The sequence below is a fragment of the Pseudomonas sp. 1 R 17 genome (genome assembly GCF_900067035.1).
GTDB classification, from domain to species: Bacteria; Pseudomonadota; Gammaproteobacteria; order Pseudomonadales; family Pseudomonadaceae; genus Aquipseudomonas; species Aquipseudomonas marginalis.
In genome coordinates this window covers 57,672-115,342 of record NZ_FKLB01000042.1, presented here as the reverse complement: position 1 = coordinate 115,342, position 57,671 = coordinate 57,672, and the positions used below count along the sequence as shown (strand labels likewise).

Sequence of the window (57,671 nt, the reverse complement as noted above, 5' to 3'; positions counted from 1 at the left end):
CGGGTGCACAGGGTAGAGAAACTGAACCCCAGGGTTGTTCTCGGCAAGGGTGCGCAGCGCTCGGCAGATGTCGAGAAACGGCGCGCCAAAATGCTCCCTGCGATGGGCCGTCACCAGCACCAGGCGCTTGCTCGGATCAAGATCAAGGCCGATCTCCACCTCACTGGCCGCGGTCATGAGCAGGGCATCGATCACCGTGTTGCCCGTGACGAAAATGTCCCCACTGGCTACGCCTTCTTTCAGCAGGTTTTGCCGAGTGCCTTGCGTTGCCGCGAAGTGCCAATGCGCTAATTTACCGGCAATGACCCGGTTGGCTTCCTCGGGGAACGGATGCTGCAGATCCCACGTGCGCAGGCCGGCCTCAATATGCCCCACCGGTATACGCCGATAAAAACAGGCCAGGGCACAGGCCATCACCGTGGTGGTATCGCCTTGCACCAGAACCGCATCGGGCCGTTCTTCGAGCAGGACAACATCCAGCTTGAGCAATAACTGCCCGGTCAGGGTGGCCAAGGTTTGATTGGGTCGCATGACGTCCAAGTCGATATCGGGCTCGATGCCGAAAAACGCCAGGACCTGATCCAGCATGTCGCGATGCTGTGCCGTGGCGACCACACGCACATCGACCCAGCCCTGCTGCTTCAAGGCCAGAATGACCGGGGTCATTTTGATCGCTTCGGGACGCGTTCCGACCACGCAAAGAATTTTTTTTACCGACACATCAAGCCTATTTCCCTATTCGATAAGTGGCTGAATCGCTCAGGCGTTCAAGCTCATGCTCACGCACATTCCGCTGTGCTGTTTTGATGCTGTAATGGTGAAAATCCGGACTGCGGACAGCGAGAGTGCGGCGTCGAGACAGGTTCGTAGCGGGTCTCGACGCCCATACTGCAGCATAGACACAGACTGCAATACCTGCACGGTGGATGGACTAAAGGACGGCCTGGTCCCGACGAATTCCCGCAAATCTACGCCAGGGAATGAGCGCACCGGTTCATGCCTGATGCGGGTGCTCTGGAAATGACGTGACCGACCCGTCGTTCGAGCCTGAAGACCGGCCCGTTACAGTGCATAACAGGCCAAGGCGGCTATCCGTTTTTTTGCAGCGCCTGTGAAAACGCCTGCTCAGGCCTGGCTGATATCCAGCAATCGAGGCATGGCGATCGCCAGATAGTCCTGCGTATCGAGCACCATCGACGCATCCAGCCGCCCCGCGTTGAAGGCTATTTCGGCGTAGCCTGTGGTCAAGGCCGGATCGACGATCAATTGAATCCGCTCATCGAAAACAAAAGGAGGGATGGCGCCGATCCGGCACCCGGTCAGTTCCATGGCGGTTTCGGCCTTCACCAGCTCGGCTTTTTTCCCGCCCAGGGCCGCTCCGACTTTCTTCATGTCCAGCTTCTGGTCGCCTGGCAGTATCACCAGTGCATAGGGGCCGGCCTGACCCTTGAGGGCGCAAAGCATGGCCTTCGCGCCTTGGCCGGGCTCGGTGCCACGGATTTCGGCGACGCGCGCCGACTGGCCCTCGGCATCGTGCATCAACACCCGGTAAGAGGCTGAGCGGGCATCGAGTAATGCCACGAGGCGATCGAACATGGGATGCATGGAGTTTTCCTCTGGTTTACAGGAACAGGTCGTAGGACAGCTTGCTGATCAGAATCACCAGTAACACCAGGAATAGAGCCCGGACAAATGGCACGCCTTTATGAACCGCCAGCCAGGTGCCGGTGAGCGCGCCCAGGATGTTGAATGCCGCCATGGGGATTGCGATCAGGTAGAGCACGTTACCCGTCGGAATGAAGAATATCAGTGCCGCTACGTTGGTCGCGATGTTCACTAGCTTGGCCGATGCCGAGGCATGGAGAAAGTCGAAGGCGAAGCAGCGGATAAACAGGAAGATCAGGAAGCTGCCAGTGCCGGGACCGAACAGACCATCGTAGAAACCGATGGCGCCGCCGATGACGATCGCCAGCAGTTTTTCCTTGGTACCGATGCGCATGGGTTTGTGCAGGGCGCCGAAATCTTTTTTCCAGAAGGTGTAGATCGCCATCAGCACAATCAACACCAGCACCGCCGGCCGGATCATCGACTGGGGTACGAACGACACCGTGGCGGCTCCGAAGAAGGCCATGACAAAGGCCGCGCAGGCGGCGGGGATCACAAGTCCCCAGTCGATCACCACCTTGCGCACGAAGGACCGGGCCGCGAATGCGGTACCGCAGGCGGCCGCGACCTTATTGGTACCCAGCAGCGCCGCCGGTTGAGCGGTGGGTAGCACGTTGAATAGCGCGGGAATCTGGATCAGTCCGCCGCCGCCCACCGCCGCATCGATCAGGCCGGCGGCGAAGGCGAACACGCAAAGGATGACAATATCGACCATGAAATCAGGCTCTGACTATGTAGGGTTGATGAGGGTCCAGCGGCACCACGCGTGCCGGATCATTGACCCCGAAGACACGCAACATCCAGCGATCACGGCCGTCGTAGCGGGGGGTAAAACCATCCCGGGCATGCAGGGTTTGCTGGTTCTTGAAGATCAGCATGTCCCCTGGTTGCAGCATGATGTGGTGCACGACATCGGGATGATTGGCGGCGGCGGCAAACAGCTGGAGGGCAAACTGCGCAGGGGCGCAGGTCGCTTCGACACTCGCTTTGTTATAGCGGCAATACAAGCCATCGGTTGCGCTTCTGTAGAGCAAGGGGACGTTTTCCAGCACATTCCCCTGCTTGCCGAAGGAGGCCGGTCGGCGAACGGTGAAGTTCGGTCGTGACAGTTCTTCTTCGACGTAGGCCGGCAGAATGGCCAGCACCTCGTCAATGGCGACGATGCGCGTCGGCACCTCGAGCTCGCAGCGCAGGCCGGTCAGGGACAGGTACTCCGGACAGGCCGACAACTGCGAGACGGGTTCGCAGGTCAAAGGCAGGTGAGGGTTGTCGACATGCATGTCCAGATCCGCGCGCGAGCCATAGGAGCTCTTTTCGGTCTCTCGCTTGCGCTTGGGCGATACGTGACGGAACACGGTGTCGGTGCTTTCGCCCTCGTACGCCAGCGGACGGGTTTGCAGAGTGTGCAGCACGGACAAAATAGCCCCGGCCAGAATCGACAGGTTCTCGATACCCGGCTCCAGGTCATAGGGCGTGGCAGGCAGTTGCGGGTCCAGCGGCAGCCCCCTGACGATCATCGCCACGTCACGGGCTTGTGGAAAATTGCGCAGCTGTTGGATTTTCTCGGTGCCCAGGACACTTTCCAGCAACCGCCCCAGGACCGGCATGCGGCGGATACCCGAGGCGCTATCGGTCACGTCCAGCGACGCCAGCCCGGCCTGAAGTGTGCGTTGTTCTTCCAGCGACAGATGAATTTGCGGTATCTCCCGTCGGGTCGAAGTCACTGATTTTTTTTCCAGCCTTTCATGAATGACTTCATCAATACACGCTGCGGCTTTCCCGATTACTTCATCCAGCTTCGACACGTCCTTGCGCTCCTGTTTGCACCATCCTTGTGGGTTGAACGGGAAGGTTAACGGAAGGGCCTTTTTTGTGTTGCAATGCCGCGTTGTGAAAAATGCAATGAGGTGGAAAGTGGCATTGAATATGTTGGGGGAACTTGAAGCCTTCGCGACCGTGGCTCGCAAGCGCAGCTTCGTCGCCGCGGCACGGACGCTGGGGCGCTCCCCCAGCGCACTGACCCGTGCCGTTCAAGCCCTGGAGGAAAGTGTGGGGCTCAAGTTGTTCAATCGCTCGTCCAATGCCGTGAGCTTGACCGAAGCGGGCGAATGCTTATTGCCCCACGCGTACAAAATGCTCGATCTGCAACGTGAGGTGGATGAAGACCTGGCCGGTCTCAGCGGCCTGGCCTCCGGCTGGATCCGTTTTTCCGCCCCCGAGGTGCTCGGACACGGGGTATTGCCCCGGTTGATCGCGCAATACTGCGAGCGTTATCCAGACGTTAACATCGATGTGATTTTCACTGATGAGATCATCGACCCGGCCAAGAGCAAGCTGGACTTCTCGATTCGCGGTGCGTTTCCACAATCCAGCGACCTGATCGGCTTTGCGCTCTGGAGTTACTCACGTTACCTGTATGCCAGCCCCGGCTACCTGGAGCGCAACGGCATGCCCGACTCCATCGAGACACTGGAGTCGCATTCGCTGATCCTGCATACGGCGCCGCGGATTCTCAAGGAGTGGAATTTTCGCAGCGAGGAGCAGGCCATCAGCTTTCGGGTTCATCCAAAATTTCGTTTCAGCTCCGGCCTGGCAGTATTCCAGGCAGCCCTGGCGGGCGTCGGGATCGCCCGCCTGGCGGATTGGATGGCGGAACCCGAAGTGGAAACTGGGCGCCTGCTCCGGGTGTGTCCTGAGTACAAGCTCACCTCCAGCAGCGGTGAGAGCCCACAGATGCACGCGGTATACCCGGCCGGAAACTTGCCGCTGCGGGTGAAGGCATTGATGGAGATGATCCGTGGCTTAGGTGAAAGCCTCGAATGTAAACGCGGCTCAGCACCTCTATGAAGACGGCCCTCACGTCGCTGTGAGGGGGATTCATTCAAGCATTCTGAATCGCCCCGGCACCGTAGACATCTCCAGCCTGCCAGGCTACGTTCATTAATGAGGCGTCATGGGAGGAAGATAGAGGGTGTAAGCGCTGACCTTAGATTCCTTGTTCAAACGCTATATTGGGCTCCACTCCAAGTACTCCCGCGGGCAAGCAAAGCGTGTGTTACTCGGCGATTCAGCCATCCAATTTGGTCATGCCAAAATCACAATGGAAGTCACGGAGCAACTGAGTGACTGGCTCTCCCATCAAGCTCACACCAATGCAGTTGCAATCTTTCTGGAACGCCAGGCAAATCCCAGCACCATCAGCAGCCCTAGCCCCGCCACTGCCGCTCCAGCCAGGGAAATCGCCGGATAACCTAGCCCGGCATTGATCACCGCACCGCCCAGTGCCGCACCAATCGCATTGCCGAAGTTAAACGCACCGATGTTCACCGCCGAGGCCAGATTGGGCGCGTCCTTGGCAGCTTCCATGACGCGCATCTGTAGCGGCGGCACCAAGGCGAAACTGGCGATACCCCATATCAGGATGGCAATGGCCGCCGGCAGCGGCCAACGCATCAGTACCGTAAACGCCAGCAACACGAGAATCAGCACGCTCAGCGAAACGATCAGTGTGCGATCTATCGAGCGGTCGGCGGCCTTGCCGCCCCACATGTTGCCCAGTGTCAGGCCCACACCGAACAGAACCAGCATGGCGGTTATGTAGGCGGTGGACGCGTGGGTCTCGCTGCTAAGGATCGGCGCGATGTAGGTGAAGACGGTAAACATTGCGCCCGAGCCGACTACCGTGAGGGCCAACGCGCCCAGCACCGGGCCACGGCCCAGTACGCGAATTTCGGCCATTACACCGACGCCTGGCGGCGCCTTCAGGTTGGGCAGGGCGAACCATAACGCGGCCATGGCGACCACGCCGAGGCCGGTAATGCCCCAGAATGCAGTGCGCCAACCGAACATTTCGCCAAACCAGGCGGCCAGCGGCACACCGCCAATGGTCGCCAGGGTGAGGCCCATAAACATTGCCGCGACCGCTCCGGCACGTTTCTCAGGGGCGACCACGCTGGCAGCAACGATAGAGCCAACGCCAAAGAACGCACCGTGGTTCAGTGAGGTCACCACCCTGGCGATCATGAGGCTGTAGTAATCGGTCGCCAGGGCTGACATCAGATTACCCAGGGTGAAAATCGCCATGAGTCCGATCAGCAGATAGCGCCGGGGGATCCTGCCGGTAGTCAGGGTCATCAGCGGCGCGCCGAGCAGTACACCCAAGGCGTAAGCACTGACCAACAGTCCCGCAGCGGGAATAGAAACGCCGAGATCCGCAGCGATGCCCGGCAACATGCCCATGGGGGCGAACTCGGTAACACCGATGCCAAAGGCACCTATGGCAAGTGCGACAAGTGGTGGATTGATACGCATGGAAGGCTCCTTATCTATGCCGCCAATGCTACGATCCAGCGTTTTAAGGCGGTAGATAGCATTTTTGGCAATCACCTATGCGTAAGGGGCACAAATGGACTTCAACGGCAGATCCGGTGACATGCTCGTGTTCGCCACCGTGGCGCAGGAAGGCAGCCTATCGGCTGCCGCGCGTGCATTAGGGCTCACACCCTCGGCGGTCAGTCGGATCATCGCGCGTACCGAACAGCGCCTTGGCACCCGACTGCTGTTGCGCACCACCCGAGCGATCAGCTTCACTGCCGAGGGCGAGGCTTTCCTGCGCGGCGCCCGGCGTATCCTGGCCGATATGGCCGAGGTGGAAGAAGCCATCGCCGACCAGGGCGTACCCAGGGGCCGATTGCGGGTCAGTGCCGCCCTTGGCCACGGGCGGCTGGCCATCGTTCCCTTGGTGGCGGCATTCAGCGCCCGCCATCCGAACATCTTGGTCGACCTCACCCTCGGCGACGAAGTGGTCGATATTCTCGGCGGCCAGGCCGATGTGGCGGTACGTTTTGGCCATCTGCCCGACAGCCCGCTGACCGCGCGCAGGATCGGCGACACCGGCCAGGTAGTGGTGGCATCGCCCGAGTATCTGCAACGCCACGGCATCCCTCGCGAACCGGAAGACCTGCTACGGCATAACTGCCTGCGCTTCAACTTCCGGCGTGCCGAACCCAACTGGCCGTTCATCCGCGACGCAAGAGAGTTCTCCCTGAAGGTCTGCGGCAACATCGAATGCAGCAGTGGTGAAGCGCTGGCACAACTTGCGCGAGTAGGTGCGGGCATTGCGCGTATCGGCGAGTTCAGCGTGAGCGAGGATCTGCAGCGCGGTGACCTGATACCGCTGCTGGAAGCCTGGAACCCCGGCGACCGGGAACCGATTCATGCGGTGTTCGTAGGCGGCTCGGCAATGCCGGCGCGGGTGCGATTGTTCGTAGACTTCTTGCTGGAGCATCACCGGATGTAAGCGGTGGCGTCAGCTGATTGAACGAATCATTGGAATGGATCAGTGAGAGATTAGGAATGCAGGTGTGCGAAATGACCTGGTCGGCCCGGGCCTCGTTGTTCGCGATCAGTTGATAGGTTCCACCGCGCGCCTCATGCGATAGCGCATAGAACGACGACAGCGACGGCTGATTAACAGTCATTTGCTAGCTGTATTACACGCCTGGCGTGTTCAGCGTCGAACGCCATATTCGTGGCAAATGGGTTTGCGACAACTGCGAAACCTTGATTCAAGAGCCGGTGCCGGCGCAAGTTATCGACAAAGGCATCCCGACTGCCGGGCTGCTGGCTCAGGTGATGATCGTGAAATACGCCGATCATTTGCCGCTGTACCGCCAGGAGCAAATCTTCGGGCGAGCCGGTCTCGCAATTCCTCGATCAACGCTGGCCAGTTGGGTCGGCGCTTGCGGTGTGCAATTGCAGCCACTGGTGGATGCTCTGCGCGACGTCGTGCTTGAGCACAACGTGGTGCATGTCGATGAAACGCCGGTGCAGATGCTCGCACCGGGCGAGAAGAAGACCCATCGTGCTTATGTTTGGGGCTATGCCACGACTGCCTTCGCTGAGATCAGTGCGGTGGTGTACGACTTCAGCCCTGGCCGCTCGGGCGAGTATGCCCGCAACTTCCTCGGCGACTGGAAAGGCAAATTGGTCTGTGATGATTACAGTGGTTACAAAGCCAGTTTTGCACTTGGCGTCACTGAAATCGGTTGCATGACCCACGCCCGCCGAAAGTTTTATGATCTGCACATCACCAATAAAAGCGTGCTCGCCGAGCAAGCGTTGCGGTACATCGCGGCCCTATATGAAATTGAACGCGAAGTCCGCGATTTGGAACCGGATGTCCGGCGACGAATACGTCAGGAAAAAGCAGCGCCCCTGATGGACGCGTTTCATGCCTGGATGACCGCCCAGCGCGAGCTTTTGCATGAAGGTTTGGGGATTACCAAAGCCTTGGATTACAGCCTAAAACGTAGGGCTGCGTTGAGCCGTTATCTGAACGACGGCACGGTGCCCATAGACAACAACCATATCGAGCAGCAAGTTCGACCTTGGGCTCTTGGAAGAAAAAACTGGCTGTTCGCCGCGTCACTACGCAGTGGCCAACGCGCTGCTGCTCTAATGAGTTTGATCCAGTCGGCCAAGCTCAACGGTCACGATGCGTATGCTTATCTGAAGGATGTTCTTACTCGCCTGCCGACGCAGCGGGCGAGTGAGAGTGGGGAGTTGTTGCCGCATCGATGGCAACCGGCTTAGCTGCACAAGACGGCATTTCCGGAAGCTTACAGTGCTTGGGCGTACGCTCAGTGTAAAAATCGAATGGCCTGCATGGGTTCGGGATCTTAGTTTTATGTGGTGCAAACCAAGTTGCCGACTCGTGCAGGCTTCTCCCATAACTCCAACTTCTTAATTTTTCTTAAGAAGAATCGAGGAAGCGGAGGGTCAACCCCTTACTCTGTTCACTCTTCAATCTGATCAAGCAGTACTCCAACCTCACTCATAAAGTCTAAAGCTCGTTCCCTATTAACCCCGATTCGAGTTTCAAACTCAAAAACTTCTATACCATTACATATTTCATTCAGAGCCGCATAAATGAGCAAAAGCTCCTCACGTTCGATACTGATGCTAGTCTGATTAGATACAGATTCAATGATTTTCATTATTCTCACTTCAAATTATCAAAATATGCACGCCCACCGGTAGGACGAAATGCGGTTCCACCATCAACAGCGTTGGGGTTTCTGATAACAACTGTACCACTAGCCTCATCCCAAAAGGCACTTCTTCCTCCACTCAGTTCGCGAGACGACGTAGGCTTGCTAACAACTTCTTTAATATGCTTCGAAAACTCCTCACGTGTAGTTATCCCAAGGTCTTTATATTCTTCTTGATCAACCACATGCTTATCAAATGCATGACCGTCAGCTATTTCTTCAGCAATTTCCTGCGCTCGTTTTCCCGCATTGGCAGCAGCCGTTGCGGAGCTCCCAGTGACTTGGGCATCGGTACCAGCCTCAATAGCTCCGCCTTTCCCGGCGCTTGTGCCCCCTCCAGCTAATGCTTCTCCCTCAGCAGACTCACTGAACATTCCCTTTATTTTTGACAGGAAGCCAACGCTGCCGGCGGCTCCCTCCTCCAAGAAAAACTCTGGGAAGAGGCCAGTCAGTATCAGCAGAGAAATATTTTTCTTGAGCTTGTCAATGTCGGATACCGACTGCTGCATCGACATTCCGTTGTCATCAGACTGATCCGTAGGATCAAGGTGGAACCCTTGGTCATTGTACTTCTCCGCCGTCCCACCAATCAGGCTGCCCGTCGCTGGATTTCCACCCGCCACACCGGCCGCAATCAATCCAATGATCTGCGCTGTGCCGATTTTCAGTTGGCTTCCTGCGGCGCTCAAGTCAGTCGCATCAAAGCGGGAGCTGACGAACTCTGACAGTAGACCATTCGCAATAGGCGTCAGGCCCTCAGCCACACCGCCTGCGATGGCTCCGCTGGCAAAACTATCACCGCGAGCCTTGGCGATCAAACCGCCCAACGCCGCATGCAGGATCAGCTTCTCAGCAATCTTAGGCGCTACTTCCAGGCCCGCCGCCAAATCACCAATTGCCTTGTTACCTAAAGCGGCGCCAAGATCGATGCCCTCACCGATCAACGCATCTCCTAGGTTCGAGCCAAAACTTCCACCATTGATAGCAGTAGACACACCACTATTGATCAGGGCATGAGTGCCGCTGCGCAATAGGGTATCCGCCCAGTTTTCCGGGCTGAGCATACTGGAAGCATAACCTGGGTTCTGCAACGGCCCAGTGCTGATGACTTTCGATCCACCATTCGCCGCTCCGCTAGTGCCGGAAAACCATTTGGTGTCTGCATAATCGATAAGACCTGCCGTAACACCTGCGATAGCAGCATTTTTCAGGCTACTGCCGCTGAAAGTATCCTTGAGCGCGATACCCAGGTTGCCCTTGTTGGAAATCGTACTGTTGATTGCTGTGCTGGATAGACTGACAGCCACTGCTGCCTGCATAGGACTAAGCCCAAGACCTGCTGGCCCCATTACCAGAGATAGAGCGATGGCAAGGATTACCTGAGCACCAGCTCCCAGCCCGGAATGGCTGTACTTGAAGGACTCGTGCACCTCCTTGACCATGCGCCAGTCCACGTCACCGCGCTTCTCTGCCTCCTTCATCCACGCAAGAGCTGGATCGGCCTTGACCATCGCATCAATGGCCTGGCTAACGGTTTCCTGATCGACCTGTTTCACGTCAATGTGTAGGCCTTCAACAGCATTGATCACCAGTTCTCCCTTCGCGGTGATCTGGCTCTGACGCAATGTTTCATCGGTCGCGCTTTTGGTCGACATCGATGTCCAAGCCAGGCTAGTACTGCTCTTCTCGTGGCTCTCCTGATGCAGATCCTTGACTGCCTCGAAGGTCACTGAACCGCCACTGTTGATAATCAGGTCTTCGCCGCTGTTGAGCTTCGCTGCCTGATAGCGCTGGTTTCCACCGCTGGCGAGCACCATGTCGCCGCCAGAGGTGATCTGACTACTGATATTGGTAACTTGCGTGACTTCGTCACGCTTGGTTTTCTTGGCGCCGAAAGAGCCTTTGCTCTTTTCATCGTAAAGGGAGTAATCACTGTTCTGAGCGGCGAAAACTCCAAGTTTGTTACCCGCTGCGAGATACGCTTCCTTGCCAGCAGTAATGCTGCTGGAGATCACCGCCATGTCTTTACCGGCCGTCACGGCCACATTCCCACCAGCGCTTATACTGCTCGCGACCTGCCGGACGTGGTCCTCCTGAATCGTCAGCTTTTTACTTTTGAAGAGAAAATGGTTTTCATCTGCGGCTGAAGCAATAGTTACGTCACCCGCCCCGACCATGGCGATATCCCGCTCAGCATCGATGTCGCCCGCAACAACCGTAACATCGCGGCCAGCCTGAACCGAAACGTCCCTCCCGGCACTGATACTGGCGCTGTACTGAGTAGTGCTGCTGCTGTTGCGGTTGACGCCGCGACCCAGACTATTGGTGGCCTGCGCGGAAGCGATGTTCACGTCCCGACTGGCGCCCAAGATCACGTCACGCCCACTTTGCAGTGCGCCACCGATGTTATTGATATCTCGCCCCGCCGAAATATTCAGGTCGTTGGCCGACTCGACGCGAGCCGCGCTGTCGACGTAATCGTTACGAACCTGATCTTTTCCGTAAGCAATCTGCGACGAAGTCACCGTGCGCTCGTTTGTTACATCGCCTGTAAGCGCCGTTAACGCCACATCCTTACCGGCGATAACGCCGCCCGCCTTGTTGGTGAGGTCCTTGCTGGCCAACAGATCCAATCGACCACCCGCCTGCACCAGCCCGCTGCTGACCATGTCCTGGCCAGCAACGGCAGACAGGTTATTGGTGGCTTTTAATGTACCGGCATTGGTCAGGTTCTTGCCGGCGATCATCGTCACATCGGTGCCTTGAATCAGCGCCCCATTAGGTGCCAGCCGATTATTGGCCTGCGCCATGTACAACACCGGCACCAGCACCTTCTCGCCATTAACCTCATGTTCTTCAAGCCAGACTATGTCGTGAGTCAGCGCCGCGACCTGTTGCGACGTCAGGGTCACACCAACTGCGAGATTGAGTTCATTCTTACTCGCGATCGCGTTGTTCATCAGGTACTTGAACTGATCCTCATTGGAGGTCTGGCCATCGATGAAGGCTTGGCCGGTGCGAGCGACCACAGCTTGCTGTACCAAGCGTTGTTCGTAGAGCCCGTCACCGAGGCGCTTGGCGCTGGTATCGGGGTCGTAGCCAAGGCGTGTGAGCAAGTAGTCCGAACTCATGAATTGCTTGAGGTCGGTGAGTGCGGGGTTGGTTTCGATCAGGTACTTCGGCGGCTTGACCGCCGTCACGCTGTTAGGGAGGCCTTGCACGCCCACGATGTGGCTGACGGCCGCACCCGAGGTGTCTTGGGCGTTTAGTCGGAACAAGCCGTTTTGACCCGTCGGCAGGCTGAAACCCGGCAACGCAGTTGGGTCAACTTGCAGTTGTGCCAGGTCCGGCGGCAACTGGCGGTTGAGCAAGACGGTTGAAGGTTGGGTCACGCTGAAAACGCTGGTGTTCGCTGACCGCTCCTCAACGGCAGTCGTGGTTTTCTGAACCACCAGATTGCTGATGTCGTTACTTGCTGAAACTTTGGAGGCGCCGCCAGCCTGGATGATGGCCGGTGCAGCCGCTTTGCCATCGGCCTGTACCGTCACAGGGTCGTTGATGCCATAAAACAAGGAAGGATCAAACTTCGCGACCAGTTGGCCAAACGCCACGGGATCAAACGGACCCGAACTCGGATGCTGGTTGTTGTAGGTGCGTACATCGCTCATCAACCGGTAAAAGTCACTCCCCGAAACCCAGTTACCGGCGCCCACCTCGTGACCGGATGTGCCCGACGCGGAAAGAGCCGCCTGGTTGGTGATGTTGGTGCTGGTGATGGATAGGTCGTTTGCCGCCGACAGCAGGCTGTATTGGTTGAGGACGCTTGTGCTGTTAACCGTGAGGTTGTGCCCCGACACAAATGTGGCCATGGGTGAGTCAACGCTCACGGTGCTTTCAACTGTTTTGTAAATGAATACCGGGCCACGCACACGTGGGCTTTCAGGGCCGTCACAGTGTTGTACGCAGGACATGGTCATGAAGCCGCCTACGACCACCTGCTCCATGCTGAATTTGTCGCGCTGGTTAGCGAAGTTTGCGGCGTCGACGTTGATGTCGCCGCCGGCCTCGATGCTGCCGGAGCGGTTTTCCAGGCGTTGGGCTGAGCTGCCTGGCGCTCTGCCTGTGACGATAAGATTGCCAATGCTGTAGATGTCGGCGTAGCGGTTTTTGATGCTGTTCGCCTGGAGGCTCATATTCCGACCGCTGAATATGAAGCCGCGGCTGCCGTCTTCGGCCTGATCGTTAAGGAGTGTCTCAGCGTTGATCACCAGGTCTTGCGAGGCCGCCAGGCCCCCGTAGTTGGCGAGGCCCGTGGCGGTCACGGTCATATCGCTGCCAGAGGTCAATCGGCCGTAGTTATTCAACTGGCCGATGACATTGATATCGGTTTTACCGCCGCCCGTGATACTGGCGGTAGCGCCGAGGTCCAGCTGAGAGGCAGCCACTTTCAGCTCGGCCAGGCTGCTCATCCGGCCGCTGCCCGAGTAGCCACCGGTCAACTTCAGGCCCAGCGTCCCGTCGCTGCCGATCACGCCGTCATTGACCCAGGTGTCGCCTGCGCCGAGAAACGCCGTCGACGCCAACAATTGCCCGGTGGCGGTTTGTGTGAAGTTCGTAACATTGACGTTGAGCGTGCCGGCCTGAATGACCCCGCTGTTGGTCCAGCTTTCGGCATCCAGAGTCAGGTCACCGCCCGTGGTGAAGCTGCCGCCGGCGTTCATTACATCGCTGCTGGCCACACCAAAGTTGCCTTTGCCGGCATGCACGATGCTACCGCCAGTGTTCAGCAAACTGCCGGTCGTGAGGTTGATATCGTTGTTTGCCGTCTCCAGCATGCCGCTCTGGTTATTCAGCCGCCCACCAATCTGGAAGCGGGTGATGCCACTGTTGCCGAGTGCGCGCAGTTTGCCGGTCTGGTTGTCGATGCTGGCCGCTGTGATCGTTAGGGTACTGTCGCTTTCGATAATGCCGAGTCGGTTGTTCAAATCACCGTCGAGGGTCAGGTCGATTATCTGGCCGGAGATTTGGCCACCTTTATCGCCGCTGTTGTCGAAGTTGTTGCCGGTGACGATCACGCCCTGCTTTGCATAGAGCCCACCCTTGCGGTTATCGAAGTCAGCAGTTCGGGTGTCGATCAGCGCGTCACCATCTTGTGCAGCGATGCGTCCGCCGTTGCTGTTGATACCTGCCAGCGCGCGCAAATCAAGCGCGCTCGCCTGGACCGTGCCGCCTTTGCCGTCGAGGTCGTAACCGTTCTTGAGTACGCCAACAAGGCGTGCGGTGAAGGCGTTTTTCAGGCTGGACAGCGTGCCGCCACGGTTATCCACGTTGTCGGCGGTAACGCTCAGTTCGCCGTCCTGGGCGATGATTTTGCCGTCGAGGTTGTCGACATCACCTTTGGTTTCAAGCACCAGCGTCGTTTGGCTTTGCAGCGTGCCGTTGCTGTTCTCCACGCTGGCGACATGCAGGTTGAGGTTTGCGTTCTTGCTGTAGATCAGACCGTCGTTGTCATTCTGCACCTTGCCGGTGGCCGTCAACAGAAGCTGACCGTTGGCGGCGACTGTGCCGCCGTTACGGTTGTCCAGGCCACCGATAAGCAGCGTCATCATGCTCTGGCTGGCGAGCTGACCGCCCTGGTTATCGACCTGATCGGCTCGCTTGAGCAGCAGGTCTCCCACACTGGCGACTGTGCCCTTGGTGTTGGTCAGGGTGCCCAGCAGATCAAGGGTGGCCTCTGCGTTGGTCGCGATGCTGCCGGCAGTGTTGTCCACATCGGTACCGGTGACGGTCAGGCCGAGTTGGGAGCTGATGGCGCCGCTGACGTTGCGCAGCGTCATGGCGGCGGCGACCAGCGTCTCTGCGCTGTCCATCTGGCCCTTGTCGCTGTTATCCAACACACCGTTGACGGTGAGCGTCTGTCCTGCTCCGCTGGACAGGCTACCCTGCCGGTTATCGATGTTGTCCGCACTGACCATCAGCGCTTTTTGGCTAACCAGCGCGCCTGCGTTGCTGTTGTCCAGATCGCCGCTGAGCTTGACGCTGACTTCGCCGTTGAGGCTGGAGAGCTTGCCGTGGTTGCTGTTGTCGAGCTTGCCGCCTTTGACTTCAAGGCCCTGCAACCCAGAGATCAGGCCCAGTTGGTTAAGCACCTGATCGGCTTTGATAGTGAGCGTTTGCTCGCCGATCAAGCTGCCGTTGTCGCTGTTGTTGAGTCTGCCGCCAGTCAGCCGGATACTTACCTTGCTGGCGATTGCACCGCCGCGGTTATCCAGGTCTGCGCTGACAATGCGCAAGTCGCCCTGGCTATAAATTTTGCCTTGGGCATTGAGGAGATTATCTGCGTTGATGCGGGCCTTATCAGCGCTGAGCACCTTGCCGCCATTGCGGTTATCCAGCGTACCTGCGGTAATTTTCGCGAGACGTTGCGCGCTGACAATACCGCCGATGTTATCCAGGGCTTGATCCACCGAAACACGCACGTCATGGCTGGCAACCACACTGCCGTTGTTATGCATGTCCTGGGCGCGGATCTTGATATCGCCCGTGGTATTGCGGGTGTTGTCGTCGTTGACGCCCGCTTCGATGATCGCGTTGTTGGTCAACCGCCCCTGGGTACGAAGCACGATCTGGTCACGAGCCGCGATGTTTTGCTGGATACTCAGCGCATCGCGGGCCTGCAAGTTCACGCTACTGCCGTAAACCGTGCCCTGCATATCGGTACTGGCAGCTTTGACGGTCACTGCGTCAGTGGCAGCGAGTTGCGCAACGGTCAGGTCGCCATTGGCGGCGATCTGAATATCGCCCGCGCTGGCGGCCATTTTCCCGTCAAGCTTTACCCCGACCCCAGCTTCACTGCTGACCAGCTTGATCGCCCCGGCATACATCCCACCCAGGGACGAAGAGTCGATCGCCAGTTGCGGTGCAGTCGCCGGGTCGGCGGCACGCGCGGTGGCCTTGAGCGTCTTGGCGTCAACGTCATTAGCGCCGGCAATGATCGTCAGGTTCTTGGCCTGGATCTCCGCATTGAGCTTGGCCGAGCGGGTGATGATTTCGAAGCGATCGATGTTGTTGGCATTAAGGCCCGCACCTTCGATGGCGACGCTGCCTCCGTCGACTTGGTAACGATTGACCTGGCCGTTTTCGATCACTGCTTTACCGGTGGTCAACGTGGCTTGCGGGGTATTGATAAAACCGCAGCCATTGCAGGTGATGCCATACGGGTTGGCCACGATCACGTGGGCCGACTGCCCAGCCACCTCGGTGTACCCGCGCAACTGACTCGGACTGCCGCCGTTGACCTCGTTGAGGATCACGCTGGCTGCTGTGCCGTTGAGGTTCTGGTTGCCGAGGATAATCCCGCCCAACTGGGTCGACTGGGTGCGGCTGGTGGCGTTGTTGAGGATGACGCCCTGCTGGCCGACGTTGTAATCCTGGAACTGGTTATGGGACAACCCGCTGCCATTGGGCGCCGCGATATTGACGATGGGTACGCCATTGCCCGCCTGGCCCAGCGTAGTCCCCGGCGCGCTGACCACAATCCCATCCGCCTGCGCCAGCAACGGCTGCCAGAACATCGCGTTGGCCAGGATCAACGCCAAGCCGCGCTTGGGCAGTCCCAGGAAAGTGGAGCGCGTTTTCAAGGCCGCAGAAGGTTGGCGCGCAAGAAAGGCGAACTGGCGAACGTCCATGTGATGTCTCGATGCCCAAGGGGCGGTAAAAATTTAAAGGAAGAAATCCAGGCGAAAATAGACCGGCGCTTCACGTTCAGTGATCGGCCCCGGGCGTTCCAAAGAGTGTGCAAAGGTCACCGTGGCGGCGACGTTCTGGCCGCGCGCGAACAACTCCACGGAGTTGCTGCTCATGCGTCCGTGCTGTTCGGCGTTGTAGCGGCCATGGCTGATCACGCCTTGGTCATAACCAAGGCTGGTGCCGTATTCATTGAACACCGGCTGCAACCACGCGATGGTCACCGGGCGGCTCCAGCGCAGGTCGTTGCGCCAGTAGCCGCCGCTATCGCCGGCCAGGCTTTGATCCTTGTAACCACGTATCGATGACTGCCCGCCCAGGCTCATGCGCTGGGGGCTGAACAGCACGTCTTCGCTGCGCTGGCCGGTCATCAGGCTGCTGAAACTGAACGACTCGCCCCACAGCTTGAACGGGTACAGGTAGCTCAGGGTCGCGGTGTATTTGCGGTAGCGCGCATCGGCCTGGCCGGGGCGCGGATTGTGGTTGGCCTGGGCGTCGAATGCGCCAATGCCGTCCTGCATGCCCAGGTCGATGTTGAGGAATGAGCCGCCGATACGTCGACCATGGTTGATGCCGAACTGGGTTTCGCTGAGGCGGTTACTGCTCAACGCGAGCTTGCTGTCTTCGATGAAGTTGTTGGTGCGCAGGTACGCCACGCCGGTGCTGAGGGAGGTTTTGCTCAGGGCGTCGCGGTGAATCACCCGTTCCAGGCGCAGTTGATGGTTCTGGCTGTCGCCGGACTGCTTGAAGTTGAAACCGCTGGCCTGGGCCAGCGAGCGGTATTCGGTTTCGCTGTAGCTGTAATTGAGGTTCCACCAGCCAAATGGCAGGTTGTAATTGAGCATCGAATTGCGCGAGGTTTTTTGGTGGTCGCTGACGGCATCGTGGCCGCCACGCAGGGAGAGTTGGTCGGCCAGGCCCAGCGGGTTGTCCCAATCCAGGCTGGCGCCCCACTGCTGTTCGCCGGTGGCGCGCTGGCCACCGTTGTGGCGGGACAGGCCGACGCGCCAAGGTTTTTGCGGGGTGTTTTTGACCAGCACGTCGCTGCCGCCGACTTCCTTGCCGGGGGCCAATTCCATCTGGGCCTGGTTGGAGGGCAGACGGTTCAGTTGGTCGACCATCTGCTCGATTTCGCGCAGGTTGAGCAAATCGCCTGGTTTGCCTGGGAAGCTCATAAACAGCTGGCGGCCGGTGATGCCGCTGCCTTCGGCGCCCTTCAAGCTTTCCAGCCGGCCTTCCACCACTTGTACCTTGAGGTTTCCGCTGGCGAGGTTTTGCTGCGGCAGATAGGCGCGACTGGTGACCAGGCCTTTGGCGAGGTAGTGATCGGTGATGACTTAGAGCAGATCATTGAGCTGCGCCACGCCGAGGCATTGGCCGATATAGGGTTTGATCAGACTGGCGCGCTCGCCATCGGACAAGGCATCGGCGCCGGCAAGTTCGATGGTGTTGATCGCAAAGCAGCGCGTGTCGGCGGGCGCTGTCGGCTTGGTAGGCGTAGCAGCTTTGCCGGGCAGGTCCTTGAGTTCTTCGAGTCGGCGTTGTTGCTCTTCGAGCAGGCGATCCTGGCGGTCACGGATCAGATCAGTAACGCCGGGCGTGTTCTGCGGGGTAGCGCCTTGAGCTGTCCCAGCAAAGCCCAGGCAAAAAAAAGCGGACAGCAGACTGAGCCTGGTCCGGTGTGCCGAACGCCACATTTCTAGATCCCTCTACATGGCTTTGTGCCATCACTTGGCGGCGATCTTATGGTGGCGTTTTAGTGGCGTCAATTAAATGTACAACTTTGTTTCAGTGGTGACACACGATCACTTGTAGTCTGAAAAATTAAGGCCTTTAACATCAATTACTTAACAGAAATCGTGAACATGCAATTCAGGTCCGTACTTGGCAACGCAATTGGGAGGTAAATTCGCGCCTCTGGCTTAGCCGGCAGTTTTTTATGGGAGAAAACCGCTCAATGGTGGTGCTATTGGCTGATTGCCTTTTTTAGAGGAGTGCGGCCAGTGAGGTATACCCCATCATCGGCGCAGAACGCGCCCAGATTGACGCCAACCGCAGTTTTACCCGGCCCGCCTTTGGTTGAAACGACCGCAGTGACTTTCATGATATTGACCTCGGAATCGTAGGATTTGAGATGCATTCATGCGGGTCACGCTGCGCGCTTTGATCGCCCCGGAAAAATCCAAGGCAAAAAAAAGCCTGCATCGCTGCAGGCTTTTCCCTATCTGGCTCCACGACCTGGACTCGAACCAGGGACCCAATGATTAACAGTCATTTGCTAGCTGTTAGTCGCAACGGTGCCACGGAAGAACGTGGTGGATATATAGGGTTACTGCATAGCGTGCGCTGTATGAGCTCAGCACGCCACGAAAGTTAGTCGTGTTGGATTGGGTTGTCAAAGCGTGGCAAAGCAATGACTTGTAGGAAAAGGAGGCGGCAGCAGTCAGCTAACGGGCCGTCTCCAATGCGTGTCTGAGCGGTTCGACTGCCAGATGGCGTTACTCCAAAGTTGTGGCAATTCGTAGCTACAGTACTAAAGGACAGACTATATTTAAAATTACTAAACCACCAAAGAATGGAATCGTGAGCTGACATCGTTTGCTGACGCCCTATCCAGCAGCCTTCACTACCGACAATGACAGAAGAAAGTCCTTCCAACCGCGTAAAGCTCGTTCGAAGTCATCCAAACTTATAGTTATTGAGAAGTCCTCATCATAAAGTGAATAAATTTTAACTCCACTTTTCGAAATATGGGTTGCCCAGGCATCGCGGGCCCATTCAGTGGAGACCTCATCCTCTCGCCTCACTGCTATCAATCTATTCAGGCCCTCGTCTAGCCAAGCAACAGTTTCGAAAAAAGGTATGCCCCCATCGTCGATCAGTAGACAAGCAAGAATATCTATATTATCAGGCCCCACATAATCAGTGCTACACCAAGGTGTCGCTATGCCGGTTGACCCTTCTAAAAAATAACGAATATTTCCCTTACCTCTTACGGGCATACGGTCCACTACGAGATCCCCCCACCTCATCTTGATTTCACTAAAACCGGCTATAACTCAAAAATCCATGATCATTTCCTTGAACTTTAATCACAGTAGGCCGCGTACCAGCTGCACACTGAAAATAAATCTGCTTTCCTTAGCAAGTTTTCAAAGCTCGTACTTACATATCAAATTTTGTAGATCACCAGCGCTTTCAGGATATTTATTCCCAAGAGCAAGCATAGATTCCTTCATGGCCTCCTTAACCGCCTGAACACTATAAACACGAGAATCAGGAAAAATACCGCTCATGTTCTGATCAGCTGAGAAAACATAATGCCCAGAACAGGCACCCGGTTCGTATTCAAACTCCCAACCCGGGTCACCAGAAAGCCCTTCGCAACGTATAAACATCCTCTGCAAAAGCCCTTCTAAGTCACCCTCTGAAAACGCACCGATAGCAAACCAAAGAATCCAATACAACAGATCCTCGCTATCTCCCGGCAACTCACCCCACTTCATTTAACAACTCCAATTGGAAATACAGTTCAAACATATATCCCAACAGCTTTTTATATTAATCGGGGCCTGAAACCTCTACTTACCAGCAACAACTCCCTGCAGTCTCTCACCCGTCGCCTGATACTGAATGAGCGCTCTATGCAAGAAAATAGAGGTCAGACCAACATTCCCATTTTTAAAGAGTAATTCTGCTGGGCTTTATAAAAAAGTGGTCTGACCCCGATTTCTTGAGTTCCATCATCAACGGCTGATGATGCCTCATATATTGCTTCGGTCGCTGCCATAAGCGAATCCTCTCCACCAGCTAAGGACAGCGCCGATACAGCGCGAGCTTGGCTAAACAGCTGAAGGTCTTCTACATTTAAGCTTTGCTCTTCGTCCAGGCTGTCATGCAAGCAAATACTTCTCATCTAACTGTGCAGCTAAAGCATCTAGCCCAAAAACCTGATCAGTCGTGAGTTTATTACCCGATTGTAGCTACCTAAGAGACTCGGCAAAAATAAAACTTCTACTGGGCAGTCCTGAAAGCAAGTTCGCAAGCCAATTTTACAGCACCTCTTCGTTATTCCTCACTGACTACCTTAAGTTTTTCTACAAAGCTTTTCTCAACCATTTCTAAACGCATAATTATTATTTAGTCTCTGGCAGTGGCTTTAATGACGCGGACACATCCTGTGCGCTCTTTAAACTACGACTGCCAAAATGTCAGACAGACGCCATATTCATCGAGAAGATCGTCAGCAATTTCAAACTGAAATACCTTCTCTGGAAAGGCATCGAATAAAGCGCGCTTCCAATATCTAGTGATCTGTTCAGCAAACAAATGACAAAGACGATAATCTTCTTCCGACAGACCCACTTTAAATACGGGTCTGCCCGGTGCATCCTCCCACTTTGAAAAGAACTGATTTATTGAAAAAATATTTCTGTATCGTTCAACGTCTCTACGCGATGTACTTTTTTCCAACACACTAGATTCGGTCTCAACCAGCCCGCTCAAATGAAATTTTTGTGGATCGTATTGCTGAGCGTTAGGCAGCCAGAAAATGTGACCATTGGCCTCAATAAAATCAGGAGAGAGCAAACCCAGAACAGAAATTGCCTGTTCTAATGAAACCAAGTGCCCTACATATGAAAAAAACTCTCCGGAGCCAATATCTGAAACAAACAGACTCAACGACTCTTTAGAAATATTACCCTGATAAACCTTCATCATTTCAACTCCAAGCTATCAAGAACCGACTGAGGAACATTTCCCTCAAAAAATTTTGTGTCACTTCTCTTCTTGGGGAAATATGTTCCATTCGGGGCTTGGTTCCATTCGACCACCTTAATCCGAGAGCTAGACACATCATATAGTGCACGCCCCTCAGGACCGTAGACAACAACATGCCCATTTCCAAGATTCGCATAAGAATCGGAAGTTTGCCCTTGCAACGGATACTGAACACCACCACGCGTTCCCGTGACCGTCACATTCGTTTGCCTGAGCCCCTTGGTATAATCTAAATCAATAGAGGAAAATAGGGCTCAGACCACTATTCTCATTTTTTAAATGAGCAATTTTTATGGCCTTTATAAAAACGTGGCCTGCCCCCGATTTCTGCAAATAAACAACGGTGGGTTTCCCACCAGAACTAGCTAATTCTCCCATCGCTTTTGCACCAACTAATTACGGCGAAATCAAAACCACTGGAAAATTTAAAATTTTTCCTTCAACATAATCCCAAGATAGGGCATGCAACTTCTTTGATACGCGCGAATCTATTGACATAAGTAACATCAAGAAAGTCTCCAGTTCGTCACTATACTCTATTCCTTTTATACCTAAATTATCGTGCAGCCTTCCAGAATACTCACTTTCAACTCCATCATTCGAAAAGACATAAATTATCTCAGAGGTAATATCTGAGTAAACAATTGACTGAACAAAAACCTTACTGTTTATAGACGGAATGACCATTCCACACATCCTTAAACTCTTCAACGCCCATTTTGTACTGCGTACCATTAAAAGGATCTTTAATCAACACCCTGCCAACGTCATCCACTCCATCAACCACGACCCAGTGCCCTACTTTATTTCCAGAATCCCACATCATTGCACTCCAAGAGCCAGTTTTATTGAGTGCATTGAAGCTAGATACATCGACTGCATTCCCAACCCAACCAGAATCAACTGTATTCAATTTTCTCGCCAAGGAGTTCATGGAAGTAAGCTCGGTTCCAAGGTCAACCTGAGAAGTAAGAACACCTCGATCCTTTAACAGCATCTCACCACAGGCAGCACCGCAAGCTGTAGGAGTGGATTGTTTTACCACGTTAGGGCTAGCAATCTCGTCCAAAACATTCCAAGTCCCACCAGCCCCAGCCTGTATTTCTTTTGGACCTAAATTACTGCCGCTGCCTTTCGCAATTGCTGCTGCGTCATCAACAGCGTTACCTGCCCCAGATAAAACTTTCGACCCACCTGTAAGAACGGGGGCCAGTGCGCCTGCTATGGCTCCACCATCACCTACGGCCTCTAAAATTAGCTTACCCCACTGCCCTTGTCGAATATATTGCTCTTTCTGAGCCGTCCATGCCGACTCCCGTAGACACGAGATATCACCGCACTTAAGACCCGCCTGTTTCATGTTGATCAGAGTATAGATGTTACAAAAATCTGTCTGACAATTTTCCAATAGCTTATTGGTAAGGATTTGTTGAGCTTGGTCGTACTGCGCTTGCTCAGCAGGCGTAAAGAGATTTTGCTTGTCTGCCAACGGTTTCCATTCATCAAGCTTTTCAAGAATGCAGGGAACTTTCCCTTTACAGGTCGCATCGATTTGTTTAGCCAAAGCTTCCTGCTGGCTGTGCTCTAAATAATTGTAAACTGTGCCCTGCTGCGCTACCCAGCCTGCAACCTCCTGGTCTTTTGCACTCCCTCCCAAACCTGCCGCAACCGTCATTCCGATCAATTGAGAAGTCATAGCCAAGAGCCGTTCGTGGGCCGCACCTGGGAACAAGTCGTCCCCAAATGCTTGCACCAGCGCTTTGTTAGCGCCTGCTGCAATAGCACCAGAGGCGAAATCTCCACCCGCAGCCTCCGCGATCAGTCCCCCAACGATCGCGTGTACCGCTACTTTAGTGGAAAGCTCTGAACCAACCAGCTTCGCACCCACCTGCTCATAAATCATTCCGGATAGAAGACTCGCACTCAGATCAAGGGCGGCTTGGCCAATATTTTCAGTAAAACTGCCGCCATTCACGACGGTTTTAAGCGCAGAATTGACAGCGAGTTGTCTCCCTAAATCTGCTGCGGTGAATGCTCCAGTCACACCAAAAAGCTTTGCTATAGGGCCACTTAGTCCTGCGATCGCGTAGCCTTTCAGGCTGTCAGAAGAGGTTACATCCTTAGCAATATCTCCCAAGTTTCCTTTGTTATTGATGGCGCTCGTTGCTGTTTTTACAGCAACTCCTGTGTACACAGCGCTCGCAGCGAGGCCTGTAGTGGAAGTAGCTGCAACGCCTACAAGTTCGGCCCCCAATCCCCAAGTAAAATAGGTGACGATGATAGCGATTACTAGGGCTGCACCACCTCCCAAACTTGAGTTGTTGTATTTGAAGCTCTCGTGAATTTCCTGGACCTTGCGCCAGTCCACGTCACCACGCTTCTCGGCTTCTTTTAACCAAGCCAGTTGCGGATCTGCCTTGACCATTGCATCTATAGCTTGGCTGACCGTCTGCTGATTGACGTGTTTTATGTCAATGTTCAGCCCGTCAACGGCCTTAATCACAATGCTGCCTTTGGCAGACATCTGAGTCTGCTTAAAGGTCTCATCGGTGTTACCTGCACCGCTCATCTTGTTCCAGGCGAAACTGCTTTTGCTTTTTTCGTGACTTTCTTGATGAAGATCCTTCATCCCTTCGAAGCTGACACTGCCACCACTGACAATCGTCAAGTCTTCCCCACTTTCCAATCTGGCGACCTGATATGTCTGATCACCCTGACTCTGAATCGTGAGATCGCCCCCGGTCTTGATTTGACTGCCTATATTGCTGACTTTCATCAACTCATCACGCTGAGTTTTCCCTGAGCCGAACCCTCCTCCTCTTTTCATGTCGTACAGCGAATAATCGCGGTCCTCAGCTGAAAGCAGTCCGAGGTTCTTCGCCGCGACGAGGTAGGCTTCATCACCCGCACTGATACGACTGGCAATCAACGCCAGATCTTTACCCGCACTCAACGTCACATCGCGGCCGGCGGTTATGCTCGTAGATATCTGGCTGACGTGGTCTTCTTGGCGCTTGGTGCTGGATGTCTTGGAATAGGAGTGCTGCTCATCAGCGCCTGAGGCCAAATAGATATCGCCGCCCGCGCTCATCGATACGTCGCGCTTGGCCTCAATTTCACTGGCAATCGCAGTGAAGTCACGCCCCGCAGTCACTTTCAGGTCACGCCCGGTCTCAACACTTGAACCACTCTGGGTAATTTCCTCGGAGCGATTACGCTTGCCCCCATTCATCGTGTCGTGCTGTTGCGCAGCAATCAGATTGACGTCGCGCCCTGCAACGATGGCGGTGTCATTGCCGCTTTGCAGTACACCACCTTCACTGGTGACGTCACGGCCGGCACTGAGGCTCAGGTCGTTGGCAGCTTCGATGCGGGCTGCGCTGTCGATGTAATCGGTGTGTTTGGAGAAGCCGATGTTGTAACCCGCCCCGGTCACGGTGCGCTCGTTGATCACGTCGCCGTTGACCGCGGCCATCGATACATCGCGCCCGGCAATAATGCCGCCGGACTTGTTGATGATATTGTTGCCGGCCAGTAGGTCCAGACGATTGCCAGCCTCGATCAAGCCTCTGTTGATCAAGTCGTTGCCCGCAACTGCCGACAGGTTATTGCTTGCGCGCAATGTTCCAGCGTTTTCCAGGTCTTTCCCGGCGATCAAGTTCACATCCTGGCCCGCAATCAGCGCGCCATTGGGCGCCAGGCGACCGTCGGCCTGGGCTAGGTAAAGCACTGGTACCAGCACTTTTTCGCCGTTGACTACGTGTTCTTCAAGCCAAACGATATCGTGGGTCAGCGCGGCGACTTGCTGATTGGTCAGCGACACCCCTACCGACAGATCCAAGCTCTGCTTGCTACGGATGGCGTTGTCCATCAGATAGCGAAACACCGCCTCATCAGAGGTTTGACCATCAATAAAACGCTGGCCGGTGCGTTCAACGATCGCTTGCTGGATCAGGCGCTGTTCATAAAGGCCATCTCCCAAACGCTTGGCGCTTTCGTCCGGGTTATAGCCAAGACCGGCCAGTAGGTAGTCAGAACTCATGAATTGCTTGAGGTCGGTGAGTATCGGGTTGGTTTCGACCAAGTATTTATGTGGCTGGGAGGTCGCCTTGCTTGAAGGTAGGCCTTCCACGCGTGTAACAGTCTGACGACTGACTAACGAAGCTTCCCTGCCAACAGGCTGACCTACCGATGCCACACCCACGACGGTGGCCAGCGGAGTAACACCAGGAATGCTTAGGTCGGGGGCTGTAACATCATGCTGACTATCGTCTACGTGAGTCGTGCGATCTACGTTGATGTTACTCGCCTCGCGGGCGGCGACAGTCACTTGAGGAGTGCTCGCCGTGATGAGGCCTGCATCGTCGAATTGGATCGCACGCCCTTGTTTTTCAGGCATGGCTTGTTGGCGCTGAGCCAAGCCGATGTCAGCTGCGCCCATGGTCCAACTTTGCGCTTCAGGACGAGCCTGCCCCGCCTGCTGGGTGCTCGCGCCCTGCTCGCTCAAGCGGAACAGGCCGTTTTTGCCGCTGGGCAGGCTGAACCCCGGTAGCGTCAATGGGTCGACTTTCTGCTGAGCTAGATCCGGAGGCAGTTGGCGATTGAGGTTGATGATCGTGGAGTTGCCAGTACCTGAAACCTGGGTATTGATGTCGCGAGATGATCCGGCAACGGTTGTACTAAAGGAACGCTCGACACCGTTGGTGATTTTGTTGGCCGCATTGATGGACACATTACCGCCGGCTTGAATAACGGCAGGTACAAAACTGGCCCCTGGAGAAGCAATTATTTTTTCGGCGAACGGTGTGGCGTTGAGGATTTCTGCCGGTGCCTGAACAGTGACGCCTGGTATGAAGTTAGCTTTAGGCACTTGCGCACCCACCCCTCCCTTTGGCCCGAAATTCAATGAATAGGTTGCAATAGCTTGACCACGATCGCTGGGCTGCTTAAGTCCAACGCTGCTTTCCTGTTCTGCCGCGTTCCAGAAATGAATACTCCGGTTATACGTTGGGTCGTTTTTCGCGTTGTAGTTAAATATCCTCGCCCAAAGATCCACGCTGGGGCGCATCGTTATATACTTGAGACTCTGATACCCCCCCAGTGCACTGGCTGTGTTGTTAAAATCATTGACTGCAATATTGATATCGCTGACAGCGGAAACAGTGGAGTTAAAGTTCTCGAACTTGTCGCCCTGCACACTCAGCTTTTTGCCCGACACGAGACTGGCCGCCACCTGCTCACCCGTGGCCTCGACATTAAAGTTTTGCTGCCAGACGAGATGAGAGGTGAAAACACCATTCTGTCCGACATAGCTACAGTCAAGGCACCTCACCCCAATCGAGGCAGACACCGCGTTCGTGGCCTTGACACTGAAACTCTCCATCTTATTCGCCACAACCGCTGCCTTAAGCGACATATCCCCCGTCGACTCAATCCGCCCAGACAGGTTATCCACCCGCGCTGCACGCTCAACACCGTTATATCCACCCACCTCGACCCCGCCGAGGCTGTAAACATCGCTGTAGGTGTTGGTCAACGTCCCCACCTGCAACTTCATGTCGCCACCGCTGAGCAACAGCGAACCCTCATTGGCCCGAATCCGCTCGTTGGTCAGGGTCTGCGCATTGATCAGTAAATTCTGTGCGCTCGCCAAAGTGCCCAAGTTACTGACTCCGCCGGCGTTGATCGTCATGCCACTGTTGGAAGTCAAGCGCCCCCGGTTGGTCAACTGCCTGGCCACCGTCACGTTGGTCAGCCCGCCACCGGCCATGCTTGCCGGCTCGTTAAGAGTCATCTGCGCCGCCAATACGTCCAGCGCCCCAACGCTGCTAACCCGTCCATCCCCCTGGTAATTGCCGGTCAATTGCAACGCCAGGCTGCCGTCACTGGCAATCACCCCGTTGTTCGTCCAGTTCCCGCCCTTGCCTTCCAGGCGCGTAGACGCCAGCAGTTGGCCGGTTTGCGTTTGGGTGAAGTTATTGACGTTAACGTTCAGGCGCCCGGCCTGGATCACGCTGCTGTTGGTCCAGGTGTCGGCGTTAAGTGTCAGGCCACCACGGGTGACGATGCTGCCGCCTGCACCGATGACGTTGGGCAAGGAAATATCAAAGTCACCCTCGCCCACATGCAACAATTGGCCGCCGCTGTTCTGGAAGTTGTTCGCCGCCAGGGTCAGGTCGGTGTTGGCGGTTTCTACCACGCCATTGCGGTTATCAAACAGATTGCCGATCTCGAACAGAGTCTTGCCTTCGCGTCCCAGGGCGCGCAGCTTGCCGCCCTGGTTGTCGACGCTGTCGGCAGCCACGCTCAGTGTTGTATCGCTTTCAATCACACCCGAACGGTTGACCAGTACGCCGCCCACGCCCAGGTCGATCGCGCCGCCGGCCATTTGCCCGGCGCTGTTGTCCAGGTTCAGGCCTGAGAAACGCAACAACCCTGTGGCGAACGCGGCGCCGTTAGCGTTGGCGAAGTAGTCGGCGTTGACCACGGTGTCGCCCGCCAGTGCGGCGATGCGGCCACCCTGATTGTCGAGGCTTGCAGCGGTCAGGTTCAGGCGTTGGCCTTGGGCGATGCCGCCCAGGTTGCTCTGGTCATAGCCGTTACGCAGAACGCCGGTCACTTTGGCATCCAGCAACCCCTTGAGGCTGGCCAAGGTACCGCCACGGTTATCCAGCGTGTTGGCTTTCAGGTAAGTGTCGCCGGTTTGCGCCAGCAGTTTGCCGCCCTGATTGTCGATGTCGCCAGTGATGTCCACATTCAGGCCGTTCTGGCCTTGCACCCTGCCCTTGGCGTTGTTCAGGCTGGAAGCGTTCAACTGCACATCAGCGGTCTGGCTGTAGATCAGCCCATCGGCCTGGTTTTGCAGCACGCCGCTGGTGGTGATTGCCACCCCTTCCTTACCGGCGATGGTGCCGCGCTCGCTGTTGTTCAGCCCGCCGGCAAACAGCGTCAGCAGACCTTGGCTGGCGATCTGACCGTCTGCGTCGTTGTAGACTTGGTTTGCTCGTTGCAGCAGCAACGGACCAACGCTGGCGAGTTTGCCGCCACCGTTGTTGAGGTTGCCAAGCAGGTCAAGGGTCAACCGGCCGTTGCTGACCAGGATGCCGCCGTTGTTGGTCAGGTCCGTGCCGGTGATGGACAGGGCTTGCTGGGCGTTGATCGTGCCGGAGATGTTAGCCAGCGTGGTCGCTTGCACATCCAGGGCGGCGCCGCTGTCAATCAGGCCGCCGTTGGCATTGCTCAGTAGCCCGGAGACAGTCAGGCTCTGCCCCGCTACGCTGGAGAGAACCCCCTTGTCCCGGTTATCCAGGCTGGCCGCACTGACGTCCAGCCGGCCCTGGCTGACCAGTGCGCCCTCCGCGTTGTTGAGCAACGCCCCCGTCAGGCGCACATCCACAGCACCGTTGCGGCTGGACAGCGTTCCATGATTACTGTTGTCGAGGCTCTCACCACCGACTTTCAAGCCTTGCCAGCCGGACATCAAGCCATTCGCTGCGTTAAGCAGGTTACCTGCATTGAGCGTTAGCGCCTGGCTGCTGATCAGCTTGCCGGCGCTGTTGTCCAGGGTGCGCGCCGCCATCGAAAAGCTTTGCTGGCTGGAGATTTCACCGCCCTGGTTGTTGAGGTCACGCAGGTTTTTCAGGGTCAGCGGGCCGTCGGCAAGGAGCAGGCCGTTACGGTTATCCAGGTCGCTGTTGTTAAGGTCAATGGTCACGCCCTGCTCGCCGACAATACGACCGCCCGCCACTGCCAGGGCATTGACGTCGATGCCCAGCGCACCTTTAGCTGAAACCTCACCACCGCTGCCGGTATTGAGGCTGGCAGCGGTCAGGCTCAGGCTGCCTTTGCTGTTGATCAGGCCGCCCACAGTGTTATCCAGGGCCATGGAGTTGAGAGTGACAGCAGCGCCCAGCACGTTGCCATTCTGGTTATTCAAATCAGCACTTTGTACGGTCAGCGTTTGCGCCGCGCTGATCAAACCCTGCTCGGTGTTCATCAGCAGTCCATCACTCGTCAACTGCAGGTCACTGCGGCTACTCAAGGTGCCGCCACGGTTGTCCAAGGCCGCCGCGCGAGCATCAAGGCTGGCTGCGCCGATCAGGCCTTTGATGTTGCTCAGCGCCTGGTTGACGCGCAGGGTCAGCCCTTGGTTGCTGAGCAGTTTGCCGTTGCTGTTATCCAGGCTTTGCGCGGCCAGGGTGAAGGCTTGGCCGCTGGAGATTTCGCCGTGCTGGTTGGTGACGGTGTTGAGGTTGTTGAGCAACAACGGGCCCTTGGCGTTGAGCAAGCCGCCTGTGTTATTCAATACGCCGTTGTTCAGGTCCAGGCTCAAGCCGGCGTTGCTGAACAGCTTGCCCCCTTGCTGGTCCAGCCCGGTGACGCTGGAGGTCACGCCCTGCTCGCCGCCGATGTTGCCGCCGTTGTTCAACTGGCCGGTAGTCAGCGTCAAGGTGTCGCCGCTGTTGAGGCGACCTCCCTGGTTATTCAGCACGCCTGTGGTGACTGAGACCGGGCCCTTGCCGCTGATAGTGCCCTGTTCGTTACCGATGTTGGCACTGCGCAGCGTCAGGTTGCCATCGGTGACTAATTTACCACTGTGGTTATTCAGATTTTCGGTGACGGCGACGTTCAGGCCTTGGGCACTGGAAAGGCTGCCCTCGCTGTTATTGAGGCTGCGCGCCTTGATACTCAGCGTATCTTCACTGCCCAGCACACCTTGGCTGTTGTCCAGGTCGCCTGCCAGTTCCAACATCAACGGTTGTTGGCTGAGCAGCTTGCCACCGTTGTTGTCCAGCGACGTGCCGGTCAGGGTCAGGCGCTGGCCGCTCATTACACCCAGTGTGCGGTTGATGATCTGATCAACCGTAAGGCTCAGGCCGCCTTCCGCATACACCACGCCCTTGTCACTGTTGTTCAATTGCTGGCCGGTGACGGCGACGTCGGCGTTGCCGGTCAGCTCACCGGCGCGGTTGTCGATCATATCTACGTCGAGTTTCAGCGCTTTTGTGGCGCCTACCAGACCATTACGGTTATCCAGGCTGGCGCCGCGCAGGTGCAGGCCTTCGGTGCTGATCAGCTTGCCGTTCTGGTTGTCGATGCTCGCGGTGATAGCCGTAACCTGGGCCTTGCCGGCGATCTCGCCATGACGGTTATCCAGGGCGGCGCCGGTCAGCAGCAGGGCGCCGTCGGCAATCACGCTGCCGCGTTGGTTATCCAACAGTTCGGTGGCGCTGATGGTTACATCACCCCGGCCACTGAGCAGGCCGTCAGTGTTGTTCAAGCGGGTGCTGCGGGCGTCGAGGCCAACGGCGTTGATATGGCCTTTGACGTTGGTCAGCGCCTGGTCAACGCGCAAGGTCAGCGCTTGGTTGCTGATAAGTTTGCCGTGGCTGTTGTCGAGTTTTTTCGCGGCCAAGGTGAAAGCGTTCTGGCTGGAGATTTCGCCGTTCTGGTTATCGATACTGGCAAGGTTTTTCAGCGCCAGAAGGGGAGCGTTGATCACGCCTGCGTTGACCAGTTCGCCGTTGTGCAGGTCGAGAGTCAGTTGCGTGGTGCTCACCAGCTCGGCGCCGCCCCGTTGAGTCAGGCCGGTGAAGTTGGCGTTCAGGCTGCCGACGCTGCCGATATGCCCGCTGTTGGTGACTTGGGTGGCCGTGAGGTCGAGGCTGTCGGCACTGGTGACGCGCGCGCCAAAGCCGTTTGTGAACCCGCCGGTAGTGATGGTTGTGGCGCCCTGGCTTTTGAGCAGACCGTTGGTGTTATCGAGGCTAGCGCTGGTCAGCTTGAGGCCCTGTGCACTCTCGAGGGTCCCGCCTGTATTGAGCACGTCCGTGGCGCTACTGAGGGTCAGCGGGCCGGCTCCGGAGAGGCTGCCGCCAGTGTTATCGAGGCGCTGAACAGTCAGGTCCATCGAACCTTCACTGGTGAGTTTGCCGCGGGTGTTGTCCAGGCCCGCCGACAGTTGCACCGCCAAAGAATGCTTGGCGCCGAAGGTGCCTTCAGTGTTATCCAAGCGAGCGCCAGTGAAGCGGGTGTTCTGGGCGAAGACCAGACCTTTCGCCTGGTTGATCACCTCGTCCATCGCCAGCTCCAACGCAGTCCCGGCCAGCAGCTTGCCGCCACTGTTGTCCAGGCGCTGACCACGGAGGTCAATGTTTTGCTGGCTGGAAATTTCCCCGACGCGGTTGTCGAGGTTGCTGACGTTGAGCTTCAGCGCTTTTGTAGCAGCTACCAGGCCCTTATCGCGGTTATCCAGGGTGTCGGCCTTGAGGTTCAGGTTGCCCTGGGCGACCAACTGGCCGCCCTGCTGGTTCAATACACCTACGGTGGCCTCCAGATCTTCCTGGCTGGCGATGCGGCCCTTGGTATTATTGACGTTGTCCAGGGTCAGGCGAACCGGGCCTATGGCGCTGGCAAGACCGCCCTGGTTACTCAGCGATTGCCCGGCGATTGCCAACGCCTGCTTGCTGTTGAGTACGCCTTCACGGTTGTCTATCTGGCCAATGTGCAGGTCCAGATTCTGATTGGCACGTACCGCACCACCACGGTTATCCAGGCTGGCACTGCGCAGAGTCAGCAGGTTTTGCCCGGACAGGCGGCCTGTGCGGTTGTCCACGCTGCCCGCCTGAATATCCATCACGCCTTTGGCCAGTACTGTACCCTTGGCTTGGTTGTCCAGTAGTCCATTGACCTTCACCGTCAAGCCACCATCGCTCACCAGGCTACCGGACTGGCTGTTATCCAAGCTGGCCGACGTGACGTTCAAACGTTGGCCGCTGCCCAAGGTACCACCCTGGTTGAAGAGTACGCCGGTGGTGGTCAGGTCGAGGCTGATATCCCCCATTACCTTGCCGCCATGGCGGTTACTCAACGTCATTGCGTTGACCACGCTGGCACCGCTACTGGACACTTCACCATCGTCATTGAGCAGGTCGGCACCGAGGGTCAGTGCCAAGTCCTTGGAGCTGCTGAACACGCCGCTGCTGTTATCCAGACGGGCCGCCTGGGTGGTGAGCCCGGCGGCAGAAATAACACCTTTAAGGTTGACCAACGCCAGGTCGATTTTGAGGCTTAACGCTTGATCACTGAGCACCTTGCCGGAGCCGTTGTCGAGGCTGCTGGCAGCCAGGACAAATGATTGCGTACTGGAAATTTCGCCTTGCCGGTTATCAACGGCATTGAGGTTATTCAGAGTCAGTTGACCGCCGGTGTTGATCAAGCCGCTACGGTTGTCGAGGTGGCCATGGTTAAGGTCCAGGGTTAAACCTGTGGTACTGACGAGCTGGCCGCCGTCATGCTGATCAAGGTTGTGCAGGTTGGCCGTGATAGCTTGAGCGCTGGCGATCTGGCCGGTGGCGCTGTTATCCACCCCGCCCGCTTCCAGGTCCAGGTTGCCCTGGCTGGTGAGCGCCCCCCTCTGGCTGTTGTTGAGCGAGCCGGTAGTAACATGAACAGCCTGGCGCCCGGCAATAAGACCACCCTGGTTATTGATCAGGCCCGTGGCATTCAAGCTTAACGACTGCCCCGCCGACACCAGTCCAGCCACGTTATCCAAAGAGGCCAGTTGCAAGGTGACCTGTGCCTGGCTCGACACCTCGCCATTGCGGTTGATCAGTCGCCCGATGCCTGCCGTCAAGTTTCCCGTGCTGGTGACCAGACCGTTTTGGCTGTTGAGCAGTTGATCGGCCTTTATCTCAAGATTGCTCGCGCTGAGGATCCGGCCCTGGTTCTGGTTGTCCACGTTTGTCGCGGTCAGTTGCGCATTGCGTTGGGCACTCAACGTGCCGCCCTGGTTTGTGAGTTCGCCGGTGTTGACGCTGAGGTCACGACTGGCAATTACGGTCTTGCCAGTGTTGTCGATGGCTTGTGCTTTTAAGTGCACATCACCTTGGCTGTTGCGGCTGTTATCCGCGTTGACGCCCGCTTCGATAATCCCGTTGTTGGTCAGCCGGCCACCGGCGTCCAAGATGATGCTGTCCTTGGCAGCGAGGGTTTGTTGGTTGGTCAGTGCGCCTTGGGTTTTCACCGACAGTTCGGTACCGGCGTAGACCGCGCCTTTCGCGTCGACACTCTGAGCTTTCACGTTAACGGCCGCGGCGGCCGAGGTCTGGCCCATGACCACATTGCCTGCGGCATCAATCTGGATGTCACCGCCGGCGACCATGTCCCCGGACAGTTTCACCCCCACACCCGCCTCGGTGCCCACCAGCTTGACCGCACCTACGTACATACCGCCCAGCGCCGACGAATCAATCGCCAGATCCGGCGCCTTGCTGCCGTCCGATGCACGCGCCGTGGCGTTCAAGGTGCGTGCGTCCACATCGTTGCGACCCGCGACAATGGTAAGTTTTTTTGCCTGGATCTGCGCGTTAATGGTGGTGGCGCGGGTGATGATTTCGAACTGGTCGACGTTGCTGGCATTCAGGCCGGTGCCGTCAATGGCGACACTGCCTTGATCGACTTGATAGCGGCTGACCTGGCCGTTCTCGATCACTGCTTTGCCGGTGGTCAACGTGGCTTGCGGGGTATTGATAAAACCGCAGCCATTGCAGGTGATGCCATACGGGTTGGCCACGATCACGTGGGCCGATTGCCCCGCCACTTCGGTGTACCCGCGCAACTGACTCGGACTGCCGCCGTTGACCTCATTGAGGATCACGCTGGCTGCTGTACCGTTGAGGTTCTGGTTACCGAGGATGATCCCGCCCAACTGGGTCGATTGGGTGCGGCTGGTGGCGTTGTTGAGGATGACGCCCTGCTGGCCGACGTTGTAATCCTGGAACTGGTTATGGGACAACCCGCTGCCATTGGGCGCCGCGATATTGACGATGGGTACGCCGTTACCCGCCTGGCCCAGCGTTGTGCCCGGTGCGCTCACCACTATCCCATCCGCCTGCGCCAGCAACGGCTGCCAGAACATCGCGTTGGCCAGAATCAACGCCAAGCCACGCTTGGGCAGTCCCAGGAAAGTGGAGCGCGGTTTCAAGGCCGCAGAAGGTTGGCGCGCAAGAAAGGCGAACTGACGAACGTCCATGTCATGTCTCGATGCCCAGGGGGCGGTAAAGATTTAAAGGAAGAAATCCATACGGAAATAAACCGGCGCTTCACGTTCAGTGATCGGCCCCGGGCGTTCCAAAGAGTGTGCAAAGGTCACCGTGGCGGCGACGTTCTGGCCACGTGCGAACAGCTCCACGGAGTTGCTGCTCATGCGTCCGTGTTGTTCGGCGTTGTAGCGGCCATGGCTGATCACGCCTTGGTCATAACCAAGGCTGGTGCCGTATTCATTGAATACCGGCTGCAACCACGCGATGGTCACCGGGCGACTCCAGCGCAGGTCGTTGCGCCAGTAGCCGCCGCTGTCGCCGGCCAGGCTTTGATCCTTGTAACCGCGAATCGACGACTGCCCGCCCAGGCTCATGCGCTGTGGGCTGAACAGCACGTCTTCGCTGCGCTGGCCGGTCATCAGGCTGCTGAAACTGAACGACTCGCCCCACAGCTTGAACGGGTACAGGTAGCTAAGGGTCGCGGTGTATTTGCGATAGCGCGCATCGGCCTGGCCGGGGCGCGGGTTGTGATTGGCCTGGGCGTCGAACGCGCCAATGCCGTCCTGCATGCCCAGGTCGATGTTGAGGAATGAGCCGCCGATACGTCGTCCATGATTGATGCCGAACTGGGCTTCGCTGAGGCGGTTACTGCTCAACGCGAGCTTGCTGTCTTCGATGAAGTTGTTGGTGCGCAGGTAGGCCACGCCGGTGCTGAGTGAGGTTTTGCTCAGGGCGTCGCGATGGATTACCCGCTCCAGGCGCAGTTGATGGCTCTGACTGTCTCCGGACTGTTTGAAGTTGAAATTATTGGCTTGGGCCAGCGAGCGGTATTCGGTTTCGCTGTAGCTGTAATTGAGGTTCCACCAGCCAAAGGGCAGGCTGTAATTGAGCATCGAATTGCGTGAGGTTTTCTGGTGGTCGCTGACGGCATCATGACCACCGCGCAGCGACAATTGATCCGCCAGGCCCAGCGGATTGTCCCAATCCAGGCTGGCGCCCCATTGCTGTTCACCGGTGCTGCGCTGGCCGCCATTGTGACGAGACAGGCCGACGCGCCAGGGTTTCTGAAGGGTGTTCTTGACCAGCACATCGCTGCCGCCTACTTCTTTGCCAGGGGCCAATTCCATCTGCGCCTGGTTCGATGGCAGACGGTTCAATTGGTCGACCATCTGCTCGATCTCGCGCAGGTTAAGCAACTCGCCCGTCTTGCCCGGAAAGCTCATGGCCAATTGTCGATCGGTAATGCCACTGCCTTCAGCGCCCTTCAAGCTTTCCAGCTTGCCCTCGACGACTTGGATTTTGAGGACGCCGCTGGAGAGGTCTTGTTGTGGCAAATACGCGCGGCTGGTGACCAACCCTTTGGCCAGGTAGCGGTCAGTGATGACCTTGAGCAGTTCATTGAGTTGGGGCACGCCAAGGCATTGGCCAATGTAAGGCTTGATCAGACTGGCGCGCTCGCCTTCGGACAGGGCATCGGCGCCGGCAAGTTCGATGGTTTTGATCGTAAAGCAGCGCGTGTCGGCGGGCGCTGTCGGCTTGGTAGGCGTAGCAGCTTTGCCGGGCAGGTCCTTGAGTTCTTCGAGGCGGCGTTGTTGCTCTTTGAGCAGGCGATCCTGGCGGTCACGGATCAGGTCAGTAACGCCCGGCGTGTTCTGCGGGGTAGCGCCTTGAGCTGTCCCAGCAAAGCCAAGGCAAAAAAAAGCGGACAGCAGACTGAGCCTGGTCCGGTGTGCCGAACGCCACATTTCTAGATCCCTCTACATGGCTTTGTGCCATCAATTGGCGGGGATCTTATGGTGGCGTTTTAGTGGCGTCAATTAAATGTACAACTTTGTTTCAGTGGTGACACACGACAACCTGCAGTCTGAAAAATTAAGTTATTTAACATCAATCACTTAACAGAAATCGCGAATATCTAATCCAGGTCGGTACCTGGCAAAGCAAGTAGGAGGTAAGTTCGCGCCTTTGGCTTAGCCGACAGTTTTTTCATGACAGATAACCGCTCAATCGTGATGCTACTGTCTGATTGGCCTGTTCTTAGAGGAGTGCTGCCAGTGATGTATACCCCTTCAACCGGCGTGATCGTGACCTGTAGCGGCACCTGAACACCTCCACCCGTTAGGGTAGGAGCTTTACCCATCTCCAGCCCAGTCACACACGCTGCCCGTCGATTGACACCGATACGCTGATCACCAAAATTGGTCCCAATAGCGCCCGATCCTCTGGGGCTGGCCAGTCCAGCTTTATGTTTGGGCCTTCTTGGATTGGCGCCAACCGTGGTTACCCTTCCCTTCTTGGGCTGATACGACTGCTGCCACTTTCATGATACTTAGCTCTGATCGAAGGATCAGAGGCCACCTCATGCTGGTCACGCTGTGCGCTTTGATCACCCAGAAAAACTCACCTTGTCAAAGCGCAGCAAACCAATAATCCGCAGGAGAGGGAGACGGTCGCTGGCAGCTATCGCATCACCTCCAATGCCTGCCGCACCTGGTCAACGTCCACGTGGACGTACTTCAAGGTTGTCGCGATGCTTCGATGCCCTAAAAGATCCTTGACGATGTGAAGGTTGCTCCTAGGCTGCTTCATCAAGTCCGTCGCGATTGTGTGCCTGAAACGGTGCGGGCTCACATGCACACCGAGCTTGCGGCTCAGAGCAGTGTAGAACCTGGATAGCTGACTCATATTCATCGTTCTGCACAGGTGACGCTGAGAGAACTTGTTAACGTTGAAGAGTTGCTCATTTTGCTTGATGCCGCGCTTCTTGGCGTTCAAGAGCAGGATCCTCAAGTATTTGGCGAGCTTGCTGTGTATGGGCACATAGTGCTCATCAAAGTTCTTCGAGACTTCGGGATGGATGCAGAACTGCAGTTTCTCCATATCCACATCTTGAGGGCGTAGACACAACAGCTCGTTTGCCCGGATTCCCGTGTAGTAGAACGTCTCAAAAACTGTTCGCCAGAACCATGCGGGATGCAGTGGTGCCATCTCAAACGTCTTCATTTCAGAACGTGCCATACCAAAGAGGATGATCCTTGCATCGCGAATCAACCGTTGCTTAACCGTCTTGGGCGGACGATTTGGGCACCTTACCCCGCAACCCTCAAAGGGGTTGTCGAGTTGACTGGTCAGGTTGTTCTTGATGGCGTAGCCGAAGAGCGCCCGCAGATGCCGCAAGTAGGTATTCCAACTCACCTCTTTGATTTCTTTGCCCAAGACCGACTTTCGCCATTTGAGGACTGTAGCCCGGTTGATTTCGTCAATCAGGCAATCCCCCGCGAATCGAATCAGTGCATTCGTGGCCACTCGATATCCTTGCTCGGACGTCTCTCGCAGGTGCTTTTCGAAAAAATAGATCTCCGGCAATTCCGAGATTAAAAGCATGTGGTTTCTTCCTTGACCATTTGTGACCCCTTCAACGCCAGATACGGGTTGTCATAGGGTTTCTCAGTAAAAATCTGAAGCGGATCCTTGAGCAGGTAGCCTCTGATGTCTCTTGTTTTTCTTGGGCCTCGAACCTCACAGGTCCAAATATTCAACCCTGTCGAGCACTTCTGGTGCAGTCCCAGCTTTTCGAAGCAGCGTTGCACCCAGCGCCAGTCGGTGGTGCCCTGTTCTTTAGCCATCCTCGCAATATGAGGGTGTTCTTGTGCATAACGCTGGAAAATCCCAGGCGTCACGAGTAATGCAGATCCAGCAACGCTGTGCACTTTCGCTTTGGAGTCGTTGACGATGATCTTGTGCGTGACCACGCCTAGTCGAAGCCAGCTTACAAAGGCCTCGCCCAATTCCTTTCGAGTCGTCTCCAGGGATGAGTGGCACAACGGGCCTGGTAGGCAATCTGCAGAAAATGAACACGCGAGGTCCTCACCCACAGGCTCAGCCGGCTCTTTCTCATACCAAGGACGACCATCCTCTTCGACCGTCCGAACTAACGACGCCCCCTCCCAGAGATCGTCTGGATACTGCGTAGCCTCCATGTATGCGAGTGGTATAACTTTGTAACTTGCCTCGGAAGAGATTTCCGTAGGAATAGGCTCCGCTTCGAACGCCAGATTGGGTGTATTGCGTGGGAATCCGCACTCAGTTATGTCACTGATTTCCTCCGAAGGCTTCACGACGGGCGTCAAGGTGACAGTGCCGGCAAAAGACGGTGGCCGCTCTCCCCTCTCCCAGATCAAAGCGGGTGCAACTTTTAGAAATGTCAGGGTCTTTTGCCATTTTCCGCTGTGAACCATGGCGGTCCAAATGGCCTTGCCTTCTGCGTTCACTTGAATGATCGCGTTGTCTTGAAGAACGTTGAACAGCGTTGAATTCGACGTGGGAATGGATTCGGCACCTTGAGCAAGCAAATGCGCCCGCAGTTTGTCCGCGACGGTTTTGCTCACCAGCCACAAGGCATCATCGGTCAACCAACCGTCCGATGCTCGAGGTTGATTCAGCTTAAGTTGCTCCGTCACGAGGAACCGCAGGCCCTCAATCAATTGCCGCTGAAGTGAAAGCTTCGGAGCAGCAAGAGCACGAGAGGGGTTACCACCGAGCTCTTGTGCGACAGAAGCTTGATCAGCCTGGACAACGAGCTCACCGAATGTGCCCGCATGTTCATACTGCCCCGCCAGAACGTAGAGCAGAGCACTCCACGGCTCTGGAAATCCGCTTAGCCAATCCATGATGGGCTGCGTCAACACCTGCGTATAAAGCAAGCCGGCCGCTGCAGCGTGCAGCTTGTACTGACGGTCCTTCAGATACCTGAAACGATACTCACGGGAAATCGGACCTTGCCAGGGATGCCAGAGGGTTCCGTCTGCAAAATAAACCTCCACGTCGACGGCGATCTTACCAATGTCATGCAGCAAAGCAGCATAGGCAATAGCGGCAGTCCAGGCCTCCGTCTGAGTTGCTTGAGCCTCGGGAGTTGCCCCCACTGGCAATAGATAGGACTGCCGAATTTTGAGTGCGAAAGCAATGATCTCCAATCCATGATCAAGCATGCCTCCAGCATGAGCATGGTGGTGATTTTCTGAAGCTGGCAACTCCTGAACCAGCGCGGCGTATCGCTTAATTGGGCAGAGGTAGAGCTCATCAAACTGTGGACGAGAAAGCGAGGTGCGCTGCCAGATATGCTCTATCAGCTTACTTCGGCGTGCAGTGCCCAGGAGTTCAACAGGCGTCTTGGGCGCAAGGTAACCGGAAGACAATTCGGCGGTATGGGAGCGGTCGTCACGGACGGTCTTTTTCAGCTTCAATTGCCAGAACATTCAGCTATTCACCTGCATCAATCATCGTTGGAGAGCCTTTTCGCTTTTCAGCTCATGACAGCCCATTTGCAGGTAGGCCTCTTCCCCTTAGATTCCCTTCCAATGTTCCCTTTCCGTTTCGCCACTCATTTATGGCCTTTTGGCACGAGCGACACGAGAGGAAAACTGGTTTGAATGGGGGCGTGTTTATTTTTTATTCGTCAGCGTTTATACCCTCTTCCACTCCCAGCATTCCGATAGCTGAAAAACAGCAATCGCTGGTGATTGGAACAAGCAAAAACCTTGATTTTACGGGGTCAAGCCGGCGTTTCTACCTCATCATCGCGTATAAAAATACGCGTGTTTTTCTGACTCCCCTCTTAGGAAAAAGATGTGAGTTCGTCCTTTCACACAGTCAGCACTATTCGCCCAAAACGGTAGGCTTTATCCGAAGACACTTTGCGATATTTCCATAGCCCGGGACCGTGAGCATTTTGTTTGATGTTTCTATGCTCGAATTGCGAGCAAAGCGACCTAACGGCATACAGTCAACGCAGGCCGCACCCCACAAAACTTTTACTTCAACATCGCTCGCAGCCGAAAACTGACGGAGGTGTGAATTGAACAGTCCAACCCCAACCCACAAAGCGCAGGAGCCATTGCTGACCACTGCGTCGCCCTTCCATAACTTCCAGTATTTTCCCGAAAGTCGATACCTATTGCAGGTCCTCCCCGAAGCACCAGCGATCGACGCGTTGAATTCATCAAGTTGCTTGTTGGCCGCCGCGACGAGCTTCTGTGATCGCCTGATGGATGAAGACGCACATGCCAATGAAATCTATGGGCTGCGCTTTATCTTGGAGGCCTCAAGGGCACTCGTAATCTCAGCGACAAGGAGTGTTGAGTTCGGCAACCGCCAAGGCGGTACAAAATGATCTGCATGCCGAAAGCAGAGCGGCTGTGGGCCGCGTCACAAGGGCTGTGTGCCCTTACTGATGTCCTGATCACAAGCGTCACCCATGAAGAGACCTCAGCCCTATCCTGCGATATTCAAGGAAAGCATCTGCACGGATATCTACTTGCCATGCAGTATCTGGCCTTAGAGATTGAGTCAGCGACCTACGACGCTTGGGAGAACGCGGACAACCCGACTTACCTCAATGAGGAGGATCAGAAGCAAGCGCGTGAAGAAATGCACGGACTGTCTAACACCGTTTCAGTGCTTACCTGGATTCAAAAACCCGTAACGGTGAAAGGTCACCGAGGAGCAACGCTATGAGCGCTTCACTCAACAAACTCATATCGATCACCGACGAATCCTTGAGTGCCATGGAAGATGCTCATCAAGCACTGAAGTCAGCTGAGGCTGCATTCAAGACCCTGAAGGCTGTCGTCAGTGAACATTCAGATGCATTTCACTTAGCACGGATGGGGGAGCTGTTCTGTATGGATCAGGCAGGAGGACTGGATTGTTCTCACGAGACCTACACGGGTCAATTCGAAGCTCTGCTCTTAGAGACTCGGAATGAGGTGCACCCATGAGCAACGTCGAAACGCTCCCTGATCGTCTGGAATGCCAGTTGCTGACCATCATTGTGCTGTCCAAGGTTTTGACAAACAACGCAGGATATAAAGGCTGTGCTGATCCTCCTCAGATTGATAGTGAGGGCGAAAACGCGATTTACTCGGCCATAACGTTTATCAGTGAAATGGCGCACGGCAGTTTTTGTGATTTGATGAACGCCTCGGAGGTCACTCCATGAATGCACTTTCAATCAATGCGCTTCTTCCCAATATGCTGACGGAGTTCTCAGCACTCGTCGTGAATCCAAAGGCACGACCTACACAGGAGCAAATCGCGAGACTTGAAACACTGAAACAAGGAGCCGCCAACTCAGCGTTCACGGCAGAGCTAGGAGTCAGTGCTGTTGGCGCCGCAATTGGTGTGTGCGTTGGAGAGATCGAGGAAACGCACCTTCGCAATCTTGGTTGGCTGTTAGAGATGCTTGGAGAAATTTCGGGCAGCGCCCGCCACATAGAGCACGAAGCAACGCATTACCTGCGAATGGCTGAACCTAAATGATGACGAGCTAAAAATCGGAGCTCATCCCGCGACGGCAGCTGGCTGGCCGTCGCACTCTCAACGCGCCGATAAAAAGACATCCAAGATCTTTTCCAACGTTGAGCCGTCAATCAAGAAGATCGATTGTTCCTACATTCTCTATCGACATCGCCGTCTAGAAATAATGATCCATCATTCCCATCCTTCCCAAGTGCCTGCTGACGTTGTCAGCAACATGCTCAGGGCAGCTTTGATCTAGAAAGCTGCAACGTACATACCGTACGCCGATCACCACCCAACCGCTAAAGCATTCAATTTGTGGTCACACGTCAGCGTTATCGACGTGGAATGCCTACCACACCACCCAACGGGGAAATCACTTTCCCCAGGGGACGAGTGACTCCTCGTTTTCATTTTGAAACGGAGAAGCTCATGTCCCAATCGTTCACCAACGAAACGAAGTATTTCGATCTGCACACCCGCGGTATTGGCTACCTATGCCGGGCTCGTGAGGTTGCCGTCAGTAGGGCTGAGCCTTATCTGGCGGTCACTGTCGCTGCGCTTCATGGGGCAGCCCATGACGTTGAATACACCTACATCGATTGCCGAGTAACCGGTGCCGAGGCCTACATGTTGATCAGTCACTGTAAAGAGGAGATCAACTCCGGGTCTAAGGTCCTGGTGGGATTCACCATAGGCGATATCTGGATCTCGCCTTTCACGTACCAAAAGGGCGATAAAAAAGGTCAGCCAGGTGCAAGCCTTAAGGGCCGGCTGCTCTATATCTCCATGCTCAGAATCAACGGCGAAACTGTGTTCAGGGCTCCTCCCAAGGAACCCGCACAAAACGCCTCGTCCAACATCATCCCGGACAGTTCAGAACCCGCTAATAGCGATGGTTGATCGGCTAACAAATTAGGCGTCTCTTTAGGCGCCCTCACCCACCTTCGGGGGAACACGATTCCCCACAAGGATCGCGAGCCTCCAGAAATTGATCACGAGGTTTTCGATGAGTTCTTCCAACACCCCAGTCGGGCCCCAACTGTCGATCACATGTCGCAAGGAGGAGGACCTGTTGATCGAAACAGCACTGCAAGTCCTTGATCGCAGGCTATTTTCCCGAGGACCTAAGCTTGAAAAACCTCGAGAGGTCTGCGAGTACCTGAAGCTCCAACTGGCAGAGATGGAGCATGAGGTGTTCGCCGTAATCTACCTGGATACCGTGCATAGACTCATCAAATACGAGGTGCTCTTTCACGGTACCGTCAACGCGGCTATTGTTTATCCGCGACAGGTCGTTAAACGGGCTTTAGCCCACAATGCAGCAGCGATAATAATTGCTCACAACCACCCCTCTGGCTGTACTGATCCTAGCCTCGATGATCGTAGGCTGACCAAACGTTTGAAAGAGTCACTGGAGCTGGTGGATATACGAGTTCTCGATCATTTCATCGTAGGTGAAGGCCTTCCAGTTTCTTTCGCTGAATTAGGCTGGCTTTGATTTCACCCTAGGCGCCCTTTCCGGGCGCCCGCTTCTCTCACCTGGCAATTATTTGCAGACCTCACTCAGGAATTCTCCTTTCGTCTACGGGTGCAGCTTTTAGGCTGGCTCAACGTTCAGGATCAAGAATGAATGAGCTGGCTCTTTTCGCAGGTGCTGGTGGTGGAATACTCGGTGGCCAACTCCTGGGATGGCGCACCGTCTGCGCCGTTGAGTGTGATGCCTACGCCGCACAGGTTCTCGCGCAACGACAAAACGATAGAGCCTTGCCGGCTTTCCCGATTTGGTCTGACGTGCGCAGTTTTGACGGTAAACCGTGGAGAGGCATTGTTGATGTGGTATCTGGCGGCTTTCCGTGCCAGGACATCTCCATTCAAGGACGCGGTGCTGGCATCGAGGGCAAACGATCAGGGCTTTGGAAAGAGATGGCTAGAATCGTCGGCGACGTTCGACCTCACGTTGTCTGGCTGGAAAACTCCCCAATGCTCATCACGCGAGGTCTTGCCTTGGTCCTCGGTGATCTTGCCGAAATGGGGTATGACGCGCAGTGGTGTCGTGTATCAGCGGCTGAGTGCGGTGCGCCCCATAAACGCGACAGGATTTGGTTGTTGGCCTACGCCAACAGCGAGCATGGCCAAAGGTTCATCGCTGAAGTCTCTGACGCGCAAATGTGGACGGGATCGAACAAGAGACCGGCTGGATCATGCGGTAATGGCTTCAGACGGTGGCCATCTGAATCCGGAATGGGTCGAGTGGTTGATGGGCTGGCCCAGAGGGTGGACCGGATTAAAGCCCTTGGAAACGGACAGGTACCGCGAGTGGTGGCGAGAGCATTCAGTGTATTGATCACCCCATAAACGCAAATACGTCACCATACTTTTTCTGACAACAACTGACGGCAATGAACAAAGATCGAGCTGCGAGATGCCGACCTCGTACCATTGTTGACCTCAGCGTTAGGCTAACACCCAAGCTCCGAAAGCCCTGACCTGCGGGAGTGGGCATTCGGGTTAGAGACTCAACAGGGGCAAAGGCTTGTATCTATCGTTGTAATACCGCCCTCCAACGCGCGTAAACGCCGCCTCTCGCCTAACCTCTAACTGCCACTACGGCAAACAGAGGAGGATATTTATGAAATGGTTCATTCCAGCGGCTTTGCTGATGTCGATATTCGCCACGTCGGCTCAAGCAACGCAGAAAACGGCTGTCTCTACCACTCAACTCACTAAAAGCGCTGCGTGTACAGAAGCGCAGTTTGCGGCACAGCATGCAGGGGGCACAAACCTCCAAGAATGTAAGTGCCATGGCGGAGGCAGTGCTTGGGTATGTACTGTGGAATTCACCGTAACTCCGTAGCGTGATTGATAGGAGAAATTTGTTATCTGGAGATGTCCTTCGGTATTCGAGGTAGCTTGCGAAATGTATTTGCCGGAGGTTCCTTCTGAGCGCTGCTAGGGATGCAGTACGTAGTCGAGCATGCCTATCCAGATACGGGCTAACATCGCCTTTTCCGTGCTTTTTGCTTGATAAGTAACACCCATAGTGCAACAGTATTAGTAGAACGCCCTAACTGATACAGTCACCCCTCATGTTCATCCGCGCATACCTCCGAGCTTCCACCGAAGAACAAGACGCCGGCCGCGCCCGTGCCTCGCTCGAGCAATTCGCCAGCGACCACAACAAGGTCATTGCGAGCGTGTACCTGGAGAACGCCAGCGGCGCCACCGCCGACCGGCCTGAGCTGCTGCGCCTGCTTAAGGATGCCCGCAAGGGGGACTTGTTGCTGGTGGAGTCGATAGACCGCCTCTCCCGCCTACCGGTTGAGGACTGGCAAAAGCTCAAGGCCGCGATCGACTCCAAGGGCCTGCGCATCGTCGCGCTCGACCTGCCGACCAGTCACCAGGGAATGCAGGACACCAAGGGCGACGAGTTCACCGGGCGGATGCTGGGGGCGATCAACTCGATGCTGGTGGAAATGATGGCCGCGATCGCGCGCAAGGATTACGAGCAGCGCCGCGAGCGCCAGGCTCAAGGCATCGAAAAGGCCAAGGCTGAGGGCAAGTATCAAGGCCGGCCAATCGACACCGATCTGCATAAGCGGGTGAAGGAACTACTCAAAGCAGGTCTTGGAATTCGCGCTACAGCCCGGCACGCAGACTGCTCGACCACCACCGTGCTGCGAATTCGAGATCAACATTCCAACTAATCATGCAGGAGAGAAAGTGATGAAGGACTATCGTAGCCTTTTGAAACAGGGCAGTAAGATCGGTGGGGCAGCAGCAGGAGGCGCCATAGGCTCACTGACGGGCCCCGCAGGAACAGTTCTCGGCGCGGCGCTGGGCGCGGCTGCAAGTGAGGCCTGCGTAACAGTGTTGAGCGACCTCGCAAACCGGTTTCTGTCACCGAAGGAGGAGCAACGAGTAGCAGGCGTAGCCGCCATGGCTATCGAGGGTATCCGTGAAAAACTTCTTTTTGAGCCCCTAAGAAATGATGACTTCTTTGAGGCTGATGATAGCTCCCCCTCAGCAGCAGAAGAGCTTTTTGAAGGGGTACTATTGAATGCGAAGCAGGAGTACGAACAACTCAAGCTTCATTATTTGGCAAATTTCTATACCAACCTAGCGTTTGAAACCTCCGTCAAACGATCCGAAGCAAACTACTTGCTAGGAGTCGCGAAAACGTTGACCTACACCCAGCTCTGCATGCTGGGACTTCGATCGAAGCTGCAATGCCACGAGTATAAGGTCCGTACGCACAACTGGAATTACGGAGACGTGGTATCGGAAGAAACTCAAAATCTGGCCGAACAGGCTGAATACCTTAAACAAAGGCAGTTGTTCCAGAAGCTTTCTCCATTCCAGGCCGACATAACTTTCAACGAAGCCACAACCCTGCCAAGCGCTACGAACCTTTCTACTACCGGGCAACGCCTTTCAAATTTGATGGAATTGCATCTGATCGAGAGGGACGATTTGGAAGCCCTAGCAAAAAACTGGTAATTCCTTCCCGGCGCCAGATGCACCCACATAGCACCCATGACCTGAAGTTGTTTTGAGCTTGATCGGCTGAAAGTATCAATTTATGTGATGTCCCAGTCTGCCGTCTCACAGGGCGAGGGCGGACCAGTGGACATCGATCTGCACAAGCGCGCACGAGAATTGCTGGCGCCCGGTCTCGGCATCCGCGCCACTGCACGGCACTCCAACTGCTCAACCACCAAGGTGCTCCGGATTAAAGACAGTCTCGCCCACTAACACCCATGCGCGTATGATCGCACTCTGCCACCAACCAACCAGGGATCGATAATGGCTAAGCACGAAATAAACCTCACTTTGCACACCAAGGTAGTGCAGCGAAAGGACGTAGAAATTGAGGTGCGGAAAGACGATGCGAAGCTTGGCGAATTACTGATCAGCCAGGGAACCATTGACTGGAAACCGCGCGGTGCTCAGCACAAGCTGAAACTCAGTTGGACGCAGTTCGCTGAACTGATGGCCCAGCACGGGCGACGAGTCAACGACTAACGCCTGCTACAAGTTACAGAACAAAAAAAGCCCCGCCTGAGCATCGCCCGGCGGGGCTTTTTGTTGGCCTGCTGCTGCCACCCTGCTGTCACGGAAAAAGTGAACCGTCAGTGGATAGGCGGGAGAGGCCCTAATTATATGGTGTCCCAGGGCCGGTTCGAACGGCCAACCTTCCCCTTAGGAGGGCCGGCCACTCAGCACCATATCATGTCACTTCAACATCAGCAGAACGTTTTCTAAATAGCTAAAAAACCGAATCTTACCTACACAATTACAGGAAACGTCTGACTAGATCATCACAACGTTTAAGTCGACTATTTGGTCTGGATCGCTGTCGTCGACAGCACCTACCCAGGTGACCTTGATCTAGAAGGTCACGACGCCATAAGCGCGTTGATCAGATGCAGTTCGCAAAGCATTCGGGAGCGCGAACAGTCGTCGACTTTTCGCCGACCGGATGCACCAACCCTCACTGTGGCGGGAACCTACCGTCAGGTGGGGGCTCTGCGTCACTTGCCAATCGCAGGAGACAAGATGAAACTATCGCTTGCTTTATATGACGCGCTAATATCTATCAGCGTGCCGAATAGCAAAGCTAAAACTGTTGTAGATGCTTGGGAGGACGACGTGAAAAATTTCGCTTCAAAATCTGATTTAGAGCGTACCGAGTCCCATCTCGAGAGTTCAATCACTGCACTACGTACCGATCTTACTGCTCTGATTAAGGAGCAAGGCGCGGATTTGCGGACCCTGGTTGAGCGTCAAGCCAGTCAATTCCAAAGTTCGGTATCAAAACTCGAATCGAATATTACTGTGCTTCGTTGGCAGTTCTGGCTTCTGGTTTTGTGCTTTGGCTTTCCAATCTTGAAGAACCTTTACGAGGTTTACGGAAAAGTCATCACATCTTGATGAACCGCGTCACCCTCAGCCGGCAGTAACCAACCTGCAGCCTATTCGCTCTAAGACGTCGGTTTTGTCCGCGTCCTGATTCACACCTATTCAGCCCATACGGGGAACACTCCCCGTATGGGCGAGGTGTCTCTCCGTTTTGGGTTTTTTCGGAGAGACACATGAAACTCGAAAATCTTACCTCGCTCCAATCTCAACTGCTCAAACTGCCAGTCGTCTTCTCAGAAGACGCCTGGCACGAAGCGGTTTACCTAGAGCAGCCATCGGACCTTGGCGATCTGGGAAACCGTTTGGGAGAGACCCTAGAAGCCGCGTATGCATGCCTCATCTGCAGATCTAACGAAGTAGACGCGGTTGAACCTTTCTACGATTTCGGGTTGTACCGTTTTCTTCCCTGCAGTGATCGAGTCGATCGGCATTGGTTGGAGCTGCGATTGATCATTGAGCATGAGCAGGACAAACCAACAGTGCTACGCATCATGCTTAGGCGTGAAAGCATTTCAAGCGGTCTGAGGCGCACTGACGTCTTTTTCGAGCCAGGCGCACTGATGATGACCGCGGGTGTACACACACTGATTGAAAAGGGACTGCTGAACTTTCACCCTTACCTCAATCGCCACCTCAGTGGTGATTGGGGTGACATATGCGATGAAGACAAGCTGAGCAATGAGCAAGCACTTCAATACGGCGAACGATTGTGCTCAGCCTATGAGATTGATGCAGGGGATCAAAAAAAACTCTGGATCATCACTGAAAGGGACAGGAGCGTCACCACGATGCTTTTGCCCTCCGAGTACTGACTCTCACCTAACCATGCACCAAGCGTGGCTCATGAGCCGTCTAAACGCCCCTCCAGGCGCTTAGACGGCTCGTCTTCGTTTCCCTGCCTTGTGCACCCGGTGAAACTCAAGTGCTGCTGAGAAACCCCCACTGTTGCAGACCACGCCCGCCTTTAAATTAGCTCAGGCATGACACAACATTTCGAATGAACAAACTGATTCGCCAGGAAGCTTTCAGTGCCCACCCTACTCGCCAAATCTCGCATATTTGCTTACTACCGCCAGGAAGGACGCTGCTTCTATTGTGACTATCCGATGTGGGTCAGTTCAGCATTACGGTATGCAAAGCTGTATGGGTGTTCAATCGCACAAGCTCGGCACCTGAAATGCACTGCGGAGCATCTGGTGGCCAAACAAGATGGTGGCAAAGATTACCGCTCGAACATCGCAGCAGCTTGCGACCTGTGCAATCAACGCAGACATCGACGGAATGATGACTTATCTCCTCAAGCATATCGGGAGATAGTGCAACGGAAGCTGAAAAAAGGGCACTGGCATTCATTCAAAATAAGTAGAGTTCAGGTCGAAAAATCACGTCAAACTCTAGGTGGATTGCGCGGCTTCGCCCATCCATGAGCGTTTGCGTGAAGCAGTCATCTGCATAGCGCTTTAGCAGCACGCTCAATTGCCGTGACAAACGGATAACGGTCAAGAGCTGCCGTTGGGCGTCTACGAAGCCAACGGTGACTAACTCTTCTGCACCCTGGTGATGGAGGAGCGAAAATGTTTGCGTTTTCATATCGTGGTCAACGCGCCAGAATGCGTTCAACGCCTACCATCAGATCAGTGAGTGCTGACATTTGTGGGTCTGAGCCAAAATCCAGCAAGGAACGCACATGAATTTCTTCAAGAAGCTTCTCATCTCATTGAAAAGCCCTTCAACCCAAGATGCCCAAACCACACCGCAACCCCTTGAATGCCGAGAGCCGGTCACGCCCAACCACTCGGCTGAGGCTGATGCGGCAAATCAGGCAGCCCGAGAAGCAAGCGCAGCGTGCCTGGATCGTCATTGGGGCTCTGTTGGCACAGTCGAGCGAGATGTCCTTTCCTACATCATTAGTCCGAGCTTTTCGGGTGGCCCTTACTGGCCCTCAACCCGCCAGGCCTACCGGGTGGTTCGTCGTGGCGACACAGTAATCATTGCCACAGAAGGCCTGTCAGACCCCTTCGATGATGCTGAAGGGATGGGCAATGGTTTCGAGATGGAGTTGTTCATAGAAACAGCAGATATACCCGAGCACGCCCGTGGCTCCCTGGGTGAGGTCGATCCTCTCAAACGCAGTTGGGCATTCGAGCTGGTGGAGCACGTTGCCAAAACGGTAGCAGACGCTGGAGGGATCACCCACCAACTCGAACAGCACGGTGCGCTATCTCTTGAGATTCCCGGATTCAGCCGGTCGCACCATATGAGTGATCAGCTACCCAAACTCTTCGTGACCGACGACGATTCTACCGGCGTCTTGCTGGGAGCCCCTGAACCGGATTTCGCTATCCATTTGGATGATATGCCTTTATCCCCGGTCAGATTGGTTCCAGTGGTACTGATCACAGCGTCGGAGCTTGAATACGTTCGTTCTGGTGGGCGAGCAGCACGCGAGGATCTGGTAAGCCGTTTGAAGACTGCTGGGATCGGGCATATGAGCAGCCTCCATCGTGCTAGCGTTGTTTGAGACCGCGCGGCTCTAGGAAACTGGCAGCAGCGAATGACCGTTTTGTAATTCTGATGTGAGCTTTGCTTCGAAAGCTAGCATTTCAAATGCAGCTTGTTTTGGCGGAATTTCACTCTAAAAGACTGCGGACTTTCAACGAACCACCCGCCTCAAAAGGTCATAGGGAATGAGATCGGTAGAGAACAATCCTCCACAGTTCACTCGGATTCCGCTGGCAGCCATCGGCGTCGGGCTGGGCCTTCCGTTGCAGTCTACACAACCGGAAAAGGCCCCTTCTTCCTGGAGAACTTTGCATGCTCTTGGTTACCGCAAGCGGCAGTGCTTTGCATAGCGCTCCTGTGCAAAGCGTCAGGAGAGTCACTGAGGGGAATGGCTACTGCCATGGGGCTTTACTTGTTTCTTTTCGACCTCTGGGTCACAGACTCCATGGGTTGGCTTTTCTATTTATTCAGCTTTCCCGGCATCCTCATCGGGGCATTGCTTGGCGTTTTTTTCAGCCCCTCGCGGAAGGTACTCAAGGCGCTGGTCGCGTTTGCTTGGGTGATTCTCGGTGTAGTGGGAAATTTGGCGGTTCTCGCTATTGCGCTCACATAAGCCTCTCGCAGTCACGGACAATATGATAGGTACTAACAGGCGGCTTGCTGTCATGAGCATCTAATAGAAAACAAAATTCTAGAAGTGAGTCAGTATTTTATGGACGAAGGTTGGCAAAACGACGATTACCTCATCGTTTTTACACAGGATGAAAGCTTCGCTGCGATGAAAGCCTACCGATTTGACCATTACCTGCCGGGTTACACGCTACTGGGCCTAAGGAGCTGGGGCGCCTTTATCGTCATCAACGCTTGCGGAGTAATGTTTACGGTCCCAACGTTGCCGCTCGATTCCTCCTATGTTGCGCCGTTTGGGCTGCCCGATCAGATTTCACTAGAGCCTGACGAGCAGTTCGCAGGGAAGATCAAGTGGCATGTGAAGCCGGTAGTCTGTGGAGGCGATCCAACAGACAAAACGAATGTGTCGTGGATCACTCATGAGCAGCATGCTGAACTTGTCGTCTGGTGGAACGAACAGTACAAGCGAGCCGGAGCGCAGCATTTGATCGACTAATCTTTCAGCCAAAGTCATGTGAGGGGCTGTAGGATTTCGAAATAAGTGCGAGAAAATCGAAATTAATGCGACTACACCGACCGTGAGCAGTAAGGGCCCACCTTCCATCTGACACCTATATTTTCTCGTAAAGCCTCGCCGCCCGTAGTGCCTCGTTAGGGGAGAGCTCGCCAACCCTTCGGAAGCGACTATCCTTATCAGCCGACGTCTCTTTTCGCAGAGGCATGGCGATGGTGCCCTGTAGGGGCGAACTCAAGGAGGGCGGCGAGATGCCAGCCACCGTTCAGCAATTGCTCTATTCAGCAGAAGCAATGTGGGCAGCTTGGAGCCACCCTTACTGGAATCTGATTACCGAAGCCCAGGATATACCACACGACGACAAGGATGAGGTTTACGCCAAGATCGTGAGAGATGTTTACTGCCGCGAGCTGGAGGGGAAGAAGCCATCACTCAATCAAATCATGGGGGACGGCTACGCATGGTCAGCCTCGGGCATGAGTTATCTCCTGCGTAAGGGCGGGCTTACGGAGGAAGAGTTCCCTTTCCAACAGTCACATCATCACTTCATCCGACGTGCAATCGCGGCCCGTAAGGAGAATCATGATTGGGCCTTCTGGGGGTATCGTCACGGAGAGAGTGGCGGCCAACCGCAGGTTGGCGATCTGGTAGCCTATATACGCAACGACGCCATCACTTGGAAGCAGGCAAAGTTGTTCTTTGACGTTGATGATGGCTACAACAGCCATACAGATATCGTCGTCGAGGTGCGACCAGGCGAGATAGATGTGATCGGTGCCAACGTTGCAAACTCAGTGACTAAAAAAACGTTGGCCCTCGATACGGCCGGCCACATCACTAACACAACTACCAAGACCTTTCACTGGTTCGCCACCCTTCGATATATGGGCGGACAAGCGGTGTGAGCATCAGTTAATGAATAGCAGCTCATACCCTGGCGGACAGCAGAGCCTCCACAATTACGTAGTCAGAAAGCTTTGCCAATCGCTGATTTTCATGAGGGCGAATACGTTATCCATCAGCAAAGTTAAAAACACCGTTGCCTCGGAGGCGGTTAGATAGCCAGCACAGATTAACCAGTCCCAGCGTCCGTGCTGAGCTTGGAACGGGCCTCATCCAGCAGACTGAAACTATGCGTCTAGATCAGACGATAGTTTTTTGAGGAAATCTTGGATCTCGTCTTCGTCGATTATAACGTTCAGCTTCTCGCAGAGTTGATCATTGGCTCCGAAGTCATACGCGGGGAAGCCATGACGGACATGGATTGTCACTGTTTTGTCGGGATCGTTACCTTTGGCAGCTTCCGCCGCGATTTCCTTGGTAAACAGTTCGAGGCCTTCCTGGTCAGATTTCGCGGTCGTTTCACCCTGGGATAATGCGGCAAACAGCGACCACACGTACGCGTTGTAGTTTTTGTAGTGGTCGTTGATGAAGATAGCATCTGGGCTATCGCCAGTAAGTGACGGAATCAAATGGCCGATCCACTGGGAGTACGCTTTAGTCGGGGCACCATGCACGTGGGCATAGCTATCACCGAATGCATGAATCAGAAATCCCAGCTGCCAATCGGGCACATCAGAGTTGGGTTGCACCGCGGATATGATCTTCTGCTTCAGTCTATCGCGACGGACTTCAACTTTTTTGGCATCCCCGCCGTGCAGCGAATGCAGTCCGTCGACCACCCGATGCCGAAATGACCAGAAGCCCGGAATTAGGCCATATGCTGCGACAGGAACCGCATTCAACGACCACAGCTCCTTGTCCGGTGTTTGGGTGTAGCAGGAAATGTGTTCCAGCTTGGAGGTGCTGCGGTACCCAGCAAGGTATGCCACGTAGCCCGCAGTGTAGAAATGGCCGTCCTTACCGTAGTACGGGACAAGCACGCCCAAGTTACCCGCCGTCAACTTGCTAACGTCAGGCTGGTTGCCGGGGTCGGCTGATGCCACATTTAGCCTATGAATCTCTGGCGATGCCGAAGAGCAACCGCATTGCAGCACGAAAGCGACTAGCAAAGGGAGATATATTCCCATCGGACGAAGTGAACTCAAGGTAGCGCTTCCTTACGGTGGATGAGGGAAAGCAGGCAAAACAAACATTAGTACAAATCGGCGCCAGAGGGCGCTTTCCTATTGCTCGGACAGCGGTGGCTTTGCGTGTCCACAAAGGGGCTGGTCCGGAAGCAGAGTGACCTGCTGCAACAGCACAGCTCGCATCGCTAACAAGCAGAACTATTACCTGCCTCTTTCTGCGTCGACTCGCGGACTGCGAAAAATATGAGGGAGCTGGCGAGCTTGCACGGATGTCAGTTGACCCAATCATCAACACGAATAATGGAGGCAAGCAGCCATAGAAATTCGTGTAGATAATCCCCGAATATCGACAAGGCGGGTTCTGTTGAAACATATCTATGTTCAGATGGGAATAAAATTTTTCGGTAATGCGTTATAGCTTTTTTTGCCCAAAGTGGATCTTGTGAGCGGCAATAGGCTGGCCACGATAATTGGAACCGTTACGGGCCGGCCATCATTGGAAAATACATCTATTAAATCTAAGCGCTGTGAAGAGCAAAAAATTGGTCAGCATTTCATTACTAAACGGCGGTTATAGACAAGCCCCCCTAGGATTGACTTGCAATGCGATGTCACTTTGCTATCTTCCTTATCATCCAAGATCATGGAGGGAACCTTATGAAGAGCAAAGTATTCGCTAGCATAGCGATCGCCCCCCTCCTGACTTCTTGTGCTTTATTCAACCCCTCCGTTGGCACAGCAAGGATCGAAGAGAATAATCTGGATGCCTCAGGTGCACAGATTTCGCTTAAGCTCAAAATCTCGCTGCAGTCGAAGTCCGAACAACTCGCTTACTGGCAAGCTGGCTCTACTGTGGTGATGGCCGGATTGATCGGGTATGGCGGGTACAACGTCGTCACCAATGGAGGCTCGCACCAGGTAGCTGCGCTCATGGCAGGAGGCGGTGCACTCTATGGCACTAACAGTGTGCTGTATAAGCCCTCGCGTGAGGGCATGTACGCCCGAGCGGTGAGCTCGATCCAGTGCATCGACGGGGCGTTTTCACCCTTCGATACCGCAACTGGGCTACGCCTGAAGAACGCCATCTACGAGCTATCACCTGGTACCTGGAGCACTTTGGAACCCTCCTTCCAATCAGCCTATTTAGTAGCAAAGGCATATGATCTCAAGTACAAGCAGTCGGTCCTTCAGGTTGCTACTGACCTCAACGTGTACCTGGCTGACATGCAACCCACTCCAGAAATCACCTACCGGATACTCACGCGCGCCATCGGGCAACAAATCATTAAGCCCAATATGGACCAAGTGAGCCTAGCCGTTACGACCGGAAGCCAGATAAACACTGGTGGCGCTGCAGACAAAGCGAGTACCAGCACAAAACTAGGCCAATTGAACAACCTGGTCACCAATTTGTACTCGTGGATCGACTCTATCGAAGTAGCGCATCGCTCGTTCAATGTAAACGACGTGGCAGCCTGTAGCGGCCTGAGCATCAACTTCGGTATCGCCGGAGTAACGGAAGGTGGTGTAGTGTCTCTGGGGGCCGGCAGCACAGCGACTTACCAAATCATAGATACGTCAGGAAAACTGGTGACTTATTCCCTACCGATAGATGCATCGGATGCTGGAAAAGTTACTACCGCGATTACCACCAGCGATGGCGTCTTCAATTTGCGGCTCACCGCCACCACCCGGACCACGAAGCCAGTGCGCGTTACAGTGAAAGACAACGGTAAGTTTGGCGCCAGCGTTACCTTTGAAGTGACCATACCCTAAAATTGTGACGAAGCACGCGAACTCCTGCATAGCTTGCCGTGCCGAGGAACTGGTGCGCCACATTTGATTTGTGCAACTTGGCGACAGGTATCTACCTGCCGGCCAGGCAGACATCTAAGGTTTTGGATAGTAGAACTTGCACTCGGCGCCCTTGGGACCGTCTTCAAATGGGAAACCATTGCAGCAGTCAGTCCCGTATGGCCCAACGAAAGTCCCCTCCCGGCAGGCGCCGGGAAGCAGCTTACGCCATCTGTTCCCATGGCTATTGGGGCCGCCGTTGCTCATGAACTCATAGGCGCAATTGTTGGCGCGTTGCTCGGATTTTGGTTTACCTCGGTTGTATTTTTCCTCCCCAACCCGAACGCACTGTTCGTACTTAGACTGATCAAGATCCTGGACGGCCTTGGCGTGAGCGATCATCCCGACGCACTTGGCATGGCCTGGGTTGGTGATGCAGTTCACGCGGCCCTCCAGTGACTGACCGTCCGCCATTAATTCTTTGCACTTGGCATCCAGAGTTGGCTGTGTGGGGGGACTGGCACATGCCTCTCGGAAAAAAGCCGGGGTGAGATCGAAGGTTTTCTTGGTGGGCCCGTTACCACGGTAGGTGACCTCAAGGCACTGCTTTCTACCTGCCTCAATGCAAATTTCGCACTTCTGTCCTTTTATGCACTCACCGTTCTGCGTGCTAGGTAGGTGTGCGAAGTCGGATCGGTTTAGCGAATCGTCAAACACAACGTGCGCATCGCAGTTGCCAGGGCAGGATCGGCCATCATCGTAGACGGTCAAACGGATTGTCTCGGCCTGAACGACGCAGGGAAATAGGGAGAGGATCAGGCATGCAACTAGGGAAAACGCTCGCATAAGTAACCCTATGGTGAATCTGCAGTTGTCCGCGATGAGGCAGAGCGTAGTCACCCAGACGGCCCTTTGCCTGCGATGCGACAAGTGGCATCAGCAATAGGGTTTGGGAATCGATGCTCCACTGAGCGGGATGCCCTCAAGCTGAGACTATTGCAGGCTCAGAACTGCCCGTTGCGGTAGGCAGCTAACGGCCGAGAGCCGCAACCTCAGTGGTCGATCACATGCCATCAATGGGGCGCGGTCGTGATGCCTGAGTATGCGCTACGCCCTTGCGTTTTCCCCCTAAAGCAAAGCTATGACAGAAGATCCCTTAGGGCGCGTCGAAGCCCTTCCTCACTGCGGACTGCAAACGAGGGCAGCTTCCGTGCCTGGGTTGGTACGATTGATGAATCGTCTAAATTGAACAACCAGACTTTCATATGACCAAGTGCTTCCATGCTGAGCGCCAAAGCAAGCTCGTCGTAGCACCATGGGCTTTGAGCGTAGAACCGACTCCAGAGAACTGCAACGATGTCGCTACGGCGGATCGCTTGCTCTAATGTCGGTGGAATCAATTGGTCAGATACAATCTCCCTATCTCCCAATACTGGCTCAATGCCGTAACTTTTAAGCACATGATCTAAAGCCATGCCCATGGCAGCGTCTTGCCGAGCAACGCTGATGAAGATAGTTTTGGGTTGGGTATCGGGTGCTATCGACCGCTTTGCTCGGTCACGTACCAAGTGATTCGAGATTGATACTGTTTTCTCAATGCTTCCCTCACTTTCCAAAATACTTGCGTCGAACCCAGGATTGAGTCGCGCCCAATTACGGCGTCGGTAAATGCGATCTGCCACCCCACCCAAGAACGCAAATGGGATGATTGGCAATCCCTTCGCCTCAGCCAGATGGAGTAGAGTACTTGCGGTCTTCGACACCTTTCCGCCGAGTGCCACGACGACGTCGGCCTTTTCAAGGGCCTGAAGCTGCGCAAGGAGCCAGGCCTGCGACCAAGAACCTTCTTCTTCAGTTTCTGGAGCTGGGTAATTCCAATCCTGAATCGTTAAATTAGCCCCGAAAGTCCGCCGACAAAGCTGCCGTTTTTCCTCGACCTTCGGATGAGTTGGGCTGTGGAAATGAATGGTTCCGCCGCACTTAGCATCGGCATAACCCATTGCTACGTAGTAGTCTGCGGAATCAGGAAATGGACTACAGACATGAAGATGAGCCCCAGCCTGTGCCAGTACGGTACCTAGTTTGAGCGAAGCACGATGTAGTTGAGGCCGTTCAGAATCGACATCGGCAGTCTCTCCCGTCTCACCCCCGATTACGTAGACCGACCTAGCCCACGAATCCAGCGGTTCCGAAGCTGCTGAACCACCGGAGTTAGGCGTATTAAGATTATCGACGTCAAACAAGCCCGCTTCGACAGCATGTTTGAATAGCAAAACAGCGTTCTTGGCAGACAACTCTCGGAACATTCCCTTGGCGACTGTCTCAATCTTCACTTTGCGGGCGTCTGCATAGTCAGAGATGCCGCGAATCGCGATAGTTCTGGGTGTTGGCATATGGATAAGTGCGGCATCATAAACTCCCGCAGTTTCCATCTCCATAGCCGCCGCCTTTCGGTCGACATTTTGTTTGACCCACTCTAGGAAGGCCTTACCCTTACCTACTGCCGGACCGCTGGCGAGATTGAGGTCATCGCCGGCATAAAGCTTGCACTCTCCGCGCATTTCCAAGCCTGCGTTCACAAGCGCTGTTTCGGTCGCAGCCGATATCAATGCAGACCTCAGCTCTCGGGTACTGGTCTGCCACTCCCTATACTTCGACTTGCGGGTCCGGGCAAAAAACTGAAACCGGTTCA

Annotated in this window: 39 protein-coding genes and 3 pseudogenes (2 of these 42 cut by a window edge); 24 read left to right on the top strand and 18 right to left on the bottom strand. The window is 55.2% G+C overall.

All coding sequences use genetic code 11. The annotated features are described in order from the left end of the window. The 4 genes from wecB to BFP99_RS15245 all read right to left on the bottom strand — a co-directional run. Positions 1-720 carry the 5' portion of a non-hydrolyzing UDP-N-acetylglucosamine 2-epimerase gene (gene wecB, locus BFP99_RS15260; protein ID WP_256097648.1) on the bottom strand. It extends 384 nt beyond the left edge of the window, so only the first 720 of its 1,104 coding nucleotides appear in the window; its start codon is at positions 718-720; its stop codon lies beyond the left edge, outside the window. A gap of 405 nt (positions 721-1,125) precedes the next feature. Further along, positions 1,126-1,605, bottom strand: a complete 480-nt coding sequence (locus BFP99_RS15255) for a YbaK/prolyl-tRNA synthetase associated domain-containing protein (protein ID WP_027603983.1) — start codon at positions 1,603-1,605, stop codon at positions 1,126-1,128. Between the two features lie 16 nt (positions 1,606-1,621). Next, complete coding sequence (locus tag BFP99_RS15250; RefSeq protein ID WP_027603982.1) at positions 1,622-2,380, bottom strand: sulfite exporter TauE/SafE family protein; 759 nt, start codon at positions 2,378-2,380, stop codon at positions 1,622-1,624. A gap of 4 nt (positions 2,381-2,384) precedes the next feature. Further along, positions 2,385-3,470, bottom strand: a complete 1,086-nt coding sequence (locus tag BFP99_RS15245; RefSeq protein ID WP_065923906.1) for a TauD/TfdA family dioxygenase — start codon at positions 3,468-3,470, stop codon at positions 2,385-2,387. 109 nt (positions 3,471-3,579) lie between these two features. Here BFP99_RS15245 and BFP99_RS15240 point away from each other — a divergent pair, with 109 nt between their 5' ends. Next, positions 3,580-4,512 carry a LysR family transcriptional regulator gene (locus BFP99_RS15240; RefSeq protein ID WP_065947611.1) on the top strand — a complete coding sequence of 311 codons (933 nt, stop codon included), beginning with the start codon at positions 3,580-3,582 and terminating at the stop codon, positions 4,510-4,512. A 297-nt stretch (positions 4,513-4,809) separates the two neighbouring features. Here the strand turns inward: BFP99_RS15240 and BFP99_RS15235 are convergent, their stop codons facing one another. Beyond that, entirely contained in the window at positions 4,810-5,976 is a 1,167-nt protein-coding gene (locus BFP99_RS15235) for an MFS transporter (RefSeq protein ID WP_065947610.1), read from the bottom strand. A gap of 94 nt (positions 5,977-6,070) precedes the next feature. Between BFP99_RS15235 and BFP99_RS15230 the strand changes: the two genes are divergently transcribed. Next, on the top strand, positions 6,071-6,964 hold the full coding sequence (locus BFP99_RS15230) for a LysR family transcriptional regulator (RefSeq protein WP_027603978.1): 894 nt from the start codon (positions 6,071-6,073) through the stop codon (positions 6,962-6,964). A gap of 188 nt (positions 6,965-7,152) precedes the next feature. Then, a pseudogene (locus BFP99_RS15225) lies at positions 7,153-8,259 on the top strand (IS66 family transposase); the annotation flags it as partial. Between the two features lie 203 nt (positions 8,260-8,462). Here the strand turns inward: BFP99_RS15225 and BFP99_RS15220 are convergent. The 11 genes and pseudogenes from BFP99_RS15220 to mobH form a co-directional block, all read right to left on the bottom strand. After that, positions 8,463-8,663: a hypothetical protein gene (locus BFP99_RS15220; protein ID WP_065923907.1), complete on the bottom strand. Its 201-nt coding sequence runs from the start codon at positions 8,661-8,663 to the stop codon at positions 8,463-8,465. Positions 8,664-8,668: 5 nt separating this feature from the next. Further along, positions 8,669-16,405, bottom strand: coding sequence for a two-partner secretion domain-containing protein (locus tag BFP99_RS15215; RefSeq protein ID WP_141690783.1), 7,737 nt, complete (start codon positions 16,403-16,405; stop codon positions 8,669-8,671). A gap of 33 nt (positions 16,406-16,438) precedes the next feature. Beyond that, positions 16,439-18,160: pseudogene (locus tag BFP99_RS15210) on the bottom strand (ShlB/FhaC/HecB family hemolysin secretion/activation protein). A 1,455-nt stretch (positions 18,161-19,615) separates the two neighbouring features. Continuing rightward, a complete protein-coding gene (locus tag BFP99_RS15200) occupies positions 19,616-19,969 on the bottom strand; it encodes a hypothetical protein (protein ID WP_065947609.1) in 354 nt (117 codons plus the stop codon). Positions 19,970-20,124: 155 nt separating this feature from the next. After that, positions 20,125-20,364 carry a hypothetical protein gene (locus BFP99_RS32850; RefSeq protein WP_141690782.1) on the bottom strand — a complete coding sequence of 80 codons (240 nt, stop codon included), beginning with the start codon at positions 20,362-20,364 and terminating at the stop codon, positions 20,125-20,127. A gap of 293 nt (positions 20,365-20,657) precedes the next feature. Continuing rightward, positions 20,658-21,185, bottom strand: coding sequence for a hypothetical protein (locus BFP99_RS15195; RefSeq protein WP_256098145.1), 528 nt, complete (start codon positions 21,183-21,185; stop codon positions 20,658-20,660). A gap of 456 nt (positions 21,186-21,641) precedes the next feature. Continuing rightward, the gene (locus BFP99_RS32845) at positions 21,642-21,932 is read right to left on the bottom strand and encodes a hypothetical protein (protein ID WP_141690781.1); all 291 of its coding nucleotides are present in this window, start codon (positions 21,930-21,932) and stop codon (positions 21,642-21,644) included. Beyond that, positions 21,907-34,278 (bottom strand): two-partner secretion domain-containing protein, encoded by a 12,372-nt coding sequence (locus BFP99_RS32840; RefSeq protein WP_065947608.1) that lies wholly within the window; start codon positions 34,276-34,278, stop codon positions 21,907-21,909. The genes BFP99_RS32845 and BFP99_RS32840 overlap by 26 nt, the downstream gene beginning before the upstream one ends. A gap of 33 nt (positions 34,279-34,311) precedes the next feature. Next, entirely contained in the window at positions 34,312-36,033 is a 1,722-nt protein-coding gene (locus BFP99_RS15185; RefSeq protein WP_083221194.1) for a ShlB/FhaC/HecB family hemolysin secretion/activation protein, read from the bottom strand. 715 nt (positions 36,034-36,748) lie between these two features. Beyond that, positions 36,749-37,672, bottom strand: a complete 924-nt coding sequence (locus BFP99_RS15180; protein ID WP_065947607.1) for a tyrosine-type recombinase/integrase — start codon at positions 37,670-37,672, stop codon at positions 36,749-36,751. Beyond that, positions 37,663-39,546, bottom strand: coding sequence for a MobH family relaxase (mobH, locus tag BFP99_RS15175; RefSeq protein WP_083221193.1), 1,884 nt, complete (start codon positions 39,544-39,546; stop codon positions 37,663-37,665). The genes BFP99_RS15180 and mobH overlap by 10 nt, the downstream gene beginning before the upstream one ends. Before the next feature lie 599 nt (positions 39,547-40,145). On the opposite strand from mobH, the gene BFP99_RS15170 reads away from it, so the two are divergent. The 19 genes and pseudogenes from BFP99_RS15170 (at position 40,146) to BFP99_RS15085 (ending at position 52,060) form a co-directional block, all read left to right on the top strand. Further along, positions 40,146-40,460 (top strand): hypothetical protein, encoded by a 315-nt coding sequence (locus BFP99_RS15170; RefSeq protein ID WP_141690780.1) that lies wholly within the window; start codon positions 40,146-40,148, stop codon positions 40,458-40,460. After that, the gene (locus tag BFP99_RS15165) at positions 40,457-40,804 is read left to right on the top strand and encodes a hypothetical protein (protein WP_065947605.1); all 348 of its coding nucleotides are present in this window, start codon (positions 40,457-40,459) and stop codon (positions 40,802-40,804) included. Before BFP99_RS15170 ends, BFP99_RS15165 begins: the two co-directional genes overlap by 4 nt. Beyond that, positions 40,801-41,067, top strand: a complete 267-nt coding sequence (locus BFP99_RS15160) for a hypothetical protein (RefSeq protein WP_065947604.1) — start codon at positions 40,801-40,803, stop codon at positions 41,065-41,067. Before BFP99_RS15165 ends, BFP99_RS15160 begins: the two co-directional genes overlap by 4 nt. Beyond that, positions 41,064-41,288 carry a hypothetical protein gene (locus tag BFP99_RS15155; protein WP_065947603.1) on the top strand — a complete coding sequence of 75 codons (225 nt, stop codon included), beginning with the start codon at positions 41,064-41,066 and terminating at the stop codon, positions 41,286-41,288. The genes BFP99_RS15160 and BFP99_RS15155 overlap by 4 nt, the downstream gene beginning before the upstream one ends. Continuing rightward, positions 41,285-41,608 carry a hypothetical protein gene (locus BFP99_RS15150; protein WP_065947602.1) on the top strand — a complete coding sequence of 108 codons (324 nt, stop codon included), beginning with the start codon at positions 41,285-41,287 and terminating at the stop codon, positions 41,606-41,608. The genes BFP99_RS15155 and BFP99_RS15150 overlap by 4 nt, the downstream gene beginning before the upstream one ends. Before the next feature lie 411 nt (positions 41,609-42,019). Further along, positions 42,020-42,490, top strand: coding sequence for a DUF3577 domain-containing protein (locus tag BFP99_RS15145; RefSeq protein WP_065947601.1), 471 nt, complete (start codon positions 42,020-42,022; stop codon positions 42,488-42,490). A gap of 106 nt (positions 42,491-42,596) precedes the next feature. Then, positions 42,597-43,088, top strand: a complete 492-nt coding sequence (radC, locus tag BFP99_RS15140) for a RadC family protein (RefSeq protein ID WP_065947600.1) — start codon at positions 42,597-42,599, stop codon at positions 43,086-43,088. Positions 43,089-43,216: 128 nt separating this feature from the next. Beyond that, positions 43,217-43,945, top strand: coding sequence for a DNA cytosine methyltransferase (locus tag BFP99_RS15135; protein ID WP_065947599.1), 729 nt, complete (start codon positions 43,217-43,219; stop codon positions 43,943-43,945). Positions 43,946-44,676: 731 nt separating this feature from the next. Further along, positions 44,677-45,294, top strand: coding sequence for a recombinase family protein (locus BFP99_RS15130; RefSeq protein ID WP_065947598.1), 618 nt, complete (start codon positions 44,677-44,679; stop codon positions 45,292-45,294). Positions 45,295-45,313: 19 nt separating this feature from the next. Further along, entirely contained in the window at positions 45,314-46,087 is a 774-nt protein-coding gene (locus BFP99_RS15125; RefSeq protein WP_065947597.1) for a hypothetical protein, read from the top strand. 117 nt (positions 46,088-46,204) lie between these two features. Next, positions 46,205-46,342, top strand: a pseudogene (locus BFP99_RS33640) (serine recombinase); the annotation flags it as partial. 51 nt (positions 46,343-46,393) lie between these two features. Further along, on the top strand, positions 46,394-46,612 hold the full coding sequence (locus BFP99_RS15120; protein WP_017529429.1) for a hypothetical protein: 219 nt from the start codon (positions 46,394-46,396) through the stop codon (positions 46,610-46,612). Between the two features lie 534 nt (positions 46,613-47,146). Next, positions 47,147-47,521, top strand: a complete 375-nt coding sequence (locus BFP99_RS15115) for a DUF1640 domain-containing protein (protein ID WP_065947596.1) — start codon at positions 47,147-47,149, stop codon at positions 47,519-47,521. A gap of 161 nt (positions 47,522-47,682) precedes the next feature. After that, positions 47,683-48,321 carry a hypothetical protein gene (locus BFP99_RS33635; RefSeq protein WP_256098144.1) on the top strand — a complete coding sequence of 213 codons (639 nt, stop codon included), beginning with the start codon at positions 47,683-47,685 and terminating at the stop codon, positions 48,319-48,321. A 294-nt stretch (positions 48,322-48,615) separates the two neighbouring features. Beyond that, positions 48,616-48,936 carry an HNH endonuclease gene (locus BFP99_RS32075; protein ID WP_256098148.1) on the top strand — a complete coding sequence of 107 codons (321 nt, stop codon included), beginning with the start codon at positions 48,616-48,618 and terminating at the stop codon, positions 48,934-48,936. Positions 48,937-49,196: 260 nt separating this feature from the next. Next, on the top strand, positions 49,197-50,030 hold the full coding sequence (locus tag BFP99_RS15100; RefSeq protein ID WP_065947594.1) for a suppressor of fused domain protein: 834 nt from the start codon (positions 49,197-49,199) through the stop codon (positions 50,028-50,030). Between the two features lie 369 nt (positions 50,031-50,399). After that, positions 50,400-50,624 (top strand): hypothetical protein, encoded by a 225-nt coding sequence (locus tag BFP99_RS33630; RefSeq protein ID WP_065947593.1) that lies wholly within the window; start codon positions 50,400-50,402, stop codon positions 50,622-50,624. Between the two features lie 99 nt (positions 50,625-50,723). Beyond that, entirely contained in the window at positions 50,724-51,137 is a 414-nt protein-coding gene (locus BFP99_RS15090; protein ID WP_065947592.1) for a hypothetical protein, read from the top strand. 269 nt (positions 51,138-51,406) lie between these two features. Next, complete coding sequence (locus BFP99_RS15085) at positions 51,407-52,060, top strand: DUF2272 domain-containing protein (RefSeq protein WP_065947591.1); 654 nt, start codon at positions 51,407-51,409, stop codon at positions 52,058-52,060. Between the two features lie 225 nt (positions 52,061-52,285). On the opposite strand, the gene BFP99_RS15080 is transcribed toward BFP99_RS15085, so the two are convergent. After that, on the bottom strand, positions 52,286-53,203 hold the full coding sequence (locus BFP99_RS15080; protein WP_141690779.1) for a hypothetical protein: 918 nt from the start codon (positions 53,201-53,203) through the stop codon (positions 52,286-52,288). A gap of 639 nt (positions 53,204-53,842) precedes the next feature. Between BFP99_RS15080 and BFP99_RS15075 the strand changes: the two genes are divergently transcribed. Both BFP99_RS15075 and BFP99_RS33295 read left to right on the top strand, forming a co-directional pair. Beyond that, on the top strand, positions 53,843-54,961 hold the full coding sequence (locus tag BFP99_RS15075) for a hypothetical protein (protein WP_065947589.1): 1,119 nt from the start codon (positions 53,843-53,845) through the stop codon (positions 54,959-54,961). A 258-nt stretch (positions 54,962-55,219) separates the two neighbouring features. Further along, the gene (locus BFP99_RS33295; protein WP_176719695.1) at positions 55,220-55,438 is read left to right on the top strand and encodes a hypothetical protein; all 219 of its coding nucleotides are present in this window, start codon (positions 55,220-55,222) and stop codon (positions 55,436-55,438) included. A gap of 680 nt (positions 55,439-56,118) precedes the next feature. On the opposite strand, the gene BFP99_RS15065 is transcribed toward BFP99_RS33295, so the two are convergent. After that, positions 56,119-57,671 carry the 3' portion of a phosphorylase family protein gene (locus BFP99_RS15065; protein WP_065947587.1) on the bottom strand. Its footprint extends 421 nt past the window's final position, so the window shows 1,553 of its 1,974 coding nt (coding positions 422-1,974); its start codon lies beyond the right edge, outside the window; its stop codon occupies positions 56,119-56,121.

Excerpts from the sequence above, each read along its gene's own strand:
- BFP99_RS15255 (WP_027603983.1), bottom strand. The coding sequence starts at position 1,605 with ATGCATCCCATGTTCGATCGCCTCGTGGCATTACTCGATGCCCGCTCA.
- BFP99_RS15250 (WP_027603982.1), bottom strand. The coding sequence starts at position 2,380 with ATGGTCGATATTGTCATCCTTTGCGTGTTCGCCTTCGCCGCCGGCCTG.
- BFP99_RS15235 (WP_065947610.1), bottom strand. The coding sequence starts at position 5,976 with ATGCGTATCAATCCACCACTTGTCGCACTTGCCATAGGTGCCTTTGGC.
- BFP99_RS15230 (WP_027603978.1), top strand. The coding sequence starts at position 6,071 with ATGGACTTCAACGGCAGATCCGGTGACATGCTCGTGTTCGCCACCGTG.
- BFP99_RS15220 (WP_065923907.1), bottom strand. The coding sequence starts at position 8,663 with ATGAAAATCATTGAATCTGTATCTAATCAGACTAGCATCAGTATCGAA.
- BFP99_RS15215 (WP_141690783.1), bottom strand. The coding sequence starts at position 16,405 with ATGGACGTTCGCCAGTTCGCCTTTCTTGCGCGCCAACCTTCTGCGGCC.
- BFP99_RS15200 (WP_065947609.1), bottom strand. The coding sequence starts at position 19,969 with ATGAAGTGGGGTGAGTTGCCGGGAGATAGCGAGGATCTGTTGTATTGG.
- BFP99_RS15195 (WP_256098145.1), bottom strand. The coding sequence starts at position 21,185 with ATGATGAAGGTTTATCAGGGTAATATTTCTAAAGAGTCGTTGAGTCTG.
- BFP99_RS32845 (WP_141690781.1), bottom strand. The coding sequence starts at position 21,932 with ATGGTCATTCCGTCTATAAACAGTAAGGTTTTTGTTCAGTCAATTGTT.
- BFP99_RS32840 (WP_065947608.1), bottom strand. The coding sequence starts at position 34,278 with ATGGACGTTCGTCAGTTCGCCTTTCTTGCGCGCCAACCTTCTGCGGCC.
- BFP99_RS15185 (WP_083221194.1), bottom strand. The coding sequence starts at position 36,033 with ATGTGGCGTTCGGCACACCGGACCAGGCTCAGTCTGCTGTCCGCTTTT.
- BFP99_RS15180 (WP_065947607.1), bottom strand. The coding sequence starts at position 37,672 with ATGCTTTTAATCTCGGAATTGCCGGAGATCTATTTTTTCGAAAAGCAC.
- mobH (WP_083221193.1), bottom strand. The coding sequence starts at position 39,546 with ATGTTCTGGCAATTGAAGCTGAAAAAGACCGTCCGTGACGACCGCTCC.
- BFP99_RS15165 (WP_065947605.1), top strand. The coding sequence starts at position 40,457 with ATGATCTGCATGCCGAAAGCAGAGCGGCTGTGGGCCGCGTCACAAGGG.
- BFP99_RS15160 (WP_065947604.1), top strand. The coding sequence starts at position 40,801 with ATGAGCGCTTCACTCAACAAACTCATATCGATCACCGACGAATCCTTG.
- BFP99_RS15155 (WP_065947603.1), top strand. The coding sequence starts at position 41,064 with ATGAGCAACGTCGAAACGCTCCCTGATCGTCTGGAATGCCAGTTGCTG.
- BFP99_RS15150 (WP_065947602.1), top strand. The coding sequence starts at position 41,285 with ATGAATGCACTTTCAATCAATGCGCTTCTTCCCAATATGCTGACGGAG.
- BFP99_RS15145 (WP_065947601.1), top strand. The coding sequence starts at position 42,020 with ATGTCCCAATCGTTCACCAACGAAACGAAGTATTTCGATCTGCACACC.
- radC (WP_065947600.1), top strand. The coding sequence starts at position 42,597 with ATGAGTTCTTCCAACACCCCAGTCGGGCCCCAACTGTCGATCACATGT.
- BFP99_RS15135 (WP_065947599.1), top strand. The coding sequence starts at position 43,217 with ATGAATGAGCTGGCTCTTTTCGCAGGTGCTGGTGGTGGAATACTCGGT.
- BFP99_RS15130 (WP_065947598.1), top strand. The coding sequence starts at position 44,677 with ATGTTCATCCGCGCATACCTCCGAGCTTCCACCGAAGAACAAGACGCC.
- BFP99_RS15125 (WP_065947597.1), top strand. The coding sequence starts at position 45,314 with ATGAAGGACTATCGTAGCCTTTTGAAACAGGGCAGTAAGATCGGTGGG.
- BFP99_RS15120 (WP_017529429.1), top strand. The coding sequence starts at position 46,394 with ATGGCTAAGCACGAAATAAACCTCACTTTGCACACCAAGGTAGTGCAG.
- BFP99_RS15115 (WP_065947596.1), top strand. The coding sequence starts at position 47,147 with ATGAAACTATCGCTTGCTTTATATGACGCGCTAATATCTATCAGCGTG.
- BFP99_RS33635 (WP_256098144.1), top strand. The coding sequence starts at position 47,683 with ATGAAACTCGAAAATCTTACCTCGCTCCAATCTCAACTGCTCAAACTG.
- BFP99_RS32075 (WP_256098148.1), top strand. The coding sequence starts at position 48,616 with ATGTGGGTCAGTTCAGCATTACGGTATGCAAAGCTGTATGGGTGTTCA.
- BFP99_RS15100 (WP_065947594.1), top strand. The coding sequence starts at position 49,197 with ATGAATTTCTTCAAGAAGCTTCTCATCTCATTGAAAAGCCCTTCAACC.
- BFP99_RS33630 (WP_065947593.1), top strand. The coding sequence starts at position 50,400 with ATGGCTACTGCCATGGGGCTTTACTTGTTTCTTTTCGACCTCTGGGTC.
- BFP99_RS15090 (WP_065947592.1), top strand. The coding sequence starts at position 50,724 with ATGGACGAAGGTTGGCAAAACGACGATTACCTCATCGTTTTTACACAG.
- BFP99_RS15085 (WP_065947591.1), top strand. The coding sequence starts at position 51,407 with ATGCCAGCCACCGTTCAGCAATTGCTCTATTCAGCAGAAGCAATGTGG.
- BFP99_RS15075 (WP_065947589.1), top strand. The coding sequence starts at position 53,843 with ATGAAGAGCAAAGTATTCGCTAGCATAGCGATCGCCCCCCTCCTGACT.
- BFP99_RS33295 (WP_176719695.1), top strand. The coding sequence starts at position 55,220 with ATGGCTATTGGGGCCGCCGTTGCTCATGAACTCATAGGCGCAATTGTT.